Here is a 57671-nt window from a genome sequence, read left to right as displayed (position 1 = left end):
TGCGTGGCTTTACAGGAGCAAATTTTCAGAATGACCAGTGGCAGCCTTTCACGAAAGCGGTTTACGGCGGAGAGCGATGGGGCTTTCTGGATTGGATCTCAAAGCAGGCATTCGATGTCAATGCGCAGTATGCAGCATATCAGGCAGTAAATGAAGAAAATCTGGATCAGCTTCCTGAAAATCACATTACCATAAACAACAAAGGGGCAAACCGGAAATATATCTATACGGTATATTCTGCAGATACGCCCAAGGGCGTTAAGATGAAATCCGTAAGGGATCATGGATACCGTTCCTCTGCATTGTTTGGTAATTGGGTTTACAGCTATTCGGAGCGTTCTGCGGATCTGCCCGGTGAATTGAGCCAGCTGTCTTCCTGGGTCTATGAACCGCAAAATGATCAGCAGAAAGAATATCTGCAGGGAGAATCAGTTTACCGGGATTTCGTCTATGACCAGTATCTTCAGATTCCGGAGACATTGCAGCCGGTTCTGAATGATCTGTTTTCTTCTATAGAAGAACGGGATGCGAAAATAGAAGGAATTTATAAGGTTACACAGGAAATCCGGTCTGTAATGGAAAAACGGTTTTATTACCGAAAAGAACTGGAAACGCGAGAACATACCGATCTGCTTTCCCATTTCCTGGAGGGAAATATTTATGGCAATTCAGCCTATTACGCTTCCGCGGGTGTCCTGACTTTCCGGAAGTTTGGAATTCCGGCGCGTTATGCGGAAGGGTATTATCTGGGCGCAAACCAGATCGCAGCATCAAAAAACGGGACAGTTTCCCTGAAAGAAAGCGATGCACACGCTTGGACAGAAATTTATATGGATGGAATGGGATGGATTCCGGTTGATTTTACGCCAGGTTTTTATTACAATACATATGCATTGCTTCGTATGGCAGAGCTTCCGCAGAATATCAGAAGAACTGCTGCCCTGGAAGATCAGGGAGAGGAAGCAGAAAATGTGACTGGCAATGTACCCCAAGATGGAAACACGAAAGCCGATCCAAAACCGGAAACGGTTGTATTCCTGGATACGCTTCTTGACATTACGTTCGTACTGCTGTGTTTCGCGGAACTTCTTTTTATACTTCTGGAATGTTCCAGAATTTGGTATGAACGTAAAATGCAGTCTGTTTTGCAATATGGTTCTGGAGATTGCGCAGAATTTCTGACAGGCCAGATCTCAAACAATCTGATGGTCTGTGGAATTGATGTACGGCCGGGATGGAATACGGAACAAACAGAGAAGGCAATCCAAGGGGTTTTACCAGATATTCCAGATGGGTTTTACACCCGTGTAAACGGTGTACTGGAAAAAAGCATTTATGGGGAGGGTACGTTGGAACCCCATGAACTAAGATTTTTACATTGTTTCCTTCTTGCAATCCGGCATAGTAAAAAACAGATGGGACTGAAAAAACGGATAGCATTTCGCTATATCGGTCTAAAAAATTGTATGGAAATGAGAAAGACAAAAAACAGATATCAGGCTTAAGGAGAACTACGATCATGGAAAAAATCACAAGCTTTACGATCAATCATTTAAAATTACTGCCAGGCATTTATGTGTCCAGAAAAGATAAAGCGGGAGACAGTGTTATCACCACGTTCGATATCCGTATGACCAGACCAAATTTTGAACCGGTTATGAACACCGCGGAGATTCATACCATCGAACATCTGGCAGCAACATTTTTGCGCAACCATGATGGCATCAAAGACCGTGTGATCTACTTTGGACCGATGGGCTGCCGCACCGGTTTTTACCTGCTTCTTGCAGGCGATTACCAGTCTCGTGACATCGTTCCGCTTATGAGGGAATTGTTCAGTTTTATCCGTGATTTTGAAGGAGAAGTACCGGGGGCAAGTGCCAGAGACTGCGGCAACTATCTGGATATGAACCTTTCGATGGCGAAATGGCTTGCAGACCGTTTCTTACGTGAAGTTATGGACAACATTAACGACAGCAGACTGATTTACCCGGAAGACTAGGAGAAGACATTAAACGAATGAGAAGAATAATACGCGGAGTACCAAAGAAAATTCTGGAATATGTGATCCAGCTTTTCAGCCCGACGATGGATGATTATCTTTATGTCATGGATCTGAAGGAAGATTATTACATGATATCGCCTCAGGCGATGGAGCGTTTTTTATTGCCAGCCGACCACTTTTATCATGCAAAAAAAATGCATGAGCAGTTTGTGTATACAGATGATCTTCCAGCGTTGTGGGCCGATATGGAACTGAGCTACAAAGGCGAACACGATTCCCACGATATGGATTACCGCTGGCTGGACCGTCAGGGGCATCCGGTGTGGATCAATTGCAGGGGAATCTTACTGCGCGATCCAGATGGCTCCGCAAAATACCTGGTCGGCTGTATCAATGAGATTGGGAAAAAGCAGAAAGCGGACAATGTCAGCGGTCTGATGGGAGAGGTAGGGCTCTGGCATTATGCAATGGATTGTGCCGAGATTCTTCCAGACGGATTTGTGATGCGGCTTGGAATCGATGATCTGGGCGGTGTGAACGGAACCCTGGGCATGAATTACGGAGATTTTCTTTTGAAAGAGACTGCCAACTGCATCCAGAAAGTGATAGAACCGGAGCAAAAACTATTCCGTCTGGTATCCGACCAGTTTATCATCACGGATCTGTCTGGAAAGAGTATTTCCGATGCCTGTCGTCTCTATGATAAAATCCGTTCTGAAATCAGCAGATGGGTGGAGGAACACCAGTATCAGACGGTATTTACGATATCTGCCGGGATCATTGATACCGATGGGCGCCATAACGATTACGACCAGCTGTTAAAATATCTGGAATTTTCTTTAAACGAAGCGAAACGTCTCGGAAAAAATGAAAGCTATGTATTTTGTCAGGCAGATTATGACGCATGGAGCCGCAGACAGGAACTTCGCAAACAGCTGCTGCATGCGATCAATCACGGCTATGAAGGCTTTGAGGTTTATTATCAGCCGGTCATGAGCAGAAAAGAACATGATCTTGTTTCTGCTGAGGCTCTGATGCGCTTTTTCGTTTCGGAAGAAGCGCAGACCGGTGAATCTGGAAGTGGGGAAATAACAGAAAAGAACACAAATGAAAATCGCCGCATGATCTCTCCTGCGGAGTTTATTCCGATTCTGGAAGAGAGCGGACTGATTATCCCGGTTGGCCGGTGGCTGCTTCACACTGCTGCAAAGGACTGCAAAGAGTGGCAGAAAGCACATCCGGGGATGCGTGTGCAAATTAATCTTTCGTATGTGCAGGTTGCAAAGACCAATGTCCTGCGTGAGATCTGGGAGACACTGGATGAAAATAAACTGGATCCGGAGTGCCTTGGTGTGGAACTGACTGAGAGCGGATATCTGGAGCCAGGTGCGCATTTCCAGAAAGTATGGCAGGGTTTAAAGGAGCTGGGAGTGAAGGTACTTCTGGATGATTTTGGAACCGGATATTCCAATTTTCACTGCCTGGGAGACCTGACGCCAAACTGTATTAAAATTGACCGTACGTTCACGCAGAAAGCACTGTCAGACTCTTATGAATATAATCTGCTGACACAGATGATCTGGATGTCCAAGCGACTGAACATTCATGTCTGCATTGAAGGAATTGAGACAAAAGAGGAACTGGAACGGATCGCAGTATTAAAACCAGATTATATCCAGGGTTACGTATTTGGAAAACCGATTTCAAAAGAACTATTTACAGAACAGTTTATCTGCAGATAAATATTAAGTTTATTATACATAGAAGATTGGAAGGAGAATTCACAATGCATGATGATGTCTATCAGCTGTATTTAGAGGAGATTGCAGCGATCCGCCCGATGGACGCAGAGGAGGAAACACAGCTTTTAACAAGATTCAAAGATGGTGATACCACCGTGCGCTCCCGTCTTATGGAAGGATATCTGCCGTTTCTTGCCGAGATCGCAAAGACCTATGAAAACCAGGGACTTCCGGTTGGTGATCTGGTCCAGGAGGCGAATGTGGCACTGATCATGGCAGTAGACCAGTATCAGGAAGGCGACTTAAAAGAGCAGGTTAAGAATCTTGCCGAGGAGATGATCAAGGCTGCCCTTGAGGAACAGGGAATTGAAGTCAAGGTGGAAGAAGAAATGCTGGCCCGTGTCAACGTGTTAAAAGAGGTGAGCAAGCGCATGGCGGAGGAACTGGGGCGTGAAGCTACCGTTACCGAACTTGCAGAAAAAATGAAGATGACAGAAGACGAGATCAAGGATATCATGAAGCTGACGCTGGATGCCATGAGTGTGAGTCCAGATGCGGAAGTGTAATCGGTTTTGATCGCAAATTAATAAGAATGAATAATAAATACCATAAGATATATTAATTTCATTTATAATATATCTTGTGGTATTATTTATTTAAATGAGATTTATCAGTCTCAATTATGAAACAGAACCATAAAACAGGAGAAATACATAACAGGAGGAATCACATGAGTGTAAGACGCGTGTATGTAGAGAAAAAACCGGAGTTTGCCGTTAAGGCGGGGGAGCTTCGCGAGGAGATCAGCAGTTATCTGAGCATAGATACCGTGACCGGAGTCCGTGTATTGATCCGCTACGATATTGAAAATCTGTCAGAGGAGACTTACAAACAGGCGCTTGTTACCATCTTTTCCGAGCCGCCGGTTGATTTTGTATATGAAGAGGACTTCCCAAAAGAAGGGGGAGATACCGTATTTTCCGTAGAGTATCTGCCGGGACAGTTTGACCAGAGAGCCGATTCCGCAGAGCAGTGCGTAAAGCTGTTAAAAGAAACCGAGGAGCCAGTCATCAAGACTGCAACTACCTATGTGCTGTCTGGAAAACTGACTGACGAGCAGGCTGCTGCCATTAAGGCATTCTGCATCAACCCGGTCGATTCCCGTGAGGCAGGAAGCAAGAAGCCGGAGACCCTGGTAACCGTATTTGAGACACCGGCTGACGTGGCATCCTTTACCGGTTTTACCACCTTTGACAGCGCGAAGTTAAAAGAACTTTATGATTCCTTAAATCTGGCTATGACCTTCCGCGATTTTGAGCATATCCAGAATTATTATGCAGGGGAAGAGCACCGCGACCCGACCGTGACCGAGATCCGTGTGCTGGATACCTACTGGTCCGACCATTGCCGTCATACGACCTTCTCCACCGAGTTAAAGGATGTGACCATTACCGATGGCGATTACAAGGCACCGATCGAGGCAACTTACCAGAATTACCTTGCAGACCGCGCGGTGATCTACAAGGGACGTGACGACAAGTTCGTCTGTCTCATGGACCTGGCACTGCTTGCCATGAAAAAACTCCGCGCAGAGGGCAAACTGGAAGATCTGGAAGTTTCTGACGAGATCAATGCCTGCAGCATTGTCGTTCCGGTTGAGATTGACGGTGTGACGGAGGAGTGGCTGGTAAACTTCAAGAATGAAACCCATAACCACCCGACCGAGATCGAGCCGTTTGGTGGTGCTGCAACCTGCCTTGGCGGTGCAATCCGTGACCCGCTTTCCGGACGTACCTATGTATACCAGGCCATGCGTGTGACCGGTGCAGCTGACCCGACCCGTCCATTGTCTGAAACTTTAAAGGGCAAGCTGCCGCAGAGAAAACTGGTTAACGGCGCTGCAAATGGCTATAGCTCTTACGGCAACCAGATTGGTCTGGCTACCGGTTACGTCAAAGAAATCTATCATCCGAATTATGTGGCAAAACGTATGGAGATCGGTGCCGTTATGGGTGCTGCTCCGAGAAAATACGTAAAGCGTTTAAATTCCGACCCGGGCGATATCATCGTACTCCTTGGCGGACGCACCGGCCGTGATGGTATCGGCGGTGCTACCGGTTCCTCCAAGGTTCATACCGAAGCTTCCATCGAAGTCTGTGGTGCTGAGGTCCAGAAAGGTAATGCGCCGACTGAGCGCAAGATCCAGCGTATGTTCCGCCGTCCGGAAGTCAGCGAGATCATCAAAAAGTGCAATGACTTCGGCGCAGGTGGTGTTTCCGTAGCAATCGGTGAGCTGGCAGCAGGCCTTCAGATCGATCTGGACAAGGTTCCGAAAAAATATGCCGGTCTGGATGGCACCGAGATCGCGATCTCTGAGTCTCAGGAGCGTATGGCGGTTGTGCTTGACCCGGCAGATGTTGACAAATTCTTAGGCTTTGCAGCGGAGGAAAACCTGGAGGCAATTCCGGTTGCAGTTGTGACCGAAGAGCCGCGTCTGGTGATGAACTGGAGAGGAAAGACCATTGTGGATGTAAGCCGTGCATTCCTCGATACCAACGGTGCGCACCAGGAGGCGAAGGTTGTTCTGGAAACTCCGATCAAAGAGGGCAATCCGTTTGAAAAGAAAGAAGTAGCAGATGTGAAAGCTACCTGGCTGAACGTCCTGTCTGACTTAAATGTATGTTCTCAGAAGGGCCTGGTAGAGCGTTTTGACGGTTCTATCGGCGCTGGCAGTGTCTTTATGCCGTATGGCGGTAAATACCAGCTGACCGAAACCCAGACCATGGTAGCGAAGCTTCCGGTCCTGAAAGGCAAGACCGATACCGTGACCATGATGAGCTACGGCTATGACCCATATCTGTCCAGCTGGAGCCCGTACCACGGTGCTATCTACGCTGTGCTGTCTTCCGTTGCAAAGATCGTGGCAAGCGGCGGTGACTTTAAGAAGATCCGCTTTACCTTCCAGGAGTACTTTAAGCGCATGACCGAGGATCCGACCCGCTGGGGCGCACCGTTCGCAGCCCTGCTTGGTGCTTACAATGCACAGCTTGGCTTTGGACTTCCGTCTATCGGCGGTAAGGACAGCATGTCCGGTACCTTCAACGATGAGAAGCACGGCGAGATCAACGTTCCGCCGACCCTGGTTTCCTTTGCAGTGGATGTAGACCATTATCCGAACATCATCACACCGGAATTTAAGAAGCCGGGCAGCAAGATCGTCGTATTCAACATTGAGAAAGATCAGTATGACCTTCCGGATTACGCACAGATCATGGATGGCTACGAGAAACTGAATACCGATATCAAGGCAGGCCGCATCCTTTCCGCTTATGCAGTGGAGGGACATGGACTGGCAGAGGCAGTCAGCAAGATGGCATTCGGCAATAAGCTTGGCGTGAAGATCGAGCACAACGTAGACCCGAGAGATTTCTTCGCAGCAGGCTGGGGCAACATCGTCTGTGAAGTTCCGGACGGAAAAGTGGGCGATCTTTCTATCCGTTACACCGTGATCGGTGAAGTGACCGACAAGGCTGCTTTTGAGTACGGACCGGTATCCATCTCCATGGACGAGGCATTAGGCTCCTGGACCAAGACCTTAGAGAGCGTATTCCCGACCACCTCCGGCGTGAAGCAGACCGAGGTGAAGTCTGAACTGTTTAAGGCAGACAAGATCTACGTATGCAGCCACAAACTGGCCCAGCCGACCGTATTTATTCCGGTATTCCCGGGCACCAACTGTGAATACGACAGCACCAAAGCCTTTGAGCGTGCCGGTGCAAAGGTTGTAACCAAGGTATTTAAAAACTTAAGCGCAGAAGATATCCGCGATTCTGTAGAAGCTTATAAGAACGAGATCGCAAAGGCACAGATCGTGATGTTCCCGGGCGGTTTCTCCGCAGGCGATGAGCCGGAGGGCAGTGCGAAGTTCTTTGCAACCGTATTCCGCAACGCAGTCATCAAGGAAGAGATCGAAAAGCTGTTAAATGAGCGTGACGGCCTGATGCTTGGTATCTGCAACGGCTTCCAGGCACTCATCAAGCTGGGTCTGGTTCCGGAGGGACGCGTCTGCGAGCAGACCGCTGCTTCCCCGACCCTGGCGATGAATACCATCGGACGTCATATTTCCAAGATGGTCTACACCAAGGTTGTTACGAACAAGTCTCCGTGGCTGGCTGGCGCAGAGCTTGGCGGTGTATACTGCAACCCGGCATCCCACGGCGAGGGACGTTTCGTTGCAAATGACGAGTGGCTGAAGAAGCTTGCCGCAAACGGCCAGATTGCAACCCAGTATGTCGATGAGAACGGCAATGCGACCATGGATGAGTTCTGGAACCCGAACGGCTCCTACATGGCGATCGAGGGTATCACCAGCCCGGATGGACGAATCCTGGGCAAGATGGCGCACTCTGAGCGCCGCGGTGAGGCTGTTGCCATGAACATCTACGGAGAGCAGGATATGAAGATCTTCGAGAGTGGCGTGAAGTATTTCAAATAAGATTTTAATTTCTGGTATCATATCTTGAATTTGGGGCTGCCGCATGAGTTGCGGCAGCTCCTTTTTCGTCAGGTATTGACAGAAACTACGATTTCAAGTATAGTTTGGAGTAACTGCCCTGGAAGGATCCGGGAGCAATATGAGGAGAGACAGACGATATGAAGAAGGTTGTGAAATTTGGCGGCAGTTCTCTGGCGAGTGCCCGCCAGTTTAAGAAAGTCGGAGATATCATCCGTGCAGACAAGACAAGAAGATTTGTGATCCCGTCCGCACCGGGTAAGAGAAACAGCAAGGATACCAAGGTTACGGATATGCTGTACGAGTGCTACGCGGCAGCATCCACCGGAGCATCTTATAAAAAGATCCTGGATGCGATCAAGGCTCGCTACCAGGAGATCATTGACGGTCTGGAGTTAAACTTAAATCTGGACCATGAATTTGCTACCATCGAGGAAAACTTTGTAAAGGGCATCGGCAAGGATTATGCTGCATCCCGCGGTGAGTACTTAAACGGTATCGTTATGGCAAATTACTTAGGCTACGAGTTCATCGACGCTGCAGAAGTCATTTTCTTTGATGAGCATGGAAACTTTGAGGCAGAGCTGACCAACCAGGAGCTTTCCGAGCGTCTGGAGCATGTAGAGAGAGCGGTTATCCCGGGCTTTTACGGTTCTAAGCATGACGGAAGCATCAAAACCTTCTCCCGCGGCGGTTCCGATGTGACCGGTTCCATCGTTGCACGTGCCATCCACGCAGACTTATATGAGAACTGGACCGATGTATCCGGTTTCCTTGTAACCGATCCTCGTATCGTGGAGAATCCGGAGGTCATCGAGACCATTACCTATAAAGAGCTTCGTGAGCTGGCTTACATGGGCGCAGGCGTACTCCATGAGGACGCGATCTTCCCGGTAAGAAAAGAAGGAATCCCGATCAATATCCGCAACACCAACCGTCCGGAGGACAAGGGCACTCTCATCGTAGAGAGCACCTGCAGAAAGCCGCGCTATACCATCACCGGTATCGCAGGAAGAAAGGGCTTTTGCGCGATCAACATCGAAAAAGCCATGATGAATGCCGAAGTAGGGTTTGGGAGGAAAGTTCTTGGTGTATTCGAGAAGTACGGCATCTCCTTTGAGCATATGCCGTCAGGGATCGACACCATGACCATTATGGTACACCAGGACGAATTTGAAGAGTATGAGCAGTCTGTGATCGCCGGCATCCACCGTGCAGTTGAGCCGGATGTGGTCGATCTGGAGTCTGACCTGGCTCTTATCGCTGTAGTTGGAAGAGGCATGAAGGGCACCCGCGGCACAGTCGGAAGAATCTTCTCCGCACTGGCACATGCCCGCATCAATGTCAAGATGATCGACCAGGGCTCCAGTGAACTCAACATCATCATTGGGGTAAAAAATTCCGATTTCGAGACTGCCATCAAGGCAATTTACGATATCTTTATCACCGCAGCAATTTAAATAACAGGATCTGGTTTTTACTGTTTCCTGTTTTGTGAAAAGAGGGAATCCTGCATCGGCTGTTGCCGTTGTGAGGTTCCCTCTTTCGTTGCCGGATAAAATGTGCTATACTGGATTTCGATTAGAAAACGGCGAAAGGAAACCATCTCATGAACAGAAGAAACTGCAGACATATCAGCAGACACGCTTTTGGTGCACATTCGGCATCCTATGCAAAGAAAGCCTTCGTCCTGGCTGCGGTTGCATTCTTATCCGGCTGTGCAGGTCCATCCACAAAAGTACTGCCAAAACGGCAGGGGGGAACCATACAGGAAGTGCCGGAAGAGATACCAGTCGTGGAAGAAGTCAATTCTTTTTATCTTCAGGAATCCCTTGGAATTCTTTCGACTTCCCCCCGAATGGCAGGCAGCCGTGAGGAAGACACCGCTGCCCGCTATATCCAGAGACTTTTGAAAGATTATGGATATCAGGTAAACAGACAGCGTTTCCGCGAAAAGACCGAACACGAAGAAATCCTTGGAACGAATGTAATTGCGACTCGTCCAGCCGAAGACCCCGATGCAGACATTTTATTGATCTGCACCTGGCATGATTCTGCTCCGGGCAGCCCGGGTGCAGGAAACAATGCATCTGGTGTTTCTGTATTTCTGGAAACGGCCCGCATTCTTTCCGGTCTTCCAACCGATACGGAAGTGCGCTTTGTCAGTTTATCGGCTCATGAAAACGATGCGCTTGGTGCCAGGATTTATACAAGAAGTCTGAGCAAACGGGAAAAAGAACGACTGATCGGTGCCATTACCATCGGACCTTGCGGGGCTCTTGATACGGAAGAAACCGTACTTGCAACCCAGGACGGAAAGGGCACTATGCTTGGGGATTTGCTGAGTGATTCTTCATCAGAGATTACCGGAATACGTTTTCACAATATCCAAAAAGCCGGTTTAGAAAATGGAATTTTCGCGTCCTGCTTTATCCCTGCCGTGCAGATCGGACAAAAAGAGGACAGCTTTGATTTTGGAACACCTCTGGATACGGTAGATACAGTGGATGCGGAGTGCCTTTCCGAGCTGGTTGACACCATTTGCCATACGGTATCGAAAATTATGAATCCGGATACCCCGTCCATGCGGGCAAAAGCACACTACGAAAATAACTGGAATACCTTTGTCTATCAACAGGAACCACGCAGGAGAATTCCTTTTGGAAGCACTCCGGGAAGGCTGCAGGCGCTTTTGGGAATTCCGGGAAAGCTTGCTGTCGTAAACCGGGATTCAAAGAACCATCCGATTGAACGGTATCGGTTCCATGCAAAATGGTTTGAGGTGGAAGAACCCCTCATTACAGACTATTATTTTACCGATGAACAGCTTGATCTGGTGAGTCTTCTCCCGGAAAATCAGGAACAAAGCAGCATGCAGATACAGTCACAGATCACCAGTGTTTATGGAGAACCGGAAAAGAAGATTTCCGGTCCGTATGGGCTGGACTGCATCTGGCGTGATCCGGTGGCTGGAGAGCAGATCGAACTGATTCCGGGGAAGGAATCTTTTGAAGTGGAGATCCGCAGCTACACGCCAGAGAAAACCATACTCGCACGTTATGATGCCGCGGGAAATGCAGAAGAAAAAACGGAGAATTTTGAGGCGGAATATGGCTATCTGACACAGCTTTGCAGCGTGATTTTTCAGCCAGAATCAGAAGAGGCATTGCCCGCACCTTCTCAGGATGCAATACTGGGAAGACTTCTGCCAAAAGCAGAACTCCTCTATGAAACGGATGGAGCCGGGGGCGACCATGTTCTTACAGAAAGGCTCAAACAGACTGCTGACGTTTCCACGAAAGCAGGAAAGACGCATTCTGGTCAGAAAACATCTAGAAATGATTCCCAAGGGGAACAGGACAGACTTTATGCAGATACCAGCTGGCAGGTGACCATTGACCCGGAAAACTATCCGCAGCAGGATGGAGAACTTGCAGACCGCAGTACTTCCCTGAAAAGTCTGATGCGCACCTACGGGATCCTTTTAAAAGAAACGGATCCGGAACTTTACGCAAACGGATACGGGGAATTACTGGGCGAGAAGCAGGCAATGCAGCAATCCGAGGACGCATCCCTGGTGTCCCCAAAGTCTGCACTGCAGGCAGAGTCCGCACAGGGCATGAATCAGACCGTATCCGTTTCTCTGCCGGAATTTGAGGATGCGTTTGCTTTGTACGTGCTGGCAGACGATACTTCGGACAGTCCCGGAGCATTTCAGGAATGTGTCCGCTACTTTAACCAGTTTGAAGAACTGAATACATACCGCAGTGCCGTGAGAAACTATCTTGGCCTGCAGACGGAGGAATAAGTTATGAGTCAGGTAATCATCATCGGCGGCGGTGCTGCTGGAATGATGGCAGCGATAGCCGCGGCAGGCGCAGGGCATAAGGTCTGCATTTATGAAAAAAATGAAAAACTTGGCAAGAAAGTCTACATTACCGGAAAGGGGCGCTGCAACATTACCAATGCCTGCGACACGGAAGAATTGTTTCAGAATGTGGTCCATAATGCCAAGTTCCTTTACAGCAGTTTTTATACGTTTACAAATACCGATATTATGGAGCTTTTGGAACGGTATGGCTGTCCGGTAAAGACAGAACGCGGAAACCGCGTGTTCCCGGTTTCTGACAAATCATCGGATGTGATCCATGCGCTGACGGTTTGTCTCAGGGACCTTGGAGTCATGGTAGAACTTCATGAAGAGGTGTCCGAGGTTCTCCATGAGAATGGTCACGTGACCGGAGTCCATTTAAAGCGTGGAAACCGGACGGTTTTGGCAGATGCCGTTATCGTTACCACCGGCGGTCTGTCTTACCCGTCTACCGGTTCTACCGGAGATGGTTACCGGTTTGCAAAGGAGCTTGGACACACCATCACGGACCTTTCGCCTGCTCTGGTGCCGTTTGAGGCAAAGGAACCGGTCTGCAAGGAACTGCAGGGCTTGTCCCTGCGCAATATTCATGCAGAGATCCGGAATGGGAAAAAAGTACTGTTTGAAGAGTTTGGTGAAATGCTGTTTACCCATTTTGGTGTCAGCGGACCGGTGCTTCTTTCTGCCAGCAGTTATGTGGCAGCTGCACTAAAGAAGGGAGAACTGGTCCTCTCCATCGATTTAAAACCGGCTCTTTCACAGGAGCAGCTGGATGCCCGCATCCTGCGCGACTTTGAAGAGGCAAAAAATAAACAGTATAAGAATTCCTTAAACCATCTGCTCCCGGCGAAGCTGATCCCGGTCATCATCGAGCGGAGCGGAATTTCTCCGGAGAAAAAGGTCAATGAGATCACACGGGAGGAACGGCATAGCCTTGTCTGTGCGATCAAGGATTTCTGCATTACGCTGGTTGGACTGCGGGATTACAAAGAAGCGATCATCACACAGGGCGGCGTATCCGTGCGGGAAATCAATCCGTCTACCATGGAGTCAAAAAAGATGGCAGGGCTGTATTTTGCAGGGGAAGTACTGGATCTGGATGCCGTGACAGGCGGCTTCAATCTCCAGATTGCCTGGTCTACCGGTTATCTGGCCGGGATTTCCATCCCACAGTAGGAGCGTGTGACCGGAAAAAACGGATAGAAGTGCAGATCGAAAAGAAAAAACAGCATTGAAATGTAAAAAGAAAAACTGCTTCATGCAAGGAGACGATAAAAATTATGGAAAAACATGCATTCAACATTGCAATTGACGGTCCGGCAGGGGCCGGAAAGAGCACCATTGCGAAAATGGTAGCGAAAAAACTGAACTTTATCTATGTCGATACCGGTGCCATGTATCGTGCAATTGCGCTCTATCTGCTGCGAAGCGGCATCGACACCGCAGATGAAGCAAAGGTCAGTGAGGCAGTTAAAAACGCAGATATTACCATCCGTTACCAGGATGGCTCCCAGCAGGTCATCTTAAACGGAGAAGATGTATCCGGAAAAATCCGCACCGAGGAAGTCGGCAATACTGCGTCTGCCACGAGTGTATACCCGGCAGTACGTGCCCATCTTCTGGAACTGCAGAGAAGTCTGGCTGCAAGCCAGAATGTGATCATGGACGGACGCGATATCGGTACCTGCATTCTGCCGGATGCAGAAGCGAAGATTTATTTAACTGCAAGCAGCCGTGTCCGCGCCCTGCGCCGTTACAAAGAATTAACGGAAAAAGGAACCATGTGTAATCTGGAAGAAATTGAGCAAGATATCATAGAGAGAGACCATCGCGATATGACCCGCGAGATCGCACCATTAAAGCAGGCAGATGACGCGGTACTCCTTGACAGTTCGGAAATGACGATTGACGAGGTGGTACAGGCTATCATTGACACTGCGAAAGCCCACGGCCTTGAGGAGGACGTTTCATGGAAGTCATTGTAGCAAAAACAGCCGGATTCTGTTTTGGTGTCAGGCGTGCGGTGGATCAGGTTTATGAGCAGATTGAGAAAGCAGAAAAACCAGTATATACCTATGGTCCGATCATTCATAATGAGTTTGTGGTGAAGGATCTGGAAGAGAAAGGGGTAAAGGTCTTAAACACCAAAGAGGAGCTGGCTACACTTACGGACGGAATCGTTGTAATCCGTTCCCATGGTGTCGGAAAAGAAATCTATGACCTGTTAAATGCACACCATATCACGGTTGTGGATGCCACCTGCCCGTTTGTAAAAAAGATTCACCGGATCGTGGAACAGCAGACGGCAGAAGGGCGCCGCGTGATCATCATCGGAAACCCGGATCATCCAGAAGTCCAGGGCATCCGCGGGTGGGGAAATGATACGACACGGGTGGTGGAAAATGCAGACCAGATCGAGCATTTATCTGTCTCAAAAGAAGAAAAACTGTGTATCGTATCCCAAACGACATTTAATTACAAGAAATTTCAAGATTTAGTTGAAAAATTTGAGAAAAAGGGTTATGATATACTTGTTTTAAATACGATTTGCAATGCAACACAGGAGAGACAAGTGGAAGCTAGACGTATTGCTTCTGAAGTGGACGCTATGATTGTCATAGGCGGCAAACACAGCTCCAACACACAGAAACTCTACGAGATATGCCAAAAGGAATGTAAGAATACTTACTTTATCCAGTCACTCGGCGATTTCAACCCTGAATGTGTGAATTCTGTGCGCAGCGTAGGTATTACAGCGGGGGCATCCACCCCGAATCAAATTATTGAGGAGGTTCATACTAATGTCAGAATTAAGTTTTGAACAAATGTTGGAGGAATCATTAAAAACAATACGTACGGGAGAGATCGTCACTGGTAAAGTCATCGATGTGAAAGAGGACGAGATCGTCCTGAACATTGGATACAAATCCGATGGTATCATCCCGAGAAGTGAGTACACCAACGAAGCAAACGTAGATCTCAGAACCGAGGTTCAGGTTGGCGACGAGATGGAAGCAAAAGTTGTAAAGGTAAACGATGGCGAAGGTCAGGTTGCACTGTCCTACAAGAGACTGGCTGCAGACAAGGGCAACAAGAGACTGGAAGAAGCTTTCGAGAATCACGAGGTTCTTACCGCAAAGGTTGCACAGGTACTGGACGGCGGCTTAAGCGTTGTAGTTGACGAGGCAAGAGTCTTCATTCCGGCTAGCCTGGTATCTGACACTTACGAGAAAGATTTAAGCAAGTATGCAGGTCAGGATATCGATTTCGTGATCACCGAGTTCAACCCGAAGAGAAGAAGAGTCATCGGCGACAGAAAGCAGCTTATGGTTGCAAAGAAGGCTGAAATGCAGAAAGAACTCTTCGAGCGCATCCACGCTGGCGATACCGTAGAGGGTACTGTAAAGAATGTTACCGATTTCGGTGCATTCGTAGACCTGGGCGGCGCTGACGGTCTGCTTCATATTTCCGAGATGTCCTGGGGCCGTGTTGAGAATCCGAAGAAGGTATTCAAGACTGGTGACCACGTAAAGGCTCTCATCAAAGATATCAATGGCGAGAAGATTGCTTTAAGCTTAAAGTTCCCGGAGCAGAATCCGTGGGCAAACGCAGCTGAGAAGTACGCTGTAGGCAACGTAGTAACCGGTCGTGTTGCACGTATGACCGACTTCGGTGCATTCGTTGAGTTAGAGCCAGGCGTAGACGCTCTGCTTCACGTATCTCAGATTTCCAGAGATCACGTTGACAAACCGGCTGACGCTCTGACCATCGGTCAGGAGATCGAGGCTAAGGTTGTTGATTTCAATGGCGAAGACAGAAAGATCAGCTTAAGCATGAAAGCTCTGCAGGCTCCGGCTGAGGAGAATGAGGCAGACGCTGAGTAATCTCGGTATACTTTTTAAACATTCAGGAGACCTGTAACAGCAGGTCTCCTTTTTTGAAGCGCACATCAAATCTACAGGAAAACGGAGAAAACAGTATGGAATTGCAGGGATTGCTGAATTTACAGCTTATGATGTTTGCATTGTTATGATGCTGAGCGGATTCCGCTTTCCTGAATTTATCCAGCATTCCATACAAAGTTTAGGCAATTGTACGACAGCAATTTCCATGCTGGTTATTGGCATGATTCTTGCAGATGCCGGAGCCCATCACTTGTTCACCCGCATGACAATACTCTTTTCGGGAGTGCGTCTGATATTGATTCCGGCTGTTGTTGCAGCTGGGTGTTATCTTTTCCACATTCACGGGATCGCAGCCGGAATTTCGGTGGTCTTAGCTGCAATGCCGGCAGGAACTTCTACGGCAATTCTTGCAGCCAAATATCATGGAGATGAAGCGTTTGCAACGCAGTGTGTTGTTGTGACGACACTACTGTCAATGCTGATGCTGCCGCTTTGGTGCGTGATCTTAAACGGGACGCTATAAGATTCAATACGAACAGAATAATGAGAAGGAGGATATGACGATGGAATTTGAAAAACTAATGGAAGAACGGAGAAGCATACGTAAGTATGACAGCAGCAGACGTGCCACAAAGGAGCAAATCACAGCCATGGTCCAGGCTGCTATTCAGGCACCGTCCTGGAAAAACAGTCAGACATCCAGATATTACTGTATTTTAGATGAACTGCAGTGCAAAAAATTTTCGGAAAGCTGTCTGCCACAGTTTAATCAGAATAATTCCAGTGGTGCATCTTATATTGTGACCACGTTCGTAAAGGACCGGGTCGGCTTCGATAAAGAGACCGGCGCAGCCATAAATGAGTGTGGAAATGGCTGGGGCTATTATGACCTGGGACTCCAGAACGAAAACCTTATCTTAAAAGCAAGGGAACTCGGTCTGGATACTTTGATCATGGGTATCCGGGATGGAGAGAAAATCCGGGAAATGCTGCAGATTCCGGAAAATGAGCAGGTGGTATCTGTCATAGCGGTCGGTTACCGCGCATTGAATCCGGAAAAGCCAAAGCGTAAGACGCCGGATGATATTTTGAAATTTGTGTAACATTACGAACAATTTTTTGTGATGTAAGATTCAGAAAGCTGAATCTTACGGCTGAATATGAAATAAAAAACAGCTGAGCATGTATGCACAGAAAACCCGGAGGAAAAAGCTGGATTATGAATATAGCAGAAATATTGGATGACATCAAGAAACTTGCCGGGCAAGATGTCGAATTAAAAGAAAAAATTTTGAAAACCCGGTTAGAAGCGGATCCGCTTTCTGCCTTTTGTGGGTTATGCAGGGAACTTGGATTCCAGATTTATGAAATGGATTTGGCCTGTGCCGGAGAATCTTTTTATGCAGAGATCAAACGCAGTACGAATGGCGGTGGTGAGAATTCGCCCCTGTTAAAAGGCGAAGACGACTTTTATGAGATGTTCTTCGCAGATTTGGAACAGGAGGAAAACTAGTTTTATGATCATTGAACTTGATATGTACCAGACGATTGCGGCCGCTGTGGTCGCATTGATGCTGGGAAAATTTTTGCGGAGACGGTGTGCGATCCTGGAGCGGTTCTGTATTCCGGCCCCGGTCATCGGCGGCGTAATATTTGCAGTGCTTACCTGTATTTGTTACGTTCTTGGAATTGCAGAATTTTCTTTCGATGATACGCTCAAAGAAGTATGCATGGTATTTTTCTTTACGTCAGTTGGATTTCAGGCGAATTTAAAGGTGTTAAGAAGCGGTGGAAAAGCTCTGATCGTATTTCTGGCGCTGGTCGTTGCACTGATTTTGTCCCAGAACTTCCTGGCAACCGGCCTGGCAAAGCTTTTACGCATTCCGACGCTGGTTGGACTTTGCACCGGATCCATTCCGATGGTAGGTGGACATGGAACAGCAGGTGCCTTTGGACCTGTTTTGGAAAGCATGGGAAGCGAAGGTGCTACCACGGTCTGCACAGCGGCAGCGACTTTTGGACTGATTGCTGGCAGTGTCATGGGCGGTCCGATCGGAAAACGACTGATCGAAAAGTATGATCTTTTGAAAACCATTGTTCCGGAAGATGACAGCCTTCTGATCGAGGAAGAAAACCTTCTGATCGAAGAGGAAAAGAAACATGAACGTCATACCACGATGTATCCGTCCGCGGTATTCCAGCTGATCATCGCCATAGGACTTGGGACGCTTGTGTCAGACCTTTTGTCTCTGACAGGACTTACCTTTCCGATCTATATCGGTGCCATGATCGCGGCGGCGATTATCCGCAATATCGGAGAATACAGCGGAAAGTACACAACCCATATGGGTGAGATCAATGACATCGGAGGTATCTGTCTGTCCCTGTTTTTAGGAATTGCCATGATTACTTTAAAACTATGGCAGCTAGCAGATCTGGCACTTCCGCTTCTCATCCTTTTGCTTGGTCAGGTTGTTTTGATGTTTGTATATGCGCGTTTTGTCGTGTTCAACGTGATGGGACGCGACTACGATGCGGCGGTGATCAGTTCCGGTGTATGTGGATTTGGTATGGGCGCTACACCGAATGCCATGGCGAATATGCAGGTTGTCTGCGAAAAGTATGAGCCTTCCGTAAAGGCATACCTTTTGATTCCGTTAGTTGGAAGCCTGTTTGCAGACTTTTTAAATACCCTTTCAATTACATTCTTTATTAACTTTTTATAAGAGCAGGCCAGGCGGGGGGATGATTCTGGCTATAACAGAATGCGGAGGAAAACTATATGTTTTGGAACAAAGAGAAGGATAAAAGACACGAGCATGAGTATGAAATTTCCAGTGAGGATCTGGCATTCCCGGAAATCCACATTGGAAAGCGGAAGAAAGAGCATCACGAGGAACATGTGTCAGAAGACCATGAGTCCATTACTTACGATGAAGTAGCAATTCCGGAGGTTCATATTCCGATGAGAAAGAAGAAATAAAACAGGAAGTTCTTGTTGGGCTATAGGAAAAAAATTAAAAATGAATGAAAGAAGGACAGCTTTGGCAGAATATGTCGAGGCTGTCCTTCTTTCGAAGTTGTATTTGTTACTGTCTGTATTCATTTTTATGACAAGTTTCTTTTATACTATTGACATGTACTATTATATGATGTATATTATTCTCACAAACAATATTATATATGATATAATATTATGAATTTTAAATTAATGAGACGACAGAAAGGTGGAGTACGATGGTTTTTAATACAGGATCCGCGTTGCTGGATGCAATCGTCTTATCGGTTGTTTCCAGGGATGTGAACGGGACCTATGGGTACCGTATAACCCAGGAAGTACGGGAAGTACTCGATATTTCAGAATCTACGTTATATCCGGTACTCAGACGGCTCTTAAAAGATGAATGTCTGGAGACTTACGACAAGGCCATCGACGGGAGAAACCGCAGGTATTACCGGATTACGGAAAGCGGGAGATTGCAGCTGAATCTTTACCGCGGAGAATGGAATGTTTACGCGCAGAAAATTTCCGGAATACTGGAGGAGAAGAAATCATGAATAAAGCAGAGTTTATGGAACGACTGGAATATCTGCTTTCCGATATTCCGGAAGAGGAGCGGGAAGAGGCGATTGCATATTATCAGGATTATCTGGATGAGGCAGGAAAAGACCGGGAAGCAGATGTGCTAAGTGAATTTGGAAGCCCAGAGCGGATCGCATCCATCATCCGGAGTAATCTGAACGTCCATCTGGAAGATGGCGGTTCCTTTACAGAAACAGGATTTGAGGATGAGCGTTTCCGGGATCCGGGTTATCAGGTAGTAAAGCGAAAAGAACTGCCGGATGTCTATGAAGAAGCAGAAGACAGATCTGACGGGGATGAGTATGAAGGATTCGCGGACAGACGCCGGACAACCGGATTTGATGAGGATGTGTTTGAAGAATCTGATGGACACCGGACAAATAGAAAATCGAACAATGCGCGTTCAGAAAAAAATAAGAACCAGACACCGGTCATAAAACTGATTTTGTTCGGTATTTTAGCCCTGATCCTGCTACCGTGGCTTCTTGGCGTGGGAAGCGGAGTCGTGGCGGCGGCTGCGACACTGATTGCCCTGGTAGCTGCAGCGGTTCTTGGAATTGGCTTTTTAACTGTCGCAGCCGGGTTTGGCACCGTGATTCTTACGGTTGTGGGCGTTGGAATCCTGGTTTCCGATTTCTGGGGAGGTGTAACCGTTATTGGGTCTGCTGTTTTGGTGTTTGGCTGCGCACTGATCGGAGTGGCATTTTCCATAGTGACATATGGAAAATTTGTTCCATGGTGTATCCGCACAATTGTGAAGATCCTTTCGGGATTACTTCGAGGAGGGAAAAAGATTTATGCAAAGATGCGTTAAGTGGTTTTTACTGATTGGAGTCATATGCTGCCTTTTGGGGACCGGAATCGTAACAGCGGGACTGATGAATGGCGGAGCTCGGAATGCGAAGAGCTATGCGCGTCAGTCCTATGAGTATGCGCAGGAATTGGAAGAACATCTGGAGGATTCGGAGTATGGACATCAATAAAAAATTATATCGTTCCAATACGAACAAGCTAATATGCGGTGTGTGTGGTGGATTAGGAGAATATCTGGGCGTTGATCCGACGATTGTTCGTCTGGTATGTTTGTTGATTGCCTGCTCTGGAACGGGACTTCTGGCTTATATTATCGCTGCAGTCATCATACCGCAAAATCCAGATGATCTGGAGTAGAATAACTAAGATATTCAAATGTGAATAAGGATAGCAAAACAGGGCACACTTCTGAAAAAAGGAGTGTGCTTATTTTGACTAAGAAAAAAGAACCAAAACCGATTGATGTGGAACATATGACACCGGAAGAACAGCTGAAATTTGAAATTGCAGAGGAGCTGGGGCTGGGAGACCGTGTACTGAAAGAAGGCTGGCGCTGCCTGACTTCAAAGGAAAGCGGCCGGATCGGCGGGCTGATCACAAAGCGGAAAAAGCAGATGCGGAGGGAATCGGAAACGTAACCGCGAGTTTGACGAGAGTAAATGTGCGCAAGTCTGATGCTTGTCAAACCTGTAAAAAGCAAGTATAATAAAACCGATTACAGCGCATAAAAAAGTTACTGTTGCAAATCATGCGCCTGAACGGAGAACAAGTGACAGAGAAAAAACTGAGGAATGGATACACAACCGGGACCTGTGCGGCGGCTGCGGCGAAGGCGGCGGCCGCTTTTTTTGCGCAGGCAGATGAAGAAAAAATTACATATTCCGAATTAACGCTGCCTGGCGGCGGAAGTTGCCGCATTCCGGTAATCCCATTTTTAAAAGAGGGCGAACCATTTTGTTTTGGCGTACAAAAAGATTCCGGGGATGACCCGGATGTGACGAATCAAACCCTCATATTAGCCAGTGTGAAGCCAATCAGCCGAAAAAAACTGGATACGCTGAAATCAACGGGAAGTGGATATTTCCTGGAGGAATACCCAGACCTTTATTTGAATGGCGGTCCGGGAATCGGCATAGTGACAAAGCCGGGGTTAAGCTGTCCGGTGGGACATTACGCGATCAATCCGATGCCGCGCAGCATGATCCTGGGTGCGGTCGATGAAGTGATGCGGCAGACTGCGTATGAGGAATGTCTGCTGATTGAGATCTCGATTCCGGACGGGGAGCGGCTGGCTTCCCAGACCTTTAATCCCAAGCTTGGGATCCAGGGTGGAATTTCGGTTCTTGGCACCACTGGCATTGTCAAGCCCATGAGCGAGGAAGCACTTTTGGAGACGATCCGTCTGGAAATTCACATGAAAGCGGTAAACGGTGCAAAGGTGCTTTTAATGGCGCCGGGCAATTACGGGGAGGAGTTTTTGAAAAAAACGCTGGATGTTCCGGTCGGAAACGCAGTGCTTTGCAGCAATTTTGTGAAGTCTGCCGTGCTCATGGCGCAGGAAGAGGGCTTTCAAAATGTATTGTTCGTTGGTCACATCGGAAAGCTGATCAAGGTATCGGCAGGCAGGGAGAATACGCATTCCAAGTATGGAGACGGACGCATGGAGCAGATGGCACAGCTTACGGAAGCATTGGGATATCCGGAATTAAAGCAGCAGATTCTTTCCTGCAATACCACCGATGATGCTCTGGAATTGCTGAAACAACATGGAATTGCCAAAAAACTGCTGGACCTGACGGCAAAATACGTGAAGCAGCAGCTGGAACAGTGGAGCGAAAGAACCATTTGCGCGGAGGTAGTGACGTTCTCGACTGCGCACCAGATGTTTGGAACGACCACGGACTGGAAGCGTTTATTTGAGACATGGAAACGTGAACGCAGCGAAGAAACAGACCGTTGCTTCGGAACAGGGCTTTTCTGAATGGAAAAATCTGTACAATATCGTTCTGACAGCAGATGTCGTCGATTTGAAAAACGAAAGGATAGTGTATGAAGCTTGCGGTGATCGGATTTACGGGAAGAGGAGCAGAACTGGTTTCAAAACTGGTCGAAGCGTTTTGTGCGGACGGTGATTTGTGCACAGGCTACACAGGAAAGCGCGTTTGTATGGAAGAACCAAAAAGCTTATGCAGGGTAACCGGCTCTCTCTCAGACTGGACCAGGAAGCAGTTCTCGGAAATGGATGGACTGATCTTTGTCGGTGCCGCGGGAATCGCAGTCCGACTGATCGCGCCTTATCTGAAGGACAAGCTGACCGATCCGGCCGTTGTGGTAGTGGATGAGGCAGGCCATTTTGCAATTTCTCTATTGTCTGGTCATGTGGGCGGCGCAAACCATCTGGCAGAGCAGACAGCCAGAATCTTGGGGGCAATTCCTGTGGTGACGACAGCGTCTGATGTGAGAGGGCGGCATGCGATTGACGTCTGGGCGAAAGAACATCATCTGACCATCACGGACCGGAACCTGGCAAAAGAGGTTGCTGCAGCGCTGTTAGGTGGTGAAACGGTTGGCTATTTCAGCGAATATCCTTTGGAACTTCCAGATGTGACTGGATACGAGAAAAACGCGGTGCATCGCAGGAATGTGTGGATAACCTGTCACGTGAAGCCGGACGTTTTAACGGATGGGAGACAGAAGAAAAACGCTGATATTACGGGTGATGTCTTGTCTGGCGTTCCAGATGACAGCGATTTTGACATGGAAGATGCGAAGCAGTGCGAACCACAATTTTTACGTCTTGTGCCCAAATCCCTGATTCTTGGGATCGGCTGCCGGAAACAGACACTGGGGGAAGCCATTGAATTTGCCGTGCAGGAAACGCTCAGACAGGCAAATCTGGATCTTCACACAGTGGCTGCCATTGCCAGCATTGACTTAAAAAAAGAAGAAACCGGGCTATTGCAGTTGTCTGAAAAACTCGCAGTTCCTTTTATAACCTACACAAGCAGTGAACTGGAAACCGTGCAGGGAGATTTTTCGGAGTCTGGTTTTGTGCGCCAGGTGACGGGAGTTGGAAATGTTTGCGAGCGTTCCGCACTTCTTTGTGCCGGAAAAGATGCCAGACTGCTGGTGAAAAAACAGGTGTATCCGGGTGTGACCGTTGCAGTGGCTGAGGCTGCTTTTTGCGGATAGGAAGGAGAAACAGCATGGAGAAACAAAAACAAGCGCCGGTTGTCATATTTGGCGGTACGTCCGAGGGACGGGAACTGGCTGAATATGCGCAGGAATATCAGATTCCGGTTGTGGTCAGTGTGGTTTCCGGCTACGGGGAAAGTCTGCTTCAGGAAAGCGCGGTTGTACGAGTGCATACCGGTGCCTTGAAGGAAGAGGAGATGCGTGCATTTTTGCTTGAGACAGCGCCCAAACTGGTTCTGGATGCAACGCATCCTTATGCGCGGGTTGTGACAGAGCAGGTATCTTCCCTATGTGCTGCACTGCAGATCCCGTATCAGCGGATTCTGCGTGATCCCTCCCAGACTGAGCTGGAACAAAATAACCCCGCTGCAGGCCTGTTTCTGGCTGATTCGATAGAAGAGGCTGTGGAATATCTCAAGTCGGATGACCGGCCGGTGCTTTTGACAACGGGCAGCAAGGAACTGGAAAAATTTGCGTTAGACCCTGCATGCAGGGAACGGATCTATGCCAGGGTGCTTCCGGACAGTCAGGTATTAAAAAAGTGTGAGGAACTTGGAATCCGCGGAGCTCATGTGATCGCAATGCAGGGACCTTTTTCCACAGAGCTGAACACTGCTTTGCTGCGCACGGTACATGCAGGCTGGCTGGTGACCAAAGAGGCCGGAAAACGTGGCGGTTTTGCAGAAAAACTGGAAGCAGCCAGAGCGTGCGGCGTTTCCGTGATCGTGATCCGGCGACCGGTTCAGGAAGAAGGAATTTCTTTAAATGAGGCGAAGCAGCTGATGAACGCGTATCAGACTTCCAAAAGACAGGAAAAGAAAGAAAACCCTTTGCCGGATAAAACATCCGAAACTGGTGCACGCAGTCTTAGCCTCATCGGTATGGGAATGGGCGGCGGTAGACAGCTGACCCAGGAAGCTTTGGAAGTTCTCATGCAATGCGATGTCGTCTTTGGTGCTTCCCGTATGCTTCAGGATGTAAAAGAATGGATCTGCGGCAAACAGCAAGAAGCGTTTTACCAGCCGGATAAAATCCTGGACTGGCTGGAGGCACACCCTCAGGTTTCGCGTGCGGCACTCATCTGTTCCGGTGACACCGGCTTTTACAGCGGCAGCGGCAGCATGATGCGGGAAATTTATACGCGCTGGCCGCAGGAAACGACATGTCCTTATCAGGTTCAGGTTTATCCGGGGATCTCTTCGGTTTCCGCGCTGGCTGCGCGGTTCCAGATTCCCTGGGAGAATGCCTGTCTGGCCAGTGCCCATGGGCGGGACTGCGACGTGGCAGAGCTGGTAAAGAAACATAAATTGGTATTTTTGCTGCTGGACAGCAGCCAGAACTTAAAAACCATCTGTCAGACGCTGACAGCAGCGAAACTTGGAAAAACACGGATTTTTGCAGGCGTACGTATGGGATACGAAGAGGAACAGAACATCTGCGGTATTGCAGAGAAACTGACAGATCAGGAAACAGACAGTTTGACAGCAGTATTTCTGGAGCGGAATGAAGAATGAGAGATGAATGGTTTATCCGGGGAAAAATCCCCATGACAAAGAGTGAAGTGCGGTCCGTATCGGTCTCCAAGCTGGAGCTTGAGCCGGATCATATTGTCTATGATATCGGAGCCGGTACGGGTTCTGTTTCTGTGGAAATGGCGCTGCATGTGCCGAATGGACATGTGTATGCGTTTGAACAGAAGGAGGAAGGCTGTGAACTGATCCGAAATAACGCAGAAAAAGCAGGACTCAGGAATCTGACCGTGGTTGCCGGAAAAGCACCGGATTCTATGGAAGGTTACCAGCTCCCGGACCGGGTGTTTATCGGTGGAAGCGGTGGAAATTTAGGAGAGATTCTGGATTTTGTCACAAAGAAAAATCCGAATGTACAGATTGTGATCAATGTGATCGCGCTGGAAAGTCTTTCGCAGACCATGGAATGGATGAAACAGAACAAACGGGAGCCGGAGGTCATCTGCATGCAGGTGTCCAGGGCAGAAAAACGTGGCCCTTACCATATGATGCAGGCCCAGAACCCGATCTATATCATTACCATGGGACCAGAGCAAACGGAAAATAAGGAGAATAAACAAAATTGTTATCCACGTATTCTCCTTGCAGCACCCGGAAGCGGAAGTGGAAAAACCCTTATGACAGTTGGGCTGCTGACGCTGTTTCAGCGCATGGGAATTGCCTGCCGCTCCTTTAAATGTGGTCCGGATTACATCGATCCGATGTTCCATAAGTATGTGCTTGGGATTGACAGCTGCAATCTGGACAGCTTTTTCCTGCCGGAGTCCAAACTGCGGGACTTATTCGAGAGCAGGGCATCGCAGGCAGAACTTTCCGTAATCGAGGGTGTCATGGGATTTTATGACGGCATTGGCGGAAATTCCCTGGCGGCAAGTACCTATGAGGTTGCAAAGATCACAAACTCCCCGGTCATCCTGGTAGTAGACGGCAAAGGAAGCAGCCTTTCCCTGGCGGCCCAGATCAAAGGATTTCTGGATTATCGGAGGGACAGCCATATCTGCGGTGTGATCTTAAACCGTACAAACAAAATGGTTGGAGAACGCCTGCGCCCGGAGATAGAAAAGATGGGTGTGAAATATCTTGGGGCGGTTCCGGTTTGTGAGACGGTAGACATCAAGAGCCGTCATCTGGGACTGACCATGCCGGAAGAACAAAAAGATCTGCGAAAGCATTTAGCGGCATTTGCCGACCAGCTTGCCGGATGCCTGGATATGGAAGCAATTTTTGAACTTGCCGGATACCGGATGAAGGAAAACGCAAAAACAGCCGGAATGTCCATGACTGGAACTGAGAATGCATCAGAGCAATCCGAAACGCCTATTTACAAAAATGAAAATCTTTCAGATTCTGACAGAATGCAGACCTGCGGGAAAAAAGAACGTTGTGAAACAAAAAACCTGCCAAAACCAATGAAACGAATCGCGGTGGCACTGGATGAAGCTTTCTGTTTCTACTACCAGGAGAACCTGAATTTCTTAAAAGAACACGGATGGGAGATCGTTCCGTTCTCCCCACTGCACGATACCGCGCTTCCACCTTGCGTGCAGGCTATGTTACTGGGCGGCGGTTATCCAGAATTGTACGCGAAGCAGCTTTCTGAAAATACGTCTATGCTGGAAGCTCTGCAAAACGCTTCCAAAACCGGTATCCGCATTCTTGCGGAGTGCGGTGGATTTTTGTATCTGCAAAAATCACTGGAAGATGAGAAGGGCATGGTATATCCTATGGCTGGATTACTTCCGGGCGATGGTTACCGTACGGGAAAGCTTGGCCGGTTTGGCTACATTTCCCTGGAACAAAATGGAGCATATCAGATCAGGGGGCATGAGTTCCACTATTGGGACAGTACAGCGCCGGGGGATGCATTCCGGGCAAATAAGCCGCAGTCAAATCGCGGCTGGGACTGCATGTACCAGACAGACCGGCTTCTTGCCGGTTTCCCGCACCTGTATTATTTGTCGGGCCCGGATCTGATCTTGAACTTTTTAAACGGAGAAGAAACGATATGATGCATCTGATCACCGGAGCCTCTGCAAGCGGCAAATCGGTCTATGCGGAAGAACAGCTTGTAAAGGCAGAAGGACCGGATAAATATTATCTTGCAACCATGCGTGCCTGGGGCGCAGAGGGGGAAACGAGAGTCAAAAAGCACCGCGCCATGCGGGAAGGAAAGGGGTTTGAGACGATCGAAGCCTTTCACACCCTGAACCAGGTAAAGCTTCCGGGAAACGGCAGTCTGATGCTGGAGTGTATGTCAAATCTTCTGGCAAATGAGCAGTTTGAGATTGGCGGAACCGATGAGGAGATTCTGGAACGCATTCAGGCGGGAATCCAGAATTTGGAAGCGCAGACGAAAGATCTGGTGATCGTGACAAATGAGATCTTTTCAGACGGATGCAGCTACGATGCGGATACCCTCCGCTATATCCGTCTTTTAGGAACCTTAAATATCTGGCTGGCAAAGCAGGCTTCCCTGGTCACGGAAGTGGTCTATGGAATTCCCATCCGGCAGAAAGGAGCGCGGGAGCATGCGTGAAAAGAACAAGACATTGCCGTCCATCCTGGAAAGCTTTGTGATCGCGTTTTCCATGTATTCGCGGATCCCGATGCCATTTATCGAGTGGAGTGAGCGCGGCATGAAATATGCCTTTTGCTTTTTCCCGCTGATCGGAGCCGTGATCGGTTTTATCATGAACTTATATGTGTTTGCTGCACGGGCAGCAGGCCTTGGAATACTGGCCTTTTCTTTGCTTGGAACCGCAATCCCGCTTCTGATCACCGGAGGCATCCACATGGATGGTTTTTTAGATGTGACCGATGCAAGAAGCTCCTTTTTAAGCCGGGAGCGGAAGCTGGAAATTTTAAAAGATCCGCATGCAGGCGCATTTGCGATCGCAGGCTGCGGTGTGTATCTGCTGCTTTATGCCGCGGCGTTTTCCGAACTTGGAAACTCTGCCTTTCCTGCGATTGCCGGAATCTATGTGGTCACCAGGTCGTTAAGTGGTCTTTCTGTCCTGTGCTTTCCGAAAGCACGAAAGGACGGACTTGCGGCAACTTTTGCAAAGGGAACCGGAAGCGGATCGCCGGTTGTAAAGGCGGTCCTGACGGGATGGCTTCTTGCCGGAATCTTATTTTTCCTGGCAACAGCAGGCGTGCTCCCAACTGCGATCATCATGGCTGCGGCGGCACTGGTCTTTTTCTGGTACCATCATATGGCGTTAACGGAATTTGGTGGAACGACTGGCGATCTGGCCGGTTATTTTCTGCAGACAGCAGAGTTGGTTATGATAGCGGCACTGGCTGTATGCAGTCATATCTGGTAACATGATTGAAAAAGAAAGGCAAAGACGATCCGTCTGGAGGGGAGAATCGCATGATCCTGATCATTGGAGGAAGATTTCAGGGAAAGAAAGCGTTTGCAGAGCAGATCTGCAAAGAGAAAAAAGAACATCATAGTCAGAACGCTGGCGGAAAAATAGCAGATGCACTGGAAAAAACAGGACCGCGAATCCAGGTTTTGCCGGATTTTCATCTTCAGGTCCGAAAAGCCCTGGCGGCGGGCGAAGACCCAGACAGCATGACACGCAAGCTTCTGGAAAATCCGCCCGAGGTAATCACGCTGGATGAGGTGGGATGTGGAATCGTGCCCATCGAGCGGGAAGAACGCATCTACCGGGAGGCGGTGGGACGTGCCGGACAACTGCTCGCTGCCCGGGCAGAAAAAGTATACCGGGTTCAATGCGGCATTGCGGTCCGGATCAAATAAGGGCTGAGCAGTAATCGAAAAACTATAAAAATGAAACTGTAGAGAAGGAAACAAACAACATGATACTCAGAAATCTCTGGATGGAATATGCAGCTGCGGTCTGTATTGGTTTTTTATTCGATTTTATTGTGGGAGACCCTCACGGGCTCTGGCATCCGGTCTGCGGGATTGGAAAGCTGATCTCGCGAATGGAAAAACAACTTCGGAAAAAGGTGCCGAATCAGCCGAAAAGTCTGCTCCTTGCCGGTGCGGCGCTTGCCGTGACGGTTCCCTGTGTGACCGTTGTAATCACAGCGCTGATCCTGCTTCTGGCCGGTTTGATCCATCCATATTTCCAGTTTGCCGTGATGTGCCTGCTAGACGGGTGGATTCTGGCGGCAAGATCACTAAAAACAGAGAGTATGAACGTATACAAAGAACTGAAAACAGGAGATTTAGACCGTGCACGCTATGCGGTATCCATGATCGTTGGACGGGATACCGAGGACCTGACTGCGGAGGGCGTGACCAAGGCAGCCGTGGAGACGGTTGCGGAAAATGCTTCCGACGGCGTGATCGCGCCACTATGCTTTTTGTTTCTCGCCGGTCCGGTTGGCGGATTTTTTTATAAGGCTGTGAATACCATGGATTCCATGGTGGGCTATAAAAACGAAAAATATCTGTATTTTGGACGTGCGGCAGCAAAGCTAGATGATCTGATGAACTGGATTCCTTCCAGGCTGACCGGTCTTTTGTTTACAGTGGCAGCCTTTCTGCTGCCTGGGATGAACGGAAAAGAAGCATTTGTGATCTGGCGACGGGACCGCAGAAACCATAAAAGTCCGAATTCAGCCCAGTCGGAATCGGCCTGTGCCGGGGCACTGGGAGTCCAGCTGGCAGGGGATGCCTGGTATTTTGGAAAGCGGAACCATAAACCAACCATAGGGGATGCGCACCGCCCGGTGGAACCGGAGGATATTGTGCGTGCCAACCGTCTGATGTATCTGGCCTCGGTTCTGGCACTTCTTGCCGGAACCGGTCTGATCACTTTGCTTAAGATACTGACAGGAGGATTGGTGTAATGGAGCCACACAAAGCATTGGGACACGGCGGGGACGTTTACCGCAATCCGGTAAGCCATGATTTTTCCATCAATTTAAATCCGCTTGGGATGCCAGAAAAGGTTAAGGACTTCCTGAGAGATTCGGTAGACGGGTGGGGCAGGTATCCGGATCCGGAGTGTGAAGCATTACGAAATGCATTGGCAGAGTACCACCATGTACCTGCAGAGTGGATTCTTTGCGCCAACGGTGCTGCAGACCTGATCTTTCAGGTGGTGCGGATCCTGGCACCGAAAAAGGCCTTGCTGCTTACTCCGTCGTTCTCGGAATACAGACAGGCATTGACTGCGGTGGGCTGTGAAATCGAAACACTTCCCATGAAACAGGAACAGCAGTTTCAGCCAGACATCGAAGCAGTTTTAAAACAGATCACGCCCCAAACCGATCTTTTGTTTTTCTGCAATCCCAATAATCCAACTGGCCATGCAGTGCCTGTTTCTATCGTAAAGAAGCTTGCTGACCGCTGCCGCCAGACGAAAACCTGGCTTCTTTTGGATGAGTGCTTCTGTGAACTGATGGAACAACCAGAAAACTTTTGTATGCTGCCAGTGGTCGGTGACTATGAAAACCTGGTGATTTTACGGGCATTTACGAAGACATATGCCATGGCGGGACTTCGTCTGGGATATGCGGTGTCATCATCCAGTGCGCTGCTTCAAAAGATCCGGCAGGAACGTCAGCCCTGGAGTGTGTCGGTTCCGGCCCAGGAAGCAGGAGTCGCAGCACTGAAAGAACAGGCGTATTTAAAGCAGGCAAGAACGCTGATTGAGACAGAGCGCACGTGGCTGATTTGCCAGTTACAAAAACTGGGATTCACGGTATTTGAGTCAGACAGTAATTTTATTTTGTTTTATAGAAAAGAAAAGGATCCTGGAGAATTGTTCCAGGCCTGCCTGAGACGGAAAATCCTGCTTCGCGACTGCAGCAATTTTGATGGCCTGACATCAGGCTATTACCGGATCTGTGTGGGAATACCGGAAGAAAACAGGTTTTTGATCCGGAATCTGAGGGAAATTATGGATGAAAAGGAATCCTGTCGGAATACGGGAAAGTGACAAAATATAAAGGAGAGACAGGCTATGAGTTTATACCGGATCATCCTGGTGGATGACGAAGAAGAGGTACGCAAAGGCATCATACGAAAAATTGACTGGAACCATTTGGGATTTGATGTAGTGGGCGATGCGGAGAATGGGGCAGAAGCGCTGGAGCAGATCGAACAGCTGGAACCAGAAGTGGTCATGACAGATATCCGCATGCCCTTTATGGACGGACTGACTTTAACAGAGAGGATCCGCCAGAAATATCCTTCCATGAAAGTGCTGATCTTTTCCGGCTTCGATGATTTTGAATATGCCCAGCAGGCAATTAAACTGAACGTGACAGAGTACATACTAAAGCCGGTGAACGTAGAAGAACTTTCGGAGATTCTGACACGGGTAAAACAGAATCTGGATGAGGAAATCTGCCAGCGGCGCGATGCGGCACTTTTGCAGGAAAGTTACCGGAAAAGCCTCCCGATCTTGAGAGAAGTGTTTTTAAATGACCTGGTGCGCGGCACTGCAAATGCCAGTTTGATCGAAGAAAAATTAAGAGAATACAATGTGGACATTCTGCATTCACAAAAATGGATCACGGCTTTGCTGCATATTGAGGCAGAAAATACAGATCGTCCAGCCGCCCTGCAGAAGGAGCTGGTGCCAATTTCCGTGCGCCAGATCGCAGAAGATCATTTAAAAGAGTATTGCCGTTTCACGATGTTTAACTCTTCAGCAGGAATGACCCTGATCGCGGCAATCGATGAAAACAATTCCCAGACCGGCCTCTTAGACCATTTGGGGGACATTTGCAAAGAATGCAGAAGAATCCTGGATGTGACAGTGACCATTGCTGTGGGACACAGCTGTCAGGATTTGTCCGAGATCAGCCGGATCTACCAGTCATCCGTGGATGCTCTGGGTTATAAGACCATTGTAGGAACCGGACAGACAATCTACATCAACGATGTGGAACCGGTAAGCCGCGGAAAGCTGAAATTCGATAATACAGACGAAAATGATTTTGTCACAGCCGTAAAATTCGGTCCTCAGGAAAAAATCACGGAAACGATTCAAAAACTGATGGCACGTATGGACGATGCAAAGGTCCATGCCAGACAGCAGCAGCTTTATATGCTGTCTCTTTTTAACTGTGTTACCAGGCTGATGCAGCAGTATGATCTGACGACCCGGGAGATTTTTGATACGGAAACGCAGTATATGGATATTCCTTCCACAATCGGAAAACCGGAAGAATTTGAAAACGGGCTTTTGCAAGTTTGTTTCCGGATCCATGAAAGCTTAAACCGGGAACGCGACAATACCACCAAAAAAGTAATCCTGGAAGCGAGACAGTATATCGAAAGCCATTATCAGGACCCGTCTCTCTCCGTTGAGATGATCTGCCGGGAACTGCACATGAGTCCGGCATACTTTTCCACGATGTTCCGCAAGGTGACCGGACAGACCTACATTGCTTATCTGACAGAAGTACGTCTCCAGAAAGCGGTGGAACTGCTCAACGAGACGGATGATAAGACGTATGTGATCGCCCAGAAAGTGGGATATCAGGAACAAAATTATTTTAGCTATGTATTCAAAAAACGGTTTGGAATTTCGCCAACCAAATACCGGGGAACGCAAAGCAGTTAAAGGAGAAACATGATGTTAAAAAAGAAATGGTCTGATCTGCCTGGCCGCGTCAGCATCCGCTCTACCATTTATCTGTATTTTACGATCAGCGCCCTGACTGCCCTGATCCTCATGGGAATTTCCTTTTACGGACGTCTTGTCAACCAGATGACAGCAGCGATCCAGGAAGAAAACCAGACGATGCTGGCACAGGTCAACCATTCCGTGGATTCCTACCTTCGTACCATTATGAAGCTGTCAGATTCCCTGTATTACGATGTCATCAAAAATGCAGATCTGTCGCAGGAAAGCATTCACTCAGAAATGAATCTTCTATATGACAGTAACCGGGATTATGTCTCCAATATTGCATTATTTTCCAAAAACGGGGCACTCATCGATACCGTACCGGCAGCCCGGCTGAAAACGGGACTTGATGTAAGCAAAGAAGACTGGTTTCCTGAAACACTGGAGCGAACCGAAAACCTGCATTTTTCTACACCGCATGTACAATATATTTTTGACAGCGATGAAAATCAGTATACCTGGGTTATTACCATGACCCGTGCGGTAGAACTCACAAAAGGAGTATCTACCGAACAGGGTATTTTGCTGATTGATATTACCTACGGAAGTTTAAAACAGCTTCTGGACAGCATTTCCATGGGAAATCACGGCTATCTGTACATGATCAGCTCCGGTGGACAGCTGATCTATCATCCGCAGATGCAGCTGATCGATGCGGGACAGATGGAAGAAAACTTAAAAGCCGCCGAAACTTACCGTGACGGGAATTACCGGGAATCCTATCAGGGCGAAATCCGCGATGTTACGGTAAAGTCTGTCGGCTATACCGGCTGGAAGCTGGTTGGTGTTACACCAGAGCAGGACAGTTATCTCAATACCCTGAAAACAAAGCTCTTCATGTTTTTTCTGGTCGGACTCTTTTTATTTATGCTGATGATCATCAACTCCTCGATTTCCTCCCACATTACAATACCGATCCGGGAACTGGAAAAATCCGTCAATGCCTTGGAAAACGGAAATCTGGATGTGGAAGTATACCAGGGCGGTTCTTACGAAATCCGACACCTTGGCCGTTCGATCGGTGATATGGCAAGACAGATCAAGATACTAATGCAGGATATTGTTGCGGAACATGAATCCAAGCGAAAGAGCGAATTCGATACCCTGCAGTCCCAGATCAATCCGCATTTTCTTTATAATACCCTGGACATCATTGTCTGGATGATCGAAAATGAGCAGAAATCAGAGGCAGTCAAGGTTGTAACTGCACTGGCACGTTTTTTCCGTATCAGCTTAAGCAAGGGAAAAAGTATCATTCCAGTGCGGGATGAACTGGAACATGTGCGCAATTATCTTATGATCCAGCAGATGCGGTTTAAGAATAAATTTACTTATCAGATTGATGCAGATCCAGAAGTACTTGGAATGGCAAGCTTAAAACTGATGCTTCAGCCTCTCGTTGAAAATGCCATTTATCATGGAATGGAATTTAAAGATGGAGACGGGCTCATTGAGATCCGTGCAGAACGGAAAGAAGATGGATTGTGCTTTACGGTTCAGGATAACGGACTTGGCATGACAGAGGAACAGGTTGACAGTCTTTTGACTGAGCACGCGCATGTCTCCTCCAAACGAGGTTCCGGAATCGGAGTTAAAAATGTGAATGAACGGATCCGGCTGTATTTCGGAAACGAATACGGTCTTCGGATTGAATCAGAACCAGATGAAGGGACGATCATTCATATTCATCTTCCGGCAGTGGACTACCGGGAAATCCAGGAAAAGGAGAGAAGACCATGAAAAAACGCGAGAACCTGGTTCTGACCGGTCTGGGTATCATATTGATTATATTATATCTGCTTTCCTCCACGGATCTGATCATCAAAGAGCGGAAAACGGAAATCTATCCGGTTTCCGTAATCCTGGATGATACAACCGATGAATTTTGTCAGAATTTCAAAAAAGGTGTGGACCGGGCAGCCATCGAACTGAATGCAGATGTAAGCCTGATCACTCTGTATGAGGGCGGCGATGGCGAACAGCAGATTGAACGACTGGCAAGGGAACAGCAGGATGACGCAAAAGCACTGATCGTTATGCCGGTATCGGAGAATGTGCTGGAAGATGCACTGGCACAAAAACGGCTCCAGATTCCGCTGGTTCTGGTGAACGCTGCGCTTCCAAGAGATAAAGTATCTTCGGTGGTGATGACAGACCATGATGCAATGGGACGTAAACTTGCAGAACAGGTACTTACCCGGCACGGAACAGAAGTTCCGTACTTCCTGTTTGATACCGGCAAAGAATCTGCTGCGAAACATCATTTTCAGGATGGAGTCGAGAATGTGCTGCAGACAAACGGGTGCATCGTTAAAAAAATAGAACGTCATGGAGATGGAAGTTTTCGAAAAGCAATTGAAGAACTGGTATACCCGGATTCTTCCAGGGCGGTGATTGTTGCGCTGGATTCGGAATCGCTTCTGGAAACCGCACAGATCCTTGCAGACAGCAGTGTTTATCTGGAACATGTCGAAGGGCTTTATGGACGAGGAACTTCTACCACGCTTTTGAATTATCTGGACCGTGGCGTCATAGACGGGCTTTGTGTTACCGATGATTTCAGTACCGGATACTTAAGTGTAAAACGGGCTGTGGAAATTCTGGCAAACCAGAAACTGACGGAAGAAACGATACTGGACAGTTATTATATCGAAAGAAACGACCTGCGCAGTCCGGAGTTTGAAAAGATGCTTTATCCCATTGAGTAGGAGGTTGATACGCATGAACGTAAATAGCAAAAAGACAACTGCTGCATTACTTGGGCTGTTTCTCACAAGCAGTCTTCTTTCCGGCTGCCAGACCGGTAACACTCCGGAAAAGAAAAATGCGATCCGTATTGGCGTCAGCCTGTACCGGGCAGACGATACCTTTATCAGCAATATCCGCGCGGAGCTGGAAAAACGGGCAAAAGCATATGAACAGGAAACTGGTATCAAGGTAACTTTGGACATTCAGGACGCCAAAGGAAATCAGTATACCCAGAATAAGCAGGTAGAACGCTTTGTTTCTCTGGGGTGTGATGCACTGTGCATCAATCCGGTTGACCGGACCACCTCCTCTGGTATCATCGATCCGGCTATGGCTGCCGATATTCCGGTAGTCTTTTTTAACCGGCAGCCGGTGGAAGAGGATATGGACCGCTGGGACAAGCTTTACTATGTCGGTGCGGATGCCAAGGAATCGGCTGTGCTGGAAGCAGAAATCGTGGCAGAGCAGTATGAGAAAGATCCGGCATTCCTTGATCAAAACGGAGACGGAGTGATCAGCTACGTTCTCCTGGAGGGAGAAAGCAATCATCAGGATTCCCTGATCCGTACGGAATGGTCTGTCCAGACTTTAAAAGACCGGGATGTACCAATTGAAAAAGTAACAGGCGGTATTGCAAACTGGGAACGTTCGCAGGCATCCGCCATGATGGAACAGTGGCTGTCTTCCTATCCGGATAAAATCGAACTGGTGATCAGTAATAACGATGATATGGCCCTTGGCGCCATCGATGCGATGGAACGTGCAGGAGCCAACCGGATCCGTGTGGTTGGAATTGATGGAACAACTCCAGGACTGGATGCAGTAAAAAGCGGAAAGATGCTTGGCACAGTGTCCTCAGATAAAAGCGGCTATGCAGATGCAATCTTTACCATTGCAGCATCCGCCGGATTGGGTGAACCAATCCCGGAGAAAATCAGCCTAAACGGAGAAAAATACTACTGGACCAGGCAGAATCATGTCACAAAAGACAATATAAATCCTTAAAAAATTGTAGAATCGAAAAAATTCCATAATGCTGAAAAGAAAATCCTATGGAAAATTGCACAATCCGCCGCTATAATGAGCTTGTCAGATGGAGAAAGTAAACAAAAACTTACAAATTATGACAATTTTATTTAAAGGGAGGATTTACATCATGAGATTAACAAAGAAAGTAACCGCTATGGCAATGGCATCCTGCATGATCCTGTCTATGACAGCATGCGGCGGAAGCAAACCGGCAGAGACTACTGCAGCTGCAACTGAGGCAGCAACGACCGAAGCTGCAAAAGAAGCAGAGACCACTGCAGAAGCAGTAAAAGAAGCTGCAGGCGGCGACTATGCAGACAAAAAAGTCGGCATTTCCATTTACAAATTTGATGATAACTTTATGACTCTGTACCGTACCGAGTTAGAGAGATACTTAACCGAGGACCTTGGCTTCAAGAAAGAGAACATCACCGTTCAGGATGGTAAGGGCGATCAGGCAGAGCAGACCAACCAGATCCAGAACTTCATCGCTTCCGGCGTTGACGTTATGATCTTAAACCTGGTTCAGTCTTCTTCCGCACCGCAGGTTACCGATATGTGTAAAGATGCTGGAATCCCGGTTGTTTACATCAACCGTGAGCCGGATTCCGCAGAGGAAGAGAGATGGGCTTCCGACGGTATCAATGCTACTTACGTCGGTGCAGACGCAAGACAGTCTGGTACTTATCAGGGTGAAGAAATCCTTGAGACTGCAAACAAAGGTGATATCAACGGCGATGGCAAAGTAAGCTACATCATGGTTCAGGGCGATCCGGAGAACGTAGATGCCCAGTACAGAACCGAGTATTCCATCAAAGCTCTGACCGATGCAGGTGTTGAGGTTGAAGAGCTTCTGCTCCAGAGAGGTGACTGGGATCAGGCTAAAGGCCAGCAGATCGTTCAGGATGCATTAACCCAGTTCGGCGACAAGATCGAGGTTGTTTTCTGTAACAACGATGCAATGGCACTCGGTGCTCTGCAGGCAATCGATGCAGCAGGCAGAAAAGTAAATGAGGATATCTACCTGGTAGGTGTAGATGCTCTGACCGAGGCAGTTCAGAACATCACCGATGGCAAGATGACCGGTACCGTATTTAACGATTACATTGGTCAGGCTAAGACTGCAGCTGATATGGCTGTCAAATACTTAGACGGTGAGTCTGTTGATCCGGTTAACATGGTTGACTATGTAAAGGTTACCCCGGACAACGCAGCAGACATTCTTGACATCATCAAATAGTCAGACTCTGGCCTGTAATTAACAGTGATTCATCTTTCGGGTGTGTCGTCTGACACACCCGATTTTTAAAGAAATGCAAACGGCCGCAGAAAACGCAGCCGCATGCAGAAAACGGCTGAAAAAGCCGGTACGGAGTCAGAAAGGAGAGAATGGGATGGCAGAGTACAGGTTGGAAATGAAGGGAGTCTGCAAAAGCTTCCCGGGTGTAAAAGCCCTCGACGGCATCAACTTAAGAGTCCGTCCCGGTACCGTCCATGCGTTAATGGGGGAGAACGGAGCCGGAAAATCTACCCTAATGAAATGTTTATTTGGCATCTATAAAATGGATGAAGGTGAAATTTATCTGGATGGAGAGAAAATGACGATCTTAAATCCAGATGACGCTTTACATAAAGGACTGGCCATGGTTCATCAGGAACTGCAGCCGATCCCGGAGAGAACGATCGCAGAGAATATGTATCTGGGCCGTTATCCGCTAAAAAGCTTTGGTCCGTTAAAGATCATTGATCATAAGACCATGAACGAGGAAGCAGCCAAGTGGCTGGACAATGTGAAAATGCCTTACGATCCGAAGGCAAAACTGGGATCTCTTTCCATTGCACAGATGCAGTCCGTAGAGATCGCCAAGGCAGTATCCATGAGTGCGAAAGTTGTGATTCTGGATGAGCCGACATCATCTCTTACCGATAATGAGGTAGAGGCGCTGTTCCGCATCATTCGGGATCTTAAATCCAGAGGCGTTTCCATGATCTACATCTCCCACAAGATGGCTGAGATCCGTGAAATTGCCGATGATATTACCATCATGCGTGATGGTACTTATGTAGGGACCTGGGAGGTCAAAGACATCAGTGACGATGAAATTGTCCGCCAGATGGTAGGTCGTGAACTCACCAATGTTTATCCTCCAATGGAAAATACCATTCAGGACGAAGTGGTGCTGGAGGTAAAAGACCTCTGCAGCATCCATGAGCGTTCTTTCCAGCATATCAGTTTCCAGTTAAAGAAGGGCGAGATCCTTGGCTTCGGCGGTCTGGTTGGAGCCCAGAGAACAGAGCTGATGGAAGCAATCTTCGGTATGCGCCATGTTAAGAGCGGAGAGGTCCTGGTTCACGGAAAACCAATCCAGGTATCCAGACCGCGTGATGCCATCAAAGATGGTATCGGAATGATCACAGAGGACCGCCGTGGCACCGGTATCCTTGGATGCCTTTCCATCGCGGACAACGTATCCATTTCCTCCCTTAACAACTACTTAAAGGTCGGACCGATGCTTGACATCGGAAAGATTGAAGAGCTTGTTAAGGAAAATGTAGCAAAACTGAGTATCAAGACTCCGAGCAGCAAGACACTGATCCAGTCTCTTTCCGGTGGTAACCAGCAGAAGGTGATTATTGCAAGATGGCTGGCAAACAACCCGGACGTGCTGATCATGGATGAGCCGACCAGAGGTATCGATGTCGGCGCGAAGTACGAGATCTACCAGATCATGATCGAACTGACAAGACAGGGCAAATCTATCATCATGATTTCCTCTGAAATGCCGGAGTTAATCGGTATGTCACACCGGATCCTGGTTATGTGTGCTGGAAAATTGACCGGTGAGGTCTCCGGTGAGGAAGCAACTCAGGAAAATATCATGAGTATGGCTACTCAGTTCAACTAATCACAGTCAGTCTTTCGTTTCATAGGAAATTGCATCCGACTGTGAATGGAAACAATTAAGGAGGATACGAGGATGAATAAAAAAAATATTGATATAAAGAAAACACTGCTGGACAATGGTATCATCATTGTTCTGCTCCTGCTGGTACTCATCACCGGCATTACCAAAGATAATTTCTTCTCCTGGAACAACTTATCCAACATTTCTGTTAATACTGCAGCGCGTGTTATCATTGCCTTTGGTGTCAGCGGCTGTCTGATCACCAAAGGTACCGACCTTTCCGCAGGTCGTATGGTTGGTCTTGCTTCCTGTATCGCAGGTACCTTACTTCAGACCGCAGACTACAGCGGTAAGTTTTTTCCGAATTTAGGCGATATGCCGGTATTCGGTGTTCTGGCTTTATGTATCCTGATCTGCTGCATCTTCGGCCTGATCAATGGTATCGTTATCGCTTACTTAAATGTACCGGCCTTCATCGGCACCCTGGGCATGCAGCTGGCTGTATACGGCATCTGCCTGGTATACACCAACGCAACTCCTCTGGGCGGCTACCGCAAGGCTTACACTACAATCGCAACCGGCAAGCTATTTGGTCAGATCCCGTATATGTTCATCATCGCATTTGTGATTGGCCTGGTTATGTGGTTCGTATTCAACTACACCCGTCACGGCAAATACATGTATGCGATCGGCGGCAACGAGGCTGCTGCTGAGGTATCCGGCGTAAACGTAAAGAAAACCAAGATCATCATCTACGTAACTGCTGCAGCCCTGTATGCGATTGCAGGCTTCCTGCTTGGCGCAAAAGCCGGCGGTGCCAGCGTTAACATGGGTCAGGGCTATGAGCTGGAGGCAATCGCAGCATGTACCATCGGCGGTGTATCCGTTAATGGTGGTATCGGCCGTATCTCCGGTGTTGTCATCGGTGTTCTGGTATTCGAGCTGTTGAAATCTTCCATGCAGTTCCTTGGTATCCAGACCAACTACCAGTACATTGTACAGGGTATCGTAATCATCGTGGCAATTGCCCTTGATATCCGCAAATACATTGCAAAGAAATAATCGTGATCGAATTATGATTACATAAGTAAAGTCCCCGAGTACCGTCATTCGATGGTATTTCGGGGATTACTTGTTCTTTTGGAACATTTAGGCTATAATAGCTTTTATGTGCAAATGAGAACCGGTATGTTTCGGTGGGATAAAGGAGAGTTTCGAATGAGAAAAACAGGAATCGTTACAGACAGCCATAGCGGCATTTCGCAGGAAGAAGCAGAGCGGCTTGGAATTTATGTGCTTCCCATGCCGTTTTATATGAATGATGTCTGTTATTATGAAGGAATCAACATTACCAGGGAAGAATTTTTGGAACGTCTGTCCAGACTGGAGAATATCAGTACCTCACAGCCATCACCGGAATCGGTCATGGAACTGTGGGACAAGGCACTTTTAAACTATGAGGACATTCTTTATATTCCGATCAGCAGTGGTCTCAGCGGTTCCTGTCAGACTGCCATGATGCTTTCCCGGGAAGAAAAATACGAGGGCAGGGTTTACGTTGTAGATAACGGAAGTGTTGCAACACCGCTCCATCAGAGTATTCTGGATGCACTGGAACTTTTGGAACAGGGATGCAGTGCAGCTGAAGTAAAAGAACGCATGGAGCGCGTTAAGACAAAAACAGGCATTTACATTGCGGTCGATGATTTAAAATACTTAAAGCATGGCGGCCGTATTTCAGCCGGTGTGGCTCTGGTTGGCGGACTTTTAAATGTGAAACCCGTTCTGCATTTCGATATCGGCATTCTGGAACTTCACAAAAACTGCCGCGGATTAAAGCGTGCAAAACAAACGATGATCGATGATGTGAAAAAGGTTATAGAAGACTCTTATCAGGATGAATACCATGCAGGAAATGTCCACATTGTGGCAGCTTCCAGTGCTGGAAAAGAAGAAACCGATGCCTGGGTAAAAGAGATTGAAGCAGCTTTTCCAGGAAGAACGATCCTGTGTGATGACCTTTCCTTCGGTGTGACCTGCCATATTGGACCAGGAGGACTTGGAATCGGCTACTCCTTAAAGCCGTGACCACTTTCCATGTATGATTTCCAGTAGTTCCCAGTGGATTTTCCATTCTCTGTATGGTAACATACTTTTGTAACAAATGTGTAATATTTATGTAATAAAGAAGGAGAATGACTACTATGAAAAGACACATCGCAACAACCGCAGCAGCTATGGCCGTGACTGCCCTGATGGCCTTTCAGCCGATGACCGCATTCGCGGCAGTTGGCAACTGCTCCAATAATAACGGATGTTATAGTACCGGATGTTACAGCAATGGCTGTGTTATTTCCGCATGCCAGAGCTTTGGCTGCAAGGCGAATGACTGCAGACAGAACAAAACTGCATGCAGAAAAAATCTGTCTGTGAAAAACTGCAGCAGCCCAAAACTGGTTTCTTACAAGATCAGCAATCTGGGATGCCAGAGATAACAGAAAACAAAAGAAAAACCATCTGACGGATCATTACATAAGATCATACTGCAGACGCACCCAACATGGTGCGTCTGTTTTACATTTGAATGAGATTTCGTGACGCTGTATGTATGCTGCAAAGTTTATGTTAAATCGGTGTTGATTTTAAGTGAATGTTGATTTTAAGTGAAATGTGACAAGACGCTAACAAGTAAAATATGCAATATAAAAATAAAATCGAAAAAAATGTTCAAAATCTATTGCAAAATATACAAAACATGGTATAGTAAATGCAGAGTTAATGTTAATTAATTAACGATAAGAAAAAAGAAATCAAAAAGGTGTCGCGACATGACGCGGCAGAATGGAGGATTTGTTATGGCTAGATTCACATTACCGAGAGACTTATACCACGGAAAAGGTGCTTTGGAAGCATTAAAGACTTTCGAAGGTAAGAAAGCGATCATCTGCGTTGGCGGCGGTTCCATGAAACGCTTCGGATTTCTGGACAAAGCAAAACAGTATCTGGAAGAGGCCGGAATGGAAGTTCAGCTTTACGAGGGTATCGAGCCGGATCCTTCTGTAGAGACCGTTATGAAGGGTGCAGCAGCCATGGAAGCTTTCCAGCCAGACTGGATCGTAGCTATGGGCGGTGGTTCCCCGATCGATGCAGCAAAAGCTATGTGGATCAAGTATGAGTACCCGGATATCACCTTTGAAGATATGTGTAAGGTATTTGGTATTCCGAAACTGAGAAGAAAAGCTCACTTCTGTGCAATTTCCTCTACTTCCGGAACCGCAACAGAGGTTACTGCATTCTCGATCATTACCGATTACCAGAAGGGCATTAAGTATCCGATCGCAGACTTCGAGATCACCCCGGATGTTGCAATTGTGGATCCAGAACTGGCAGAGACCATGCCGCAGAAACTGGTTGCCCATACCGGTATGGATGCTATGACCCATGCGATTGAGGCTTATGTATCTACCGCAAACTGTGACTTTACCGATCCGCTTGCTCTTCACGCGATCAAGATGATCCAGAAAGATCTGGTTGACTCTTACAATGGCGATATGGCAAAACGTGATGCAATGCACAATGCACAGTGCCTGGCAGGTATGGCATTCTCCAACGCACTGCTTGGTATCGTTCACTCCATGGCTCATAAGACCGGCGCAGCTTTCGCAGATTACGGCGCACACATCATTCATGGTGCTGCAAACGCGATGTATCTGCCAAAGGTTATCGCATTCAACGCAAAAGATGAAACCGCGAAAGAGCGTTATGGCGAGATCGCAGACTTCATGAAACTGGGCGGCGATACCTTAGATGAGAAAGTTGCTCTTCTGATCGCTTACTTAAGAAAGATGAACGACGACTTAAAGATTCCGCACTGCATCAAGAACTATGGCGCAGACAGCTATCCGACCGAGCAGGGCTTCGTACCGGAAGAGGTATTCTTAGAGAGACTTCCGGAGATTGCAAAGAACGCGATCGCAGACGCATGTACCGGTTCCAACCCGCGTCAGCCTAGCCAGGAGGAGATGGAAAAACTTCTGAAGTGCTGCTACTATGATACTGAGGTAGATTTCTAATCAATAACATTACCTGTTATAGAAACAGAGCCCTGCCGGGCAAAAGTCCGGCAGGGCATTTTTTTATATTTTCTTAGTTCTGTTTTCGGTGATCAACTCATGGACGCAATCATTTCTTCCTATTGCCAGCTTAAAAAAAAATGGTTATAATAACACTTTGTTACTTTAAGAATAAATCAAAGGGATGAAAAGAATCATGAAAAGGCTGGTCGCATATTTCAAAAAGGAGACGGTGCTTTGCATTGCAGCAATTCTTGCCGTTATTTCTGTATTTTTTGTCCATCCGGACAGTCAGTATCCTGGATATCTGGACTACCGGACACTGGCATTGCTGTTTTCTCTGATGACGATCATGGAAGGGTTTAAACAGACCGGGTTTTTTGGAAAGGTGGCGCAGGCACTGCTTGCGAAGGTCCATACGTTCCGCCAGCTCTATCTGGTACTGGTGATGCTTTGCTTCTTTTGCTCCATGTGGATCACCAACGATGTGTCACTGCTGACGTTTGTTCCATTTACGATCCTGGTTCTGGAGCTTGCCGGCTTACAAAAAGAAATGATCCCGGTCATTGTCATGCAGACGATCGCAGCGAACCTGGGCAGCATGATGACACCGGTGGGAAATCCGCAGAATCTGTATCTGTATTCGGTTTCCGGTATGGGAATGGGGCAGTTTCTGATGATCCTTGGACCGCTTAGCCTCCTTTCTTTTTTGATGATCCTTGGAGCCTGTGTGGCTCATAAAAACTTCCCATTAGATTCGGAACGGTTGAAGTCAGAAATGCTGGCCTCTCATACAGATACAAAAACGCAAAAAGCTACCGCAGACCATGCTTTTGCAAATGTAAAAACACAGGACCGCCCTGCAGGCAAACGACACAGTGAGAAGGATCAGTCCCGTTACCAGAATCTGCTGCTGGCAGTGCTGTTTTTGTTCAGCCTGCTTTCGGTATTCCGCGTGCTGGAATGGCCGCTTCTTCTGCTGATCGTATTGATCGGATGCCTGCTGTTAAGCGGACTTTTCCACAGCACGTTTCTGCCGCGAAACGTCGATTACAGCCTTCTGCTTACGTTTATTGCATTTTTTATTTTTATCGGCAATATGAAGCGGATGGATCTGGTGCGGGATCTGCTAAACCAGCTCTTGACGGGCCGGGAACTGTTTGTTTCTTTTGCCTGCAGCCAGGTGATCAGCAATGTACCGGCAGCAATCCTGCTTTCCGGCTTTACCGACCAGTATGCTGCACTTTTGCGCGGCGTGAACATTGGCGGACTCGGTACGCTGATCGCATCGCTGGCCAGCCTGATCTCTTATAAGTTTTTTGCGGAAAGTCAGGAGCATTTTCCGGAAGCCGGAACGAAACAGCAGTACCTGATCCGTTTTACGACCTGGAACTTTGGAATGGCAGTCATTTTACTGCTTGCAGCAGTGATTTTTGGTTAGCAGACTGTTGGATGAAAACAGCATGAATAGGAACAGTCTGACATCGAATCATGGATTTTGGTTCTTGATTTTGATGAAAATTTTATTTATAATTTAGATTCGAACATTTGTTTTATAGTTGGAGGGAAACATGGCAAATACACAGTATAACGCAGACAGCATCACGGTCCTGGAAGGGCTGGAAGCGGTGCGCAAACGCCCGGGTATGTACATTGGAAGCGTTGGAACAAAAGGATTAAATCATCTGATCTACGAGATCGTGGACAATGCGGTAGACGAACATCTGGCTGGCTTCTGCGATACCATATGGGTTACCCTGGAAGCAGACGGCTCCTGCACCGTAAAGGACAGCGGACGTGGCATCCCGGTAGAAATGCATAAAAAAGGCGTATCTGCAGAGCGTGTGGTTTTATCTACACTGCATGCGGGCGGTAAATTTGACAACCAGGCTTACAAGACCAGCGGCGGACTGCACGGTGTCGGTTCCTCTGTCGTGAATGCCTTATCTGCCCATATGGATGTCAAAATCTATAAAAATGGTTTTATCCATCACGATGCGTATGAGCGCGGTATCCCCACCGTGGAACTGGAAAACGGATTGCTCCCGGTACTCGGAAAGACCAGACAGACCGGTACCGAGATCAATTTCCTGCCAGACGACGAAATCTTTGAAAAAACACGGTTTAAGGCAGACTGGTTAAAGAGCCGTCTGCATGAGACCGCTTATTTAAATCCGGGCCTTACCATTTATTATAAAAATGCACGTGCCAACGAGAAAGAAGAGCTCACCTACCATGAACCGGAAGGAATCGTGGCTTATGTAAAGGAATTAAACCGCGGCAAGACGGTGATCCACGAACCAATTTACTTTAAGAAGGAACTGGATCAGATCGAGGTGGAAGTAGCGATCCAGTTTGTCGATGCTTTTGAGGAAAATATCCTTGGCTTCTGTAATAATATTTTTACGCAGGAGGGCGGTACGCATCTGGTTGGATTTAAGACCCGCTTTACCCAGCTGATCAACTCCTATGCCCGAGAGCTGGGCATCTTAAAGGAGAAAGATCCGAACTTTACCGGCGCGGATACCCGAAACGGCATGACGGCGATCGTTGCCGTGAAGCATCCGGATCCGATCTTTGAGGGTCAGACGAAAACGAAGCTTGCAAGTGCAGATGCCACCAAAGCAGTCTTTACGGTATCCGGCGATCTGCTTTCGCATTATTTTGACCGCAATCTGGAGACTTTAAAAGCCATCATCGGCTGCGCGGAAAAATCCGCAAAGATCCGCAAAGCAGAAGAGAAGGCGAAGACCAACATGCTGACAAAGTCTAAATTTTCCTTTGACAGCAACGGGAAGCTGGCAAACTGCGAGAGCCGTGATGCCGAGCTTTGCGAAATCTTTATCGTAGAGGGAGATTCTGCGGGCGGTTCTGCCAAAACAGCCAGAAACCGCAAATACCAAGCAATCCTTCCAATCCGTGGTAAGATCCTGAATGTGGAAAAAGCATCCATGGACAAGGTACTGGCCAATGCCGAGATCAAAACCATGATCAATACCTTCGGCTGCGGCTTTTCAGAAGGGTATGGAAACGATTTCGATATCACCAAACTAAAATATAACAAGATCATTCTCATGACGGATGCCGATGTCGACGGAAGCCACATCGACACCCTGCTTCTGACGTTTTTATACCGGTTTATGCCGGAGCTGATCTACAACGGCCATGTTTACATTGCCATGCCGCCGCTTTACAAGGTCATCCCGTCCAGAGGACAGGAGCAGTACTTATACGATGATAAAGAGCTGGAGCGCTACCGAAAAAACCATACCGGCGATTTCCGGCTGCAGCGTTATAAAGGTCTTGGTGAGATGGACCCGGAGCAGCTCTGGGAAACCACGCTCGACCCGGAGCGCCGCGTCTTAAAGCGTGTGGAAATCGAGGATGCACGCATGGCATCCGAAGTGACCGAGATGCTGATGGGAAGCGAAGTGCCGCCAAGAAAACAGTTTATCTATGACCATGCAAACGAAGCAGAGATCGATGCGTAAGGGAGTGAAGGAGAAAAAACATGGCTGAGAAGATATTAACAACAGAATATTCGGAGGAGATGCAGCGCAGTTACTTAAACTACTCCATGAGCGTCATTACTGCCAGAGCGATCCCGGATGCGCGCGACGGCTTAAAGCCGGTACAGCGCCGTGTCCTTTACGATATGAGCGAGCTGCGCTTGGGACACGATAAACCACACAGAAAATCGGCGCGTATCGTCGGCGACACCATGGGTAAATACCATCCGCACGGTGACAGCTCCATCTACGAGACGCTGGTTGTGATGTCCCAGGACTTTAAAAAGGGAATGGCCCTGGTAGATGGTCACGGAAACTTCGGTTCCATCGAGGGAGACGGCGCCGCGGCTATGCGTTACACCGAGGCCCGCTTAAAGAAGTTTGCGGAAGAAGTGTATTTAAAGGATCTGGACAAGACCGTGCAGTTCGTATCCAACTACGATGAATCTGAAAAAGAGCCGGAGGTTCTTCCGGTCCGCGTGCCGAACCTTCTGATCAACGGTGCGGAGGGCATCGCGGTCGGCATGAGCACCAGCATCCCGACACACAATTTGGGAGAGGTGGTCGATCTGGTCAAAGCCTATATCGACCGTCCGGACATGTCACTTGAAGAGATGATGGAATATATGCCGGGGCCGGATTTTCCTACCGGAGGTATCATTGCCAATCAAAAAGATTTGCCGGCGATCTATGAAACCGGAACCGGTAAGATCAAGCTGCGCGGCAAGATCGAGGTAGAATTGGGACGCCGGAAAAGTGACCGGGACAAGCTTGTCATCAGCGAGATCCCGTACACCATGATCGGTGCCGGCATCAATAAATTCCTGGTCGACATTGCAGAACTCGTAGAAAACAAGACTTTATCCGATGTTGTGGACATTTCCAACCAGTCAAACAAAGAGGGAATCCGCATTGTCCTCGAGCTGAAAAAGGATGCCGACATCGAGAAAATCCGCAACATTCTCTACAAGAAGACAAAATTGGAAGATACCTTTGGCGTCAACATGCTGGCGATCGCCCACGGACGTCCAGAAACCTTAAACTTGCGCGGAATCCTGGAAAATTATCTGGAGTTCCAGTATGAAAATACAACCCGCAAGTATCAGGCACTTCTGGAAAAAGAACTGGAAAAAAAGGAAATCCGCGAAGGTCTCATCCGTGCCTGCGACGTGATCGACTTAATCATCGCAATCCTGCGCGGCTCGAAAAACTTAAAAGACGCCAAAGCCTGCTTAATGACCGGTGACATTTCCAGGATCCAGTTTAAGCATCCGGGCTTTGAGGAGGATGCAAAGCAGCTTAACTTTACGGAAAAGCAGGCAAATGCCATTCTCGAAATGCGCCTTTACAAATTGATCGGTCTGGAAATCCTGGCGCTGCAGAAAGACTATAAGGAATGCCTGAAGAAAATTGCAGAATATGAGAAAATCTTAAAGAGCCGTGACGGCATGAATCAGGTCATCAAAGAGGATCTGGACCACATTAAGGAAGAATTCGCCCAGCCGAGAAAGACCCTGATCGAAAACGGAAAAGAGGCCGTATACGAGGAATCTGCGGTAGCTGTGAGCGAAGTGGTGTTTGTCATGGACCGCTTCGGTTACTGCAAGCTTCTGGACCGTTCAGCCTACGACCGGAACCGGGAAACCGTAGATACCGAATACAAGTATGTGATCCCGTGTCTGAATACCGATAAGCTCTGCGTATTCACTGACACCGGAAACCTGCACCAGATCAAGCTGATGGATGTTCCATCCGGAAAACTCCGCGATAAGGGAACTCCGATCGATAATTTAAGCAAATACGATGGAAGCAAAGAAGAAATCATCTTCTTGACCAATTTTGGACGTCTGACCGGACAGATTTTATTGTTCGCCACAAAAATGGCCATGGTAAAGCAGGTCCCCGCAGAAGAATTTGTGACCAACAACCGGACGGTAGCATCGACCAAGCTGCAGGAGGGAGACAGCCTGTTAACCGTCCGGATCGTGGGAACCGAGACCGATCTTGCCCTGCAAAGTGCCGGCGGTATGTTCCTGCGGTTCTCCATGGAAGATATTCCAGAGCTGAAAAAGAATTCCCGCGGTGTGCGCGGCATGAAGCTGGGAGCGGGAGACGAGTTGGAAAATGTTTATTTTGTGACCCAGCAGCCTCAGATCATTTATAAAGAAAAAGAAGTTCATCTGAACCGTCTGAAATTAGCAAAACGAGATGGCAAAGGAAGTAAGGTACGCCTGTAGTTTCCGTCTCTCACGTGCAGTTGTACTTATATCAAAGAAAATATCCGTGCAGCACGCACAAATGTATTTTTCTGACGAATCAGTATTGATTTTTTACAAAAATTGAGATAGGATAAGCGGGAACGAAAAAGCAAAAAGTGACAAACAGGTGAAAAATGTTTCTGCAGCGTGTGAACAGCCACAAAACAGTCACCGGTCAGAATCAGGAAAGAATTGTCACGAAGAAAATAAGGAGCTTATGATTATGGAAAAGAAATTGCGTGTTGGCGTGCTTGGCGCGACCGGTATGGTAGGACAGAGATTTATCTCCCTTCTGGAGAATCATCCGTGGTATGAGGTAGTTACCGTGGCTGCAAGCCCGCGTTCTGCCGGAAAAACCTACGAGGAGGCTGTCGGCGGACGCTGGAAAATGACCACACCAATGCCGGAAGCAGTAAAGAAGCTGGTAGTCATGAATGTCAATGAGGTAGAAAAAGTTGCTGCCAGTGTTGACTTTGTATTCAGTGCAGTAGACATGACCAAGGAAGAGATCAAGGCGATCGAGGAAGCGTACGCAAAGACTGAGACCCCGGTTGTTTCCAATAACAGCGCACACCGCTGGACTCCGGATGTTCCGATGGTTGTTCCGGAGATCAACCCGGAGCACTTTAAAGTAATCGAGTTCCAGAAAAAACGTCTGGGAACCAAGAGAGGCTTTGTTGCTGTAAAGCCGAACTGCTCCATTCAGAGCTACGCTCCGGTCCTGACTGCATGGAAAGAGTTTGAGCCATACGAGGTCGTTGCTACCACCTACCAGGCAATCTCCGGTGCAGGAAAAACCTTCAAAGACTGGCCGGAAATGGAAGGAAACATCATTCCTTACATCGGCGGCGAGGAAGAGAAGAGTGAGCAGGAGCCGCTTCGTATCTGGGGCGAGATCAAAGATGGCGTGATCGTAAAGGCATCTGAGCCGAAGATCACCTGCCAGTGCATCCGTGTTCCGGTATTAAATGGCCACACTGCTGCCGTATTCGTAAAATTCCGCAAGAAACCGACCAAGGAAGAGCTGATCGACCGTCTGGTGAAATTCTCCGGCCTTCCGCAGGAGTTAAAGCTTCCGAGTGCACCGAAGCAGTTCATCCAGTACTTAGAAGAGGACAACCGTCCGCAGGTTTCCTTAGACGTAGATTTTGAGAATGGCATGGGTATTTCTGTAGGCCGTATCCGTGAAGACAGCATCTACGATTACAAGTTCGTAGGACTTTCCCACAACACCGTCCGCGGTGCTGCCGGCGGGGCAGTGCTTTGTGCAGAACTTCTGACTGCACAGGGTTACATCCAGGCCAAATAATCGGATTGGATTCAGGCAGTATTACAAAATAAAGGTTCAAAAACGAGGGTGCATTCAGTTCCTACTGGATTGCATCCTCGCTTTATGCTATAATCGAATAGAACATGCGTTGCTTTTTTCGCAGCGCAGGAACAGTAACGAATTTCATACGGAAAATGTGGAGGGAATACGACTATGGCATGCAGCAAGGAATTATTTGGCACTCTGGAAAATGGGGCGAAGCTCACAAAATACATTCTTACAAATGAACACGGGGTAAAAGCTGTGTTTACAGATCTTGGTGCGATCTGGCTCGAAATGTTTGTGCCGGATAAAAACGGTAATTTCAATGATGTGGTACTTGGTTTTGACACACCGGAAAAATATCTGGATCAGGATACACACTTCGGAGAAATCGTTGGAAGAAATGCAAACCGCATCGGAAACGCAACCTGCACCATTGACGGCATCACCTATGCACTGGTCATCAACGATAACGGGGTCAACAATCTTCACAGCGGACCGGATTTTTTGCGGAACCGGATCTGGGATGCTGAAGTTTCTGAAACTGCGGAGGGAACCAAGATCACGTTTTCCCTCTTTAGTCCGGACGGCGACCAGAATTATCCTGGCAATGCCGATATCCGTGTCAGCTACACCCTGACCAATGACGATGCCCTCCGTATCGATTATCATATGACCTGTGATGAGGACACCATTGCAAACTTTACAAACCACGCCTATTTTAACCTGGCTGGTCAGGAATCCGGCTCGGCCATGAACCAGAAAGTCTGGATCGATGCAGACCAGTTTACCATTGCAGACCAGTATTCCATTCCGACCGGAGAACTGGTCCCAGTAAAGGGAACGCCAATGGATTTTACACAGTTTAAAACCATTGCAGACGAGATCGATGCAGATTATGAGCCATTAAAATTCGCAAAAGGCTATGACCACAACTGGGTTTTAAACCATAAGGAAGGCGAACTGTCACTGGCTGCGAAAGCCAAAGATGAAGCAAGCGGCCGTATCATGGAAGTTTATACGGACCTTCCTGGAATCCAGTTCTATACCGGCAATTTTCTCACATCTATGGAGGGCAAGAACGGGGCAGTCTATAACCATCGTCAGGGATACTGCTTTGAAACCCAGTATTTCCCGGATGCAGTCAACAAACCGCAGTTTGCGTCCCCGATTTTAAAGGGCGGAGATATTTACCAGACTATTACGATTTATAAATTTAAAACGGAAGCGTAATGGTTTTTGCATATCTGCGCGATTACAATTCATAGGTAATACATATTCTGTCAATTTACGCAGAAGATGCCAGGGTAAGATTCTTTCTTAAGCACATACTAGGAACGTAACAAAAAACAAACCAGCTGTAACGCAGGAGAAAACGCCTGCTTTACGGCAGGCGCTTAAGAAAGGAGACCAATTATGGCAAGCAGATCTTCTAACAGGGCAGAGGTCCCGGAAGCAAAAGAAGCACTGGATCGTTTTAAAATGGAGGTTGCAGATGAGCTGGGCGTTCCGTTATCCGATGGTTATAACGGAAACTTAACTTCTGCGCAGAATGGTTCTGTCGGCGGTTATATGGTCAAAAAAATGATCGAGGCTCAGGAAAGACAGATGGCAGGAAAGTAATCATGATATTTCGTGATAAAATCCGGAAATAATCGAAAAGAGGACCCGCGGTACAAAACTGCGGGTCTTTTCGATGTTTCATAAGAAAATATGGTTTGTGAAAACAACAGCATGTAACGGATTGCATTGCCTGTTGTATAAAAAAAGATACGAAACCACACCATAATTTACTTGTATATCCGAAAAATTAACGCTATAATTGCTGTGATTGTAATTGTATACATAAACAATTACCTGATATTATATTTGCAAAGATGCCAGATTACTGCACGAAGACAGTAGAAGGAATCTTTTCATGACAGGAGAATCATATGAGAGTAATCGCAGGGAGTGCGAGACGTACCCAGTTAAAAACACTGGAGGGCATGAACACTCGTCCAACGCAGGACCGCATTAAGGAAACACTTTTTAATATGCTTCAATACGATCTGGCAGACTGTACGTTTCTGGATCTTTTTGCCGGAAGCGGAGGAATCGGCATTGAGGCATTAAGCCGTGGAGCCGGACAGGCTGTTTTTGTGGAACAGAATGAAGCCGCAGTGCAGATTGTCCGTGATAATTTAAAAGCAACCAAGCTGGAAGAAAGAGCCGTTGTCATGCATTGTGACGCGCTTTCAGCATTGAAACGTCTGGAAGGAAAATACCGGTTTGATTTCATTTTCATGGATCCCCCATACAACCATGAATTAGAAAAACAGATGTTAGACTATTTAAAAACCTCTTCCATGATCGATAAACAGAGTACCCTGATCATCGAAGCATCCCTTGAGACAGATTTTTCCTATCTGTCTTCTATGGGTTACATTACAGAGAAAATAAAAGAATACAAGACAAATAAACATGTATTTGTCTATCGAGGAGAATGATATGGCAATAGCAGTATACCCTGGAAGTTTTGACCCAGTAACCCTGGGACATCTGGATATCATTGAGCGGTCTGCGCATATGATGGACCGTCTGATCGTCGGAGTTTTGCAGAATAATTCAAAAACTCCGTTGTTTTCTGTCGAAGAACGTGTTAAGATGTTAGAGGATGTAACCTCTCATTTACCAAATGTGGAAATCCGTTCTTTTGGAGGCCTTCTGGTAGACTTTGTGCACCAGTGTGAAGCAGATGTGGTCGTGAGAGGACTTCGTGCAATCACAGATTTTGAATATGAACTTCAGATGGCACAGACAAACCGGGTGATCGCTCCGGATATCGATACCATTTTTTTAACGACGAACTTAAAATATTCCTATTTGAGCTCCAGTATCGTAAAGGAAATCGCTGGTTACCAGGGTGATATCCATGAATTTCTGCATCCGGCGATTGCAGAAAAAGTGCGTGAGAAGATGGCAAACAGGTAACAGCCGTGTAACTTCCCGGCAGGTCTGCGCAGTGATAGAAAAACGCGTTAAGGAGAATTAATCATGAGTAGAATCGAACAGTTGATCGGTGAGATCGAAGAATATATTGACAGCTGTAAATTTCAGCCTCTTTCTAATACGAAAATCCTGGTAAACAAGGAAGAGCTGGAGGAATTGCTGGTCGAGCTTCGACTCCGTATTCCGGATGAAATCAAAAAATATCAGAAGATCATCAGCAACCAGGATGCCATTTTAAACGAGGCACGTGCGCAGGCTGACGCTATGGTAGCCGAAGCAACCGCACAGACCAACGAACTGGTAAACGAGCATGAGATCATGCAGAAAGCATATGCAGAAGCAAACCGTGTTGTAGAAGACGCACAGGCACAGGCACAGACCATCATCGATGAGGCAGTAAATGAGGCAAACGGTATCCGCCAGGCTTCCATCAATTATACCGACGATATGTTAAACAGCCTGCAGACGATCATTACCCATTCCATGGAGGGCGCACAGAGCCGTTTTGACGCATTTCTTTCTTCCATGCAGTCCAGCTACGATATCGTTTCTTCCAACCGTGGAGAACTGGCTGGCAGTGTTACCAGTGTTGAGGAAACCCCAGAGGAAGCACCAGCTGAAGAACAGTAATCATGAGCATGGAAAGCCCTGCATGCAGGAGCTTCCATCCTATGTAATGCCGGATATCAAATCCGGCATTTTTCTTGCCCTGAACCAAAACACTCTTTACCTGAAAAATTCCGGAAATCCCACCAAAGGCAGCCGATGCCATGCTGAGCGGAAGCTGTCCGGCGGCCGGAAAAGTTTGGCAGATCTGATGGATTCCGGTTGTCATTTCAAAAATGCCGCACAAAATGGCGGAAATCCTGGGCGGAATCCATTCTGCGTGACGAATAAAGCAAACCAATATGGAAAACAGCATCATATATCCACCGATCAGGACCATGGTATCGCATACTTCGTACAAGATAGAATCCAGACCGGAAGAGTGTCCCGAATGCTGCGGGTCTCCCTGGAACGTCGTGCATGCGTTTTGGCTGACCGGGACGGAACTGACCGGATCTTCTGAGATTTTTGAACGGTCAGACAGATCTGGATAGGCGATTACGCTTTTGGCTGCTGCAGACAACAAAAATACCGGGGCGTAGATTCCCAAAAACAGAAGAACCGGGGATACCGGTTCTTTCAGCTGCTGTCTTACATATCCAAACAGAAACATGGGACTTGGATAGCTGCAAAGTGCAAGAAGATAAGAAGCTTCTTTTTCGGAAATCTGATTTTGGGATAAAAATCTGGAACAAAGGGAAGGACCGACCGGATAACCGCAAAGCATCCCACAAAAAAGAATGAAGCTTCCCTGCTCACTTAAGGAAAAAATGCGGGAAAACAATGGGCGCAAAAGACGCATCAGCACAGATGCGCCGCCGATATCCAGAATCAGACGGGTAAAGATCATAGCCGGAGCCAGTGCGGGCAGCACCGTATGAAACCATAACAAAAGCCCGTCCGAAGCCCCCTCTACGCTGTATTGCGGAAACAGCAGGATCATAAAAAAAATCAGGATCAATACAGGGGCAAAGGGGAAGGCGTAAGGCATGGCAGACTCCTGAGAAACCGGTTTTCACTTGAATTAAATTATGCTATACTTAGCTTACTTATGCTAGGAGGAGATTTATGCGATTACCAGAAACATTCCTGGAACAGATGAAACTGCTGTTAGGAACGGATTATGATGCATGGCTGGAAAGTTATGAGAAAAAGCCATATGCAGGACTTCGAGTCAACCGGTCCAAAATCGAACCGGATGAATGGGAAAACAACCTTTCTCCATTTGAACTCAGACGGGTTTTGTGGACGAAGAACGGTTATTATATCAGTGAGGAGGCAAAAGCATCCCGCCACCCATACTACTATGCCGGACTTTATTATCTGCAGGAGCCGAGCGCCATGGCACCGGCTGCTGTTCTCCCGGTAGAGCCGGGAGACCGGGTACTGGATCTGTGTGCGGCTCCCGGCGGAAAAAGCACGGAACTTGGTGCAAAACTTCAGGGCGAAGGACTTTTGGTTTCCAACGATATCAGCAATTCCAGGGCAAAAGCGCTGTTAAAAAACCTGGAATTATTTGGAATTCCCAATATCTGCGTGACCAGTGAGACTCCCGAGAAGCTTGCTTCGGTCTTTGGTCCGTATTTTGACAAAATCCTGGTCGATGCACCATGCTCCGGAGAGGGCATGTTCCGGAAAGATCCGGATCTGATCAAAAGCTGGCTGGACCGGGGACCAGAGGCTTATGCACCCATTCAGCGTGAAATCCTCGCTTCTGCGGTACGCATGCTAAAACCAGGCGGTCTGCTTTTATATTCCACCTGTACCTTTGCACAAATCGAAGATGAAGATACGATTGAGTGGATTTTGCATACAGAACCAGATATGGAACTGGTTCCGCTGATTCCGTGGGAAGGTGCATGCAGCGGAAAAAGTGGAATGCCGGTCATCCGGTTATTCCCGCATAAAGTAGAAGGAGAAGGGCATTTCCTTGCCCTCTTAAAGAAAAAAGAAAACGCTTTGGAAGAACAAAGCCAGGCTGGGCGCGAGCCTGCTTTCTCTGGGAAGGTACCGGCTGAGGTACGCCGCCTGGAAAAAGAAAGTGATTTTCTGCAGTGGGAAGCCATGCTGAAAAGATCGTTTGACCGCAGCCGTATGATGGTGCGGGATCACATGGTTTATTATCTTCCGGAGTGTTTTGAGAAGACCTGGAATCTGCGCTATTTAAGAACCGGCCTGCTTCTTGGTGAGTGGAAGAAGAACCGGTTTGAGCCATCCCAGGCTGTAGCCATGGCGCTTTCGATGCGGGAATTCTCCCAAAGCTTATCCTTATCCTCGGATGACGAACGGACGATCCGCTACTTAAAAGGAGAGACAATTTTCCCAAATCCTAGCGAGTCATTTCAAAAAGGATGGGTTCTGATCGGAGTGGACGGATATCCGCTTGGCTGGGTCAAGTATACCGGAAGCAGCTTTAAGAATAAATATTACCCAGGATGGCGGTGGCAGTAATGGCAAAATTAATCAGACTGGATAAATATCTGGTAGAAATGAATAAAGGCAGCCGCAGCCAGATTAAAGAAGCGGCAAAAAAAGGACGGATCCAGGTAAATGGTGTTCCAGAGAAAAAAACGGAGCGCAAGATCGATCCGGATACGGATCAGGTAATGTTTGACGGTGCAGTAGTCAGCTACCGGGCGTTGGAGTATATCATGCTCTATAAACCGCAGGGCGTGATCTCTGCAACGGAAGACAAACATCATAAAACCGTAATTGATCTGTTAAGCGGAGAGAACCGGAGTGATCTTTTCCCGGTAGGGCGTCTGGATATCGACACAGAAGGCCTGCTGCTTCTGACCAATGACGGAGATCTGACCCACCGGCTTTTAGCCCCGGGAAAGCACGTTGACAAAGTGTATTACGCAAAGATTGAAGGTGTTCTTCCAAAAGACTGCGTAAAGCAGATGGCGGAAGGAATAACCTTAACCGATGGAACTCCTGTGATGCCTGCAAAACTGGAAGTTACAAAGCAGTGGTCAGAGCAGGCTGAAACATCTGCAGGCGCAGAAATCCTCCTGACGATCCAGGAAGGCAAGTTTCATCAGGTAAAGCGCATGTTTGAAGCGCTTGGCTGTCACGTTGTATTTTTGAAGCGGCTGTCCATGGGAAGCCTGAAACTCGATCCATCCCTGAAACCGGGAGAGTACCGGGCACTCACCGAAAAAGAACTTCAGGCACTGACAGCTCCAATGGTTCAACCAGCTGCTGATCCGGCACGAACTTCTCAAAAAGATCCGGAATCCACTCTGGTACCGACATCAGAAAAAACACCGACAGTGTTGGATAATTTGGCATCAGCAAAGGTCCCAGCAGCGGGGCAGGCTCTCGAACAGATGGATGCCGTATTATTTGACCTGGACGGCACCCTGGTTGACTCCATGTGGATGTGGAAAGAGATCGACATCGAATACTTAGGCAGCTTCGGACTTACCTGCCCACCGGATCTTCAGAAGGTAATCGAA

Annotated in this window: 52 protein-coding genes (2 of these 52 only partly in view); 51 read left to right on the top strand and 1 reads right to left on the bottom strand. The window is 47.8% G+C overall.

Annotated elements, in window-relative coordinates:
- From DXB18_RS03465 to DXB18_RS03225, 49 genes are all read left to right on the top strand, one after another.
- Positions 1-1505, top strand: partial view of a transglutaminase-like domain-containing protein gene (locus DXB18_RS03465; RefSeq protein WP_207665760.1) — the 3' portion only. 766 nt of this gene lie to the left of the window's left edge; 1505 of the gene's 2271 nt are visible here — the last part of the coding sequence; its start codon lies off the left edge, out of view; the stop codon is at positions 1503-1505.
- A 14-nt stretch (positions 1506-1519) separates the two neighbouring features.
- Complete coding sequence (locus DXB18_RS03460; protein WP_118705984.1) at positions 1520-2002, top strand: S-ribosylhomocysteine lyase; 483 nt, start codon at positions 1520-1522, stop codon at positions 2000-2002.
- 17 nt (positions 2003-2019) lie between these two features.
- Positions 2020-3747 (top strand): bifunctional diguanylate cyclase/phosphodiesterase, encoded by a 1728-nt coding sequence (locus DXB18_RS03455; protein WP_118705983.1) that lies wholly within the window; start codon positions 2020-2022, stop codon positions 3745-3747.
- Positions 3748-3791: 44 nt separating this feature from the next.
- Entirely contained in the window at positions 3792-4313 is a 522-nt protein-coding gene (locus DXB18_RS03450; RefSeq protein WP_118540463.1) for a sigma-70 domain-containing protein, read from the top strand.
- 164 nt (positions 4314-4477) lie between these two features.
- Positions 4478-8242, top strand: a complete 3765-nt coding sequence (locus tag DXB18_RS03445) for a phosphoribosylformylglycinamidine synthase (RefSeq protein ID WP_118705981.1) — start codon at positions 4478-4480, stop codon at positions 8240-8242.
- 158 nt (positions 8243-8400) lie between these two features.
- On the top strand, positions 8401-9720 hold the full coding sequence (locus tag DXB18_RS03440) for an aspartate kinase (RefSeq protein WP_118540465.1): 1320 nt from the start codon (positions 8401-8403) through the stop codon (positions 9718-9720).
- A gap of 149 nt (positions 9721-9869) precedes the next feature.
- A complete protein-coding gene (locus DXB18_RS03435) occupies positions 9870-12068 on the top strand; it encodes a M28 family peptidase (RefSeq protein ID WP_118705979.1) in 2199 nt (732 codons plus the stop codon).
- 3 nt (positions 12069-12071) lie between these two features.
- The gene (locus tag DXB18_RS03430; RefSeq protein ID WP_118540467.1) at positions 12072-13307 is read left to right on the top strand and encodes an NAD(P)/FAD-dependent oxidoreductase; all 1236 of its coding nucleotides are present in this window, start codon (positions 12072-12074) and stop codon (positions 13305-13307) included.
- Positions 13308-13411: 104 nt separating this feature from the next.
- Positions 13412-14116 (top strand): (d)CMP kinase, encoded by a 705-nt coding sequence (gene cmk, locus DXB18_RS03425; protein ID WP_118540468.1) that lies wholly within the window; start codon positions 13412-13414, stop codon positions 14114-14116.
- Positions 14101-14952 (top strand): 4-hydroxy-3-methylbut-2-enyl diphosphate reductase, encoded by an 852-nt coding sequence (gene ispH / locus DXB18_RS03420; RefSeq protein ID WP_118540469.1) that lies wholly within the window; start codon positions 14101-14103, stop codon positions 14950-14952. Before cmk ends, ispH begins: the two co-directional genes overlap by 16 nt.
- Positions 14933-16015 (top strand): 30S ribosomal protein S1, encoded by a 1083-nt coding sequence (rpsA, locus tag DXB18_RS03415; protein WP_118540470.1) that lies wholly within the window; start codon positions 14933-14935, stop codon positions 16013-16015. The genes ispH and rpsA overlap by 20 nt, the downstream gene beginning before the upstream one ends.
- A gap of 145 nt (positions 16016-16160) precedes the next feature.
- Positions 16161-16559 (top strand): AEC family transporter, encoded by a 399-nt coding sequence (locus DXB18_RS03410; RefSeq protein ID WP_118540471.1) that lies wholly within the window; start codon positions 16161-16163, stop codon positions 16557-16559.
- 40 nt (positions 16560-16599) lie between these two features.
- On the top strand, positions 16600-17139 hold the full coding sequence (locus DXB18_RS03405; RefSeq protein WP_118705977.1) for a nitroreductase family protein: 540 nt from the start codon (positions 16600-16602) through the stop codon (positions 17137-17139).
- Positions 17140-17255: 116 nt separating this feature from the next.
- Positions 17256-17549 (top strand): hypothetical protein, encoded by a 294-nt coding sequence (locus DXB18_RS03400; protein ID WP_182430450.1) that lies wholly within the window; start codon positions 17256-17258, stop codon positions 17547-17549.
- Positions 17550-17553: 4 nt separating this feature from the next.
- Positions 17554-18762, top strand: coding sequence for a sodium/glutamate symporter (gene gltS / locus DXB18_RS03395; RefSeq protein WP_118705975.1), 1209 nt, complete (start codon positions 17554-17556; stop codon positions 18760-18762).
- A 56-nt stretch (positions 18763-18818) separates the two neighbouring features.
- Positions 18819-19019 (top strand): hypothetical protein, encoded by a 201-nt coding sequence (locus DXB18_RS03390; protein WP_118540474.1) that lies wholly within the window; start codon positions 18819-18821, stop codon positions 19017-19019.
- Between the two features lie 254 nt (positions 19020-19273).
- Positions 19274-19594: a PadR family transcriptional regulator gene (locus DXB18_RS03385; protein ID WP_118540475.1), complete on the top strand. Its 321-nt coding sequence runs from the start codon at positions 19274-19276 to the stop codon at positions 19592-19594.
- Positions 19591-20433 carry a DUF1700 domain-containing protein gene (locus DXB18_RS03380; protein WP_182430449.1) on the top strand — a complete coding sequence of 281 codons (843 nt, stop codon included), beginning with the start codon at positions 19591-19593 and terminating at the stop codon, positions 20431-20433. The genes DXB18_RS03385 and DXB18_RS03380 overlap by 4 nt, the downstream gene beginning before the upstream one ends.
- The gene (locus DXB18_RS03375) at positions 20417-20602 is read left to right on the top strand and encodes a hypothetical protein (RefSeq protein ID WP_118540477.1); all 186 of its coding nucleotides are present in this window, start codon (positions 20417-20419) and stop codon (positions 20600-20602) included. Before DXB18_RS03380 ends, DXB18_RS03375 begins: the two co-directional genes overlap by 17 nt.
- Positions 20589-20789 (top strand): PspC domain-containing protein, encoded by a 201-nt coding sequence (locus DXB18_RS03370; protein ID WP_118540478.1) that lies wholly within the window; start codon positions 20589-20591, stop codon positions 20787-20789. Before DXB18_RS03375 ends, DXB18_RS03370 begins: the two co-directional genes overlap by 14 nt.
- A 74-nt stretch (positions 20790-20863) precedes the next feature.
- Entirely contained in the window at positions 20864-21070 is a 207-nt protein-coding gene (locus tag DXB18_RS03365; RefSeq protein ID WP_118540479.1) for a small, acid-soluble spore protein, alpha/beta type, read from the top strand.
- Between the two features lie 131 nt (positions 21071-21201).
- Complete coding sequence (gene cbiD / locus DXB18_RS03360) at positions 21202-22413, top strand: cobalt-precorrin-5B (C(1))-methyltransferase CbiD (protein ID WP_118705973.1); 1212 nt, start codon at positions 21202-21204, stop codon at positions 22411-22413.
- A gap of 185 nt (positions 22414-22598) precedes the next feature.
- Positions 22599-23624 (top strand): cobalt-precorrin 5A hydrolase, encoded by a 1026-nt coding sequence (locus tag DXB18_RS03355; protein WP_243103129.1) that lies wholly within the window; start codon positions 22599-22601, stop codon positions 23622-23624.
- Positions 23625-23638: 14 nt separating this feature from the next.
- Positions 23639-25141, top strand: coding sequence for a precorrin-6A reductase (cobK, locus tag DXB18_RS03350; protein ID WP_118540482.1), 1503 nt, complete (start codon positions 23639-23641; stop codon positions 25139-25141).
- Complete coding sequence (locus DXB18_RS03345; RefSeq protein WP_243103127.1) at positions 25138-27165, top strand: cobyrinate a,c-diamide synthase; 2028 nt, start codon at positions 25138-25140, stop codon at positions 27163-27165. Before cobK ends, DXB18_RS03345 begins: the two co-directional genes overlap by 4 nt.
- Positions 27162-27692: a bifunctional adenosylcobinamide kinase/adenosylcobinamide-phosphate guanylyltransferase gene (locus DXB18_RS03340; RefSeq protein WP_118705969.1), complete on the top strand. Its 531-nt coding sequence runs from the start codon at positions 27162-27164 to the stop codon at positions 27690-27692. The genes DXB18_RS03345 and DXB18_RS03340 overlap by 4 nt, the downstream gene beginning before the upstream one ends.
- The gene (locus DXB18_RS03335) at positions 27685-28479 is read left to right on the top strand and encodes an adenosylcobinamide-GDP ribazoletransferase (protein ID WP_118540483.1); all 795 of its coding nucleotides are present in this window, start codon (positions 27685-27687) and stop codon (positions 28477-28479) included. The genes DXB18_RS03340 and DXB18_RS03335 overlap by 8 nt, the downstream gene beginning before the upstream one ends.
- 50 nt (positions 28480-28529) lie before the next feature.
- The gene (locus DXB18_RS03330; protein WP_118540484.1) at positions 28530-28922 is read left to right on the top strand and encodes a bifunctional adenosylcobinamide kinase/adenosylcobinamide-phosphate guanylyltransferase; all 393 of its coding nucleotides are present in this window, start codon (positions 28530-28532) and stop codon (positions 28920-28922) included.
- Between the two features lie 59 nt (positions 28923-28981).
- Positions 28982-29983 carry an adenosylcobinamide-phosphate synthase CbiB gene (gene cbiB, locus DXB18_RS03325; RefSeq protein WP_243035163.1) on the top strand — a complete coding sequence of 334 codons (1002 nt, stop codon included), beginning with the start codon at positions 28982-28984 and terminating at the stop codon, positions 29981-29983.
- Entirely contained in the window at positions 29983-31077 is a 1095-nt protein-coding gene (gene cobD / locus DXB18_RS03320) for a threonine-phosphate decarboxylase CobD (RefSeq protein WP_118540485.1), read from the top strand. The genes cbiB and cobD overlap by 1 nt, the downstream gene beginning before the upstream one ends.
- Positions 31078-31101: 24 nt before the next feature.
- Positions 31102-32712, top strand: coding sequence for a response regulator (locus DXB18_RS03315; protein ID WP_118540486.1), 1611 nt, complete (start codon positions 31102-31104; stop codon positions 32710-32712).
- Positions 32713-32724: 12 nt separating this feature from the next.
- A complete protein-coding gene (locus DXB18_RS03310; RefSeq protein ID WP_347560848.1) occupies positions 32725-34518 on the top strand; it encodes a sensor histidine kinase in 1794 nt (597 codons plus the stop codon).
- Complete coding sequence (locus DXB18_RS03305; protein WP_118540488.1) at positions 34515-35486, top strand: substrate-binding domain-containing protein; 972 nt, start codon at positions 34515-34517, stop codon at positions 35484-35486. Before DXB18_RS03310 ends, DXB18_RS03305 begins: the two co-directional genes overlap by 4 nt.
- A gap of 13 nt (positions 35487-35499) precedes the next feature.
- Positions 35500-36531: a galactose ABC transporter substrate-binding protein gene (locus DXB18_RS03300; protein ID WP_118705965.1), complete on the top strand. Its 1032-nt coding sequence runs from the start codon at positions 35500-35502 to the stop codon at positions 36529-36531.
- Positions 36532-36682: 151 nt separating this feature from the next.
- Positions 36683-37795, top strand: coding sequence for a galactose ABC transporter substrate-binding protein (locus DXB18_RS03295; protein ID WP_118540490.1), 1113 nt, complete (start codon positions 36683-36685; stop codon positions 37793-37795).
- A gap of 154 nt (positions 37796-37949) precedes the next feature.
- On the top strand, positions 37950-39461 hold the full coding sequence (locus tag DXB18_RS03290; protein WP_118540491.1) for a sugar ABC transporter ATP-binding protein: 1512 nt from the start codon (positions 37950-37952) through the stop codon (positions 39459-39461).
- Positions 39462-39533: 72 nt separating this feature from the next.
- On the top strand, positions 39534-40523 hold the full coding sequence (locus tag DXB18_RS03285; RefSeq protein ID WP_118540492.1) for a beta-methylgalactoside transporter: 990 nt from the start codon (positions 39534-39536) through the stop codon (positions 40521-40523).
- Between the two features lie 156 nt (positions 40524-40679).
- Positions 40680-41549 carry a DegV family protein gene (locus DXB18_RS03280; RefSeq protein WP_118705963.1) on the top strand — a complete coding sequence of 290 codons (870 nt, stop codon included), beginning with the start codon at positions 40680-40682 and terminating at the stop codon, positions 41547-41549.
- 116 nt (positions 41550-41665) lie between these two features.
- A complete protein-coding gene (locus tag DXB18_RS03275) occupies positions 41666-41956 on the top strand; it encodes a hypothetical protein (RefSeq protein ID WP_118540494.1) in 291 nt (96 codons plus the stop codon).
- 360 nt (positions 41957-42316) lie between these two features.
- Positions 42317-43534 carry an iron-containing alcohol dehydrogenase gene (locus DXB18_RS03270; protein ID WP_118705961.1) on the top strand — a complete coding sequence of 406 codons (1218 nt, stop codon included), beginning with the start codon at positions 42317-42319 and terminating at the stop codon, positions 43532-43534.
- A 196-nt stretch (positions 43535-43730) separates the two neighbouring features.
- Complete coding sequence (locus DXB18_RS03265) at positions 43731-44975, top strand: SLC13 family permease (RefSeq protein ID WP_182430448.1); 1245 nt, start codon at positions 43731-43733, stop codon at positions 44973-44975.
- 130 nt (positions 44976-45105) lie between these two features.
- Positions 45106-47025, top strand: coding sequence for a DNA gyrase subunit B (locus DXB18_RS03260; protein ID WP_118705957.1), 1920 nt, complete (start codon positions 45106-45108; stop codon positions 47023-47025).
- Between the two features lie 20 nt (positions 47026-47045).
- Positions 47046-49280, top strand: coding sequence for a DNA topoisomerase (ATP-hydrolyzing) (locus DXB18_RS03255; protein WP_118705955.1), 2235 nt, complete (start codon positions 47046-47048; stop codon positions 49278-49280).
- 244 nt (positions 49281-49524) lie between these two features.
- Positions 49525-50610, top strand: a complete 1086-nt coding sequence (gene asd / locus DXB18_RS03250) for an aspartate-semialdehyde dehydrogenase (protein ID WP_118705953.1) — start codon at positions 49525-49527, stop codon at positions 50608-50610.
- A gap of 174 nt (positions 50611-50784) precedes the next feature.
- Positions 50785-51846 carry an aldose epimerase family protein gene (locus DXB18_RS03245; protein WP_118705951.1) on the top strand — a complete coding sequence of 354 codons (1062 nt, stop codon included), beginning with the start codon at positions 50785-50787 and terminating at the stop codon, positions 51844-51846.
- A gap of 183 nt (positions 51847-52029) precedes the next feature.
- Positions 52030-52236 carry an alpha/beta-type small acid-soluble spore protein gene (locus tag DXB18_RS03240; RefSeq protein ID WP_118540501.1) on the top strand — a complete coding sequence of 69 codons (207 nt, stop codon included), beginning with the start codon at positions 52030-52032 and terminating at the stop codon, positions 52234-52236.
- A gap of 311 nt (positions 52237-52547) precedes the next feature.
- Positions 52548-53102, top strand: a complete 555-nt coding sequence (rsmD, locus tag DXB18_RS03235; protein WP_118540502.1) for a 16S rRNA (guanine(966)-N(2))-methyltransferase RsmD — start codon at positions 52548-52550, stop codon at positions 53100-53102.
- Position 53103: 1 nt separating this feature from the next.
- A complete protein-coding gene (gene coaD / locus DXB18_RS03230) occupies positions 53104-53586 on the top strand; it encodes a pantetheine-phosphate adenylyltransferase (protein WP_118540503.1) in 483 nt (160 codons plus the stop codon).
- A 63-nt stretch (positions 53587-53649) separates the two neighbouring features.
- A complete protein-coding gene (locus DXB18_RS03225; RefSeq protein ID WP_118540504.1) occupies positions 53650-54234 on the top strand; it encodes a vacuolar family H+-ATPase subunit H in 585 nt (194 codons plus the stop codon).
- Here DXB18_RS03225 and DXB18_RS03220 read toward each other — a convergent pair.
- A complete protein-coding gene (locus tag DXB18_RS03220) occupies positions 54185-55153 on the bottom strand; it encodes a hypothetical protein (protein WP_207665759.1) in 969 nt (322 codons plus the stop codon). The genes DXB18_RS03225 and DXB18_RS03220 overlap by 50 nt on opposite strands.
- Before the next feature lie 125 nt (positions 55154-55278).
- On the opposite strand from DXB18_RS03220, the gene DXB18_RS03215 reads away from it, so the two are divergent.
- The gene (locus DXB18_RS03215; protein ID WP_118705949.1) at positions 55279-56661 is read left to right on the top strand and encodes an RsmB/NOP family class I SAM-dependent RNA methyltransferase; all 1383 of its coding nucleotides are present in this window, start codon (positions 55279-55281) and stop codon (positions 56659-56661) included.
- On the top strand, positions 56661-57671 hold the 5' portion of the coding sequence (locus DXB18_RS16835; protein WP_347560844.1) for a pseudouridine synthase. 516 nt of this gene lie beyond the right edge of the window; only the first 1011 of its 1527 coding nucleotides appear in the window; the start codon lies at positions 56661-56663; its stop codon lies beyond the right edge, outside the window. The genes DXB18_RS03215 and DXB18_RS16835 overlap by 1 nt, the downstream gene beginning before the upstream one ends.

It is taken from the genome of Clostridium sp. OM02-18AC (assembly GCF_003481825.1).
In the GTDB taxonomy this organism is placed as follows: domain Bacteria; phylum Bacillota; class Clostridia; order Lachnospirales; family Lachnospiraceae; genus Brotaphodocola.
The sequence above is the reverse complement of the archived record's forward strand: the minus strand, read 5'-3'. Positions and strand labels throughout refer to the sequence as shown.

Excerpts from the sequence above, each read along its gene's own strand:
- DXB18_RS03460 (WP_118705984.1), top strand. The coding sequence starts at position 1,520 with ATGGAAAAAATCACAAGCTTTACGATCAATCATTTAAAATTACTGCCA.
- DXB18_RS03455 (WP_118705983.1), top strand. The coding sequence starts at position 2,020 with ATGAGAAGAATAATACGCGGAGTACCAAAGAAAATTCTGGAATATGTG.
- DXB18_RS03450 (WP_118540463.1), top strand. The coding sequence starts at position 3,792 with ATGCATGATGATGTCTATCAGCTGTATTTAGAGGAGATTGCAGCGATC.
- DXB18_RS03445 (WP_118705981.1), top strand. The coding sequence starts at position 4,478 with ATGAGTGTAAGACGCGTGTATGTAGAGAAAAAACCGGAGTTTGCCGTT.
- DXB18_RS03440 (WP_118540465.1), top strand. The coding sequence starts at position 8,401 with ATGAAGAAGGTTGTGAAATTTGGCGGCAGTTCTCTGGCGAGTGCCCGC.
- DXB18_RS03435 (WP_118705979.1), top strand. The coding sequence starts at position 9,870 with ATGAACAGAAGAAACTGCAGACATATCAGCAGACACGCTTTTGGTGCA.
- DXB18_RS03430 (WP_118540467.1), top strand. The coding sequence starts at position 12,072 with ATGAGTCAGGTAATCATCATCGGCGGCGGTGCTGCTGGAATGATGGCA.
- cmk (WP_118540468.1), top strand. The coding sequence starts at position 13,412 with ATGGAAAAACATGCATTCAACATTGCAATTGACGGTCCGGCAGGGGCC.
- ispH (WP_118540469.1), top strand. The coding sequence starts at position 14,101 with ATGGAAGTCATTGTAGCAAAAACAGCCGGATTCTGTTTTGGTGTCAGG.
- rpsA (WP_118540470.1), top strand. The coding sequence starts at position 14,933 with ATGTCAGAATTAAGTTTTGAACAAATGTTGGAGGAATCATTAAAAACA.
- DXB18_RS03410 (WP_118540471.1), top strand. The coding sequence starts at position 16,161 with ATGATGCTGAGCGGATTCCGCTTTCCTGAATTTATCCAGCATTCCATA.
- DXB18_RS03405 (WP_118705977.1), top strand. The coding sequence starts at position 16,600 with ATGGAATTTGAAAAACTAATGGAAGAACGGAGAAGCATACGTAAGTAT.
- DXB18_RS03400 (WP_182430450.1), top strand. The coding sequence starts at position 17,256 with ATGAATATAGCAGAAATATTGGATGACATCAAGAAACTTGCCGGGCAA.
- gltS (WP_118705975.1), top strand. The coding sequence starts at position 17,554 with ATGATCATTGAACTTGATATGTACCAGACGATTGCGGCCGCTGTGGTC.
- DXB18_RS03390 (WP_118540474.1), top strand. The coding sequence starts at position 18,819 with ATGTTTTGGAACAAAGAGAAGGATAAAAGACACGAGCATGAGTATGAA.
- DXB18_RS03385 (WP_118540475.1), top strand. The coding sequence starts at position 19,274 with ATGGTTTTTAATACAGGATCCGCGTTGCTGGATGCAATCGTCTTATCG.
- DXB18_RS03380 (WP_182430449.1), top strand. The coding sequence starts at position 19,591 with ATGAATAAAGCAGAGTTTATGGAACGACTGGAATATCTGCTTTCCGAT.
- DXB18_RS03375 (WP_118540477.1), top strand. The coding sequence starts at position 20,417 with ATGCAAAGATGCGTTAAGTGGTTTTTACTGATTGGAGTCATATGCTGC.
- DXB18_RS03370 (WP_118540478.1), top strand. The coding sequence starts at position 20,589 with ATGGACATCAATAAAAAATTATATCGTTCCAATACGAACAAGCTAATA.
- DXB18_RS03355 (WP_243103129.1), top strand. The coding sequence starts at position 22,599 with ATGGAAGAACCAAAAAGCTTATGCAGGGTAACCGGCTCTCTCTCAGAC.
- cobK (WP_118540482.1), top strand. The coding sequence starts at position 23,639 with ATGGAGAAACAAAAACAAGCGCCGGTTGTCATATTTGGCGGTACGTCC.
- DXB18_RS03345 (WP_243103127.1), top strand. The coding sequence starts at position 25,138 with ATGAGAGATGAATGGTTTATCCGGGGAAAAATCCCCATGACAAAGAGT.
- DXB18_RS03340 (WP_118705969.1), top strand. The coding sequence starts at position 27,162 with ATGATGCATCTGATCACCGGAGCCTCTGCAAGCGGCAAATCGGTCTAT.
- DXB18_RS03335 (WP_118540483.1), top strand. The coding sequence starts at position 27,685 with ATGCGTGAAAAGAACAAGACATTGCCGTCCATCCTGGAAAGCTTTGTG.
- DXB18_RS03330 (WP_118540484.1), top strand. The coding sequence starts at position 28,530 with ATGATCCTGATCATTGGAGGAAGATTTCAGGGAAAGAAAGCGTTTGCA.
- cbiB (WP_243035163.1), top strand. The coding sequence starts at position 28,982 with ATGATACTCAGAAATCTCTGGATGGAATATGCAGCTGCGGTCTGTATT.
- cobD (WP_118540485.1), top strand. The coding sequence starts at position 29,983 with ATGGAGCCACACAAAGCATTGGGACACGGCGGGGACGTTTACCGCAAT.
- DXB18_RS03315 (WP_118540486.1), top strand. The coding sequence starts at position 31,102 with ATGAGTTTATACCGGATCATCCTGGTGGATGACGAAGAAGAGGTACGC.
- DXB18_RS03310 (WP_347560848.1), top strand. The coding sequence starts at position 32,725 with ATGTTAAAAAAGAAATGGTCTGATCTGCCTGGCCGCGTCAGCATCCGC.
- DXB18_RS03305 (WP_118540488.1), top strand. The coding sequence starts at position 34,515 with ATGAAAAAACGCGAGAACCTGGTTCTGACCGGTCTGGGTATCATATTG.
- DXB18_RS03300 (WP_118705965.1), top strand. The coding sequence starts at position 35,500 with ATGAACGTAAATAGCAAAAAGACAACTGCTGCATTACTTGGGCTGTTT.
- DXB18_RS03295 (WP_118540490.1), top strand. The coding sequence starts at position 36,683 with ATGAGATTAACAAAGAAAGTAACCGCTATGGCAATGGCATCCTGCATG.
- DXB18_RS03290 (WP_118540491.1), top strand. The coding sequence starts at position 37,950 with ATGGCAGAGTACAGGTTGGAAATGAAGGGAGTCTGCAAAAGCTTCCCG.
- DXB18_RS03285 (WP_118540492.1), top strand. The coding sequence starts at position 39,534 with ATGAATAAAAAAAATATTGATATAAAGAAAACACTGCTGGACAATGGT.
- DXB18_RS03280 (WP_118705963.1), top strand. The coding sequence starts at position 40,680 with ATGAGAAAAACAGGAATCGTTACAGACAGCCATAGCGGCATTTCGCAG.
- DXB18_RS03275 (WP_118540494.1), top strand. The coding sequence starts at position 41,666 with ATGAAAAGACACATCGCAACAACCGCAGCAGCTATGGCCGTGACTGCC.
- DXB18_RS03270 (WP_118705961.1), top strand. The coding sequence starts at position 42,317 with ATGGCTAGATTCACATTACCGAGAGACTTATACCACGGAAAAGGTGCT.
- DXB18_RS03265 (WP_182430448.1), top strand. The coding sequence starts at position 43,731 with ATGAAAAGGCTGGTCGCATATTTCAAAAAGGAGACGGTGCTTTGCATT.
- DXB18_RS03260 (WP_118705957.1), top strand. The coding sequence starts at position 45,106 with ATGGCAAATACACAGTATAACGCAGACAGCATCACGGTCCTGGAAGGG.
- DXB18_RS03255 (WP_118705955.1), top strand. The coding sequence starts at position 47,046 with ATGGCTGAGAAGATATTAACAACAGAATATTCGGAGGAGATGCAGCGC.
- asd (WP_118705953.1), top strand. The coding sequence starts at position 49,525 with ATGGAAAAGAAATTGCGTGTTGGCGTGCTTGGCGCGACCGGTATGGTA.
- DXB18_RS03245 (WP_118705951.1), top strand. The coding sequence starts at position 50,785 with ATGGCATGCAGCAAGGAATTATTTGGCACTCTGGAAAATGGGGCGAAG.
- DXB18_RS03240 (WP_118540501.1), top strand. The coding sequence starts at position 52,030 with ATGGCAAGCAGATCTTCTAACAGGGCAGAGGTCCCGGAAGCAAAAGAA.
- rsmD (WP_118540502.1), top strand. The coding sequence starts at position 52,548 with ATGAGAGTAATCGCAGGGAGTGCGAGACGTACCCAGTTAAAAACACTG.
- coaD (WP_118540503.1), top strand. The coding sequence starts at position 53,104 with ATGGCAATAGCAGTATACCCTGGAAGTTTTGACCCAGTAACCCTGGGA.
- DXB18_RS03225 (WP_118540504.1), top strand. The coding sequence starts at position 53,650 with ATGAGTAGAATCGAACAGTTGATCGGTGAGATCGAAGAATATATTGAC.
- DXB18_RS03220 (WP_207665759.1), bottom strand. The coding sequence starts at position 55,153 with ATGATCCTGCTGTTTCCGCAATACAGCGTAGAGGGGGCTTCGGACGGG.
- DXB18_RS03215 (WP_118705949.1), top strand. The coding sequence starts at position 55,279 with ATGCGATTACCAGAAACATTCCTGGAACAGATGAAACTGCTGTTAGGA.